The sequence below is a fragment of the Streptomyces sp. NBC_00490 genome, from assembly GCF_036013645.1.
GTDB lineage: Bacteria > Actinomycetota > Actinomycetes > Streptomycetales > Streptomycetaceae > Streptomyces > Streptomyces canus_F.
Genome location: NZ_CP107869.1, coordinates 10,190,523 through 10,246,799 on the forward strand (window position 1 = coordinate 10,190,523; position 56,277 = coordinate 10,246,799).

Here is a 56,277-nt window from a genome sequence, read left to right on the forward strand (position 1 = left end):
AGTGGTTTGCCGCTCTGCAAGGCGCCGTCGCCCTCAGCATCGATGGCGTGAGGCAGGAGCGTCGTACCGCCGCACACCACGGCGGCAACCGTCTCCGCACCAGCCTGGCCAGCACATTTCAGCCGCCCGTGCCGTCGGTAGTCGTGCCGGGGAGTGCTGCGGCCGGGATGTCGGCGGAGCCGATCGCTGCTGCGGCACGGCGCCGGCGCGCCAGGGACTCCTCGGCGGCCTGGCGCGGGTGGCGGCGGCGCCAGTACGGGTTGTCGTGGGACAGCCTGCTGGTGACTCGGCCGTACATGCCGAAGGTCAGGATCACCAGGCCCATGATGAAGCTGAACATGACGTTGGTCAGGCCGAAGTCGAGGAAGTTCGCGTCCTTGTCCAGGACGAAGATGTGCCAGAAACCGCTGAGCAGGAAGAGGGTCCCGACCGTCATGTTGAGCGTTGACGCGAAGTTGCCGCCGATGACGCCGCCTGCGATCAGCGCGAGGCCGACGATGACGGAGATGAGGCTGAGGACGCCATTGGTCGTCATGCCGGCGATGGTGTCGCCGTCGGTGCCGAACGGGCTGAGTTGGTCGGCGAAGCCGAGGATGCCGAAGACCAGCAGGACCGTGCCGCAGAACGCGGCGCCGTAGCGGTAGACGGTGGCGAGCTTGTGATCGACCGGCAGTTCGTCGCGAAGTTGCATGGCAGGTGATCCTCTCCCTGGGGGGTATGTCCTCCTTTCTTTGGATTTGGTGTCAACGGTTGCACCTGCCGCGAGGTTCGTGAACCGAGCGGCTCGCGTTCAGGCCCCTGATGGTGGAGAGGGGGATCGTGACCCCAGTTCATCAGGGCGTGGCGCCACGAGTGCGAAGGACGCCAAGGATGCGGCGACCCGAGGCGTGGCCAGTGGAGTCGCCGCCGCCCTGGTGCTGACCCGCCTGTCGGGACTCGGGTCACTTCCCCCGTTTTTTGAGAGCGGACGGCTTGTGGACGGCGGATCGTCCGGACTTGTCGCTGCGCACCTTGTACTGCGGCTCGTCGGGCGAGGCGTCCACCGTCCGTCCGGCGGCCTTGGTGCGACCGGTGATCTTCTTCTCGACCTTGCCGGTCGCTTCGTTCCCGTGACTGCGCCAGGTGACCTGGTCGCCTTTGCGCAGGCTCTTGCCCTGGCTGTCGTCCTTGGTCATGTCGTCAGCCTCCTGACCTCCGAGTGCCCCTGGGACCGGGCGTCGTACCGCGCCCGGCTCCGGCACGCTTTACACAGACGCCACCATTGGGGCGGCGGCCCCGCTGTCACTCCTCAGCCGGGGAAGCGGCCGGTGGAGCGGAGTTGCCAGCGTCGTTCCGCGTACGCGAGATCGTCGCGCCACAGTCGCCCGGCGGCGGCTCTCATCAGGGGGCGCAGCAGCGGTGTCATCCGGCGGGCCATGGCGAATCCGGGGCGATCGGACGCCGCCACCACGGCTTCCACCACCGCTGTCCTGGGCCTGCCGTGCTCGTCGGGGCCGAGTGGGGTGGCGTGTGTCTCGACCACTGATCCCGCGCCTTCGCCCTGGGTGATCCGCATGAGGACCGTGCGTGGTTCGGGAGCGGTGAACACGGCGCGTACCGGTACGACGAGTCGCCCGGCGACCTTGAAGGACACGTCGACGGTGAAACCGTCCTCGTCCGCCGGACCGGTTTTGTCCGAGGCGCCGGGCTCGCGCTTCGGGGGATCCGCGTGCCCCTGCTTCCTGGGTGTTGAGGACACGACGGTCAGGTCGACGAAGGAGTACGGGTGGAACCAGGCGCCGTGCCAGGGGTCGAGACGGTTGGCCACGACGTCCTCGGGTTCGCAGGTACCGAAGCCGACGTACACCGCCGACACCGCTCCCGCCAGTGCGGGCCGCGCGGGCACCACGGGTGCGTCCAGGGGCGGCTCGCCACCGACGTCGTCCAGGCGCACCCACACCAGGAGCCCGTCGTCGTGCACCGGCAGGGGCTCCCAGCCCGCGAACGCGGTGCCCCGCAGGCCGAGCCCGTGCCAGTGGCAGACAAGGGTGCCGCAGCGCACCGGGCTGTCGCGCAGCGGTGCGCCCAGGTGAGGGCAGATGCCCGGTCCGGCGACCAGCTGTCCCGTGGCGTCGCGCCAGATGACGACCTCCTGTCCCGCGATCGTCCGGGCCAGCGGGCGGTCGTCGTGTACGTCGCCGGTGGCCCCTGCGACGTACCAGTTGCCGGACGGCTGCGCCTGGGCGCGCTTCAGGGCGTCGGCGATGACGGCGGGGCGCGCTTCGCGCCAGGTCGGGCGCTGGCGCTCCCAGGCGACGGCGTTCCGGCGCAGCGACAAGGGATACCGCGCGCGCCGGACGGGGCGGACAGGCCCGTCGGGCTCGGCGGGGCCGACTGAATGGACAGGGCGGATGGGGCGTGCGGGCCGATCCGGCAGCTGATCCTGCTGACCTGGCTGATCCGGCTGATCCGTGCGGTCCTCGAACTGGCCGTCGACGGGGTCGGGGTTCACACGGCCTCCTTGTGCAGCGGTTTGTCGACGGAGTCGGACGGGCTGGGAGCCAGGGCAGGTGATGGTGGCGTTGCGGGCGGCTGGGTCCGGCGCGGGCCGCGCGCCGCGATCCTCGCCGCCGCCAGCCGCAGTGCCCCGTCGGCGGCGACCGCGGCGCGCCGCCGCCGGGACACCACGGACCGGCGGTGAAGGACCGCGTACCCGTCGTCGGCGACGGCGTCCAGAATGGCGCCGTACAGGACGAACGCCGTGCGGATGCAGGGGCGCGCGATGGGGTCGAGCATCGCAAGGCCGGGTGCGGCTTCGCGGTAGACGCCGCGGGTGAGGTTCTCGAAGGACCTGAATGCCTCGGTGATGCGCGGGTCGCGCTTACCGGTGGCGCGGCTCCAGGCCAGCAGGTCGCGGTGGACGTCGTGGGCGTGCAGGAGGTCGGCGGGGACGTAGATGCGGCCGCGGTCGAGGTCTTCGCCCACGTCGCGCAGGAAGTTGGTCAGCTGGAAGGCGACGCCCAGGGCGGCGGCGTAGGGGGCGGCTTCGTCGCGGGGGACCACGGTGCCCAGGACGGGGAGCATCTGGAGGCCGATGACCGCGGCGGAACCGTGCATGTACGCCCGCAGGTCCGCGTAGGTCTGGTAGTCGGTGACTTCCAGGTCGCTGCGCATGGCGGCCATGAAGTCGCTGAAGTGACGGTGGTCGATGTCGTAGCGCCGGGCGGTGTCGGCGAGGGCCACCACCACGGGTTCGAGGCCGGTGCCCTCCCGCAGTCCCTTTTCCAGTTGTCGCTGCAGGCGGGCCAGTTCGGTGGCGCGGGCGTGGGGCGGAACGTCGGCGTCCAGGGAGTCGACGATGTCGTCGGCCCAGCGGGCGAAGCCGTACAGGGCGTGCACGGCGGGGCGGCGTTCGAGGGGCAGCAGCCGGGTGGCGAGGAAGTAGGTCCGGCCGTGGCGGGCGTTGAGCCGACGGCAGTGGGTGTAGGCCTCGCGCAGCGATGGGTCGGTGATGCCCGCCGCGTCGAGTTCACGGGCGGTCATGCGGCGGTTCCCTTCGAGGTGTTGGACGGGGAGAGTGTCTTCGGGGTGATCGAGGTGGTGGGGGCGGACCGTCGGCGCTTGAGCGGGGTGGCCTGGTGGCGTCCGGTGATCCGGGCCGCGGCGAGCTTGCCGGACACCAGCACGGTGGGGACCCCGACGCCTGGGGTGGTGCCGCAGCCGGCGAGGACGGCGTTCTCGGTACCGCGCACGAGGTTGCGAGGCCGGAACGGGCCGGTCTGGGGGAAGGTGTGGGCCGCTGAGAAGGGGGTGCCCGCCGCATGGCCTTGCTGGTGCCAGTCGGCGGGGGTGACGAGGGTTTCCTCCTGTACGGCGTCTGCGATGCCCTCGAAGCCGCGCCGCTCCAGTTCTCGCAGGAGGCTGTCGCGGTAGCGCGGCGCGAGCTCGGCCCAGGCGGTGGCGTCGGGGCCGATGGCGGTGTTCGGGCAGGGGGCGAGGATGTAGTGCAGATGGCGGCCGGGCGGGGCCAGGGAGGGGTCGGTGGCGGTGGGGCGGGTGATGAGCAGGGACGGGTCGCTCATCAGCTGCCCGGTGCGGGTCAGTTCGTCGAACGTGCGCCGCCACTGGGCCCCGAAGGACAGGGTGTGGTGGGCGAGGGCGGGCCAGGTCCGGTCGGTGCCGGCGTGCAGGACGACGGCCGACGGCGCGAACCTGAGTGACAGGGGGCGGCGGGGTGTGTGTCCCAGGAGGCGGTAGGCGACCGGCAGGTCGGGGGTGAGGACGACGGCGTCGCAGGCGATGCGTTCGTGGTCGGTGATGACGGCGGTGACGCGGTCACCGCTTCGTTCCAGCCGGGTCACCTGCCGTCCGAAGCGCAGGTCGGCGCCCGCGTCGGCGGCGGCGTCCGCCATGGCCTGGGGCAGCGCGTGCATGCCGCCGCGGGGGAAGTACACGCCTGCGACGGTGTCCATGTAGGCGATCACGGCGTATGCGGCGAGGGCTCGCTCCGGTGGGACGCCGGCGTACAGCGCCTGGAACGAGAACACCCGGCGTACGCGCTCGTCGCGCAGGTGACGGCCGATCCGTGCGTCGAGTCGGCCGAACCCGCCGAGCGCGGCCAGTCGTGCCAGATCGGGCGTCAGCAGGGCGAACGGCGAGTCGAAGTTGGCATCGATGAAGTGCCGCATCTGGGCCTGGTACAGATCCTCGAGCCACCGGCGCAGCCGTCGGTAGCCGGCGGCCTCCTGGGGGCCGGCGAACCGCTCCAGCTCGGACTCCATCGCCTGCGCGTCGGTGTGTACGTCGAGGCTGGTGCCGTCGGCGAACTGCGCGCGGTAGGCCGGGTGCAGGGGGATGAGGTCCACCCGGGCGCGCAGGCTGTCGCCGACTGCGGCGAAGGCCTCGTCCGCCAGGTCGGGCATGGTCAGGACCGTGGGGCCGGTGTCGATGCGGTATCCGTGGTGGTCGAGGCGTCCGGCCCGGCCGCCGGGCAGCGGATCGCGTTCCACGAGCGTCACTCGGCGGCCCGCGCCCAGCAGGTGCAGGGTGGCGGACAGACCGGAGAGCCCGGCGCCGACCACCACGACGTGATCGGTGGGCCCCGGAACGGTTCTGGTCATCGAGCGGCCTCCTCGGGGGCTCGTCGGGTGGCGCCTTCGACGGCTGCGGTCAGCAGCAGGGAGACGGGCAGTCCGTCCTCGGCGTTCGGGTGGCCCGGTGGTGGCGGGGGAGAGGCACAGGAGCCTGCCGTGGCGAGGAGCAGGTCGCGCAGCGGCAGGTGTCCCTCCGGTTCCAGCTGGGCGGACTCCAGATGGCGCATCGCATGGCCCGCCAGACGGTCGATCTTCGCCTCGACGATGTCGCGCGCTCCCGTGGCGACGAGTACGTCGAGGACCTCGGTGAGCCGGCCCTCGGGCAGGTCGGCGCGGCCGAGGGAGCGGCGCAGTACGGCAAGGCCCCGGCGGTCGCCGGCCGCCTCGGCCCGTGCCTGCGCCACGGCCACCAGGTACGTCGGCTTGCCCGCCCGGATGTCGCCGCCGACGGGTTTGCCGGTGTGCCGGGGGTCGCCGAAGACGTCGCTGAGGTCGTCGCGGAGCTGGAAGGCGATCCCGACGCAGCGGCCCGCCGAGCACAGGGCCTGGGTGCGCGCGGCATCCGCTCCGGCCAGGGCGGCGCCCAGCGCGAGGGGACGTTCCACCGAATACAGGGCGCTCTTGAGGCAGGCGGCGCGGATGGCCCGCGTCAGGGACCGCGATGACAGGGCCTGCCCCTGGAGGTCGAGATACTGGCCGGCCACCATCTCGGTGCGCATGAGGCTCCACAGATCGCGTACGGCGCGGGCTCGCGGCCGGGGCGCCTCGACGTCCGCGACCAGGTCGTCCGCCCAGGCCAGGGCCAGGTCCCCGGCGAGGATCGCCGCGGCCTCGCCCAGGCGTGAGGCCGCGGCCCCGGGCACCGTGTCGGCGTACTGAGCGGTGACGTCCGCGTGCAGCGAGAGCCGCCCGCGGCGCAGTCGGGAGCCGTCCATCACGTCGTCGTGGACCAGGGCGCAGCTCTGGATGAGTTCCAGTGCGGCACCGACGTGCAGGGCCGCGTCGGCCTCGGCGGCTGCGCCCCCGCAGGCGCGCATCGCCCACCACGTGAACTGGGACCGGATGCGCTTGCCCCCGCCCAGGGTGAAGCGCGCCAGGCGCTCGGCGAGATCACGGCCGAAGTCCGGGTCCATGGCGGTGGCCCGCTCCGTTCGCACCGCCAGCACGGACTGCAGTACGCGGCCCACCGCGGCGGGCACATCCGCGTCGACGACGCGCGGGTCCCTGCCGTCCGGGGCCAGGCGGGCCGGGGCGGGACAGGGGCCTGACGGCCTCCCGGCCACAGGGTGATCCTTCGCCTCGCTGGGGCGCATCCCGGTTCCTCTCATGTCGCTCGCGCATCTGCCTGACCGAAGGCCTTCCTCACGAGCGGCCCGCCCGGATGCGCCTCGCGGCCGAAAGCCGTGATCTGTCACGGAAGTCGAACCCGAACCGGGACGGCACGCGACCCGAAGGCAGGGCGGTGCCGCGGCGGGCCGGGCCCGGACGGGCCCCGCGTCACCCGTCCCGCAGCTCAGCGCCCGGCCCGTCCAGGGCCTGCTTTCACGACCTGGTGCCCGCCGTCCGGAGGTTTCCCGGGCCTGCCTGCATCCGCGTCCGCCGTTTGGGCGGAAGGATGGCGACGGGCTGCTGCCCGGCTCGTCGGCCGCGGGAGCCCGGCGACGCGCGCGGGGAGGGACGAGGGGACATGTTGAAGGCTGAGGTGGCCATCGTGGGTGCGGGAGCCGCGGGACTGTCTCTCGCGCACCGCCTCGCACGACCGGCCCCCGGCTCCCGGCGCGTGAACGTCGTGGTGCTGGACGCCCCGCCGGGTCCGCTTCGGCCGCCGGAGCGGACCTGGTGTTTCTGGGAGGACGGACCCGGACCCTACGATGCCGCGGTCACCGCGACCTGGCGGCGTCTGCGCGTGCACTCTCCCGCGGGTCGTGCGCTGGAGGACGACATCGCCCCGCTGTCCTACAAGATGATCCGCTCCGCCGATTTCGAGCGCCTCGTCGAGCGTGAGGTGGCCGGCCACCGGGACATCTCCTGGCTGGAAGCGGCCGTGGAAACGGTGGACGCCCGCGTCGAGGGAGCCGAGATCCATGCCCGGGACGACCGGGGGCGCCCGCTCGTGGTGCGTGCGCGCTGGGTCTTCGACTCCCGGCCGCTGGGGAGTGTCCCGGCGGCCCGGACCACCCTGTTGCAGCACTTCCACGGCTGGTTCGTGCGTACCGAGCGGCCCGTGTTCGACCCCGGCACGGTGGAGTTCATGGACTTCCGGGTCCCGCAGCCGGCCCGTGGCCTCGCCTTCGGATACGTGTTGCCCACCAGCCCGCGCGAGGCACTGGTGGAGTACACCGGGTTCTCCCGCGCTGTGCTGTCGCGCCAGGCCTACGAGGCCGAACTGCGCAGCTACACCGAGGACGTCCTGCGCCTGGGGCCCTTCGAGGTCGTGTCCACCGAGACCGGCGTCATCCCCATGACCGACGCGCGCTTCGCCCGCCGCTCGGCGCCCTCCATCTTCCGTATCGGGGCCGCCGGAGGCGCCACCCGGCCGGCGACCGGCTACACCTTCTCCGCCGTCCAGCGCCAGGCGCGGGCGATCGCCGAGGCCCTGTACGCGGGCCGCCGTCCGGAGCCACCGCCCGCCCACTCGGCGCGCTCACTCGCCATGGACGCCGTCCTGCTCAGGGCCCTGGACAGCGGGCGGGTCGACGGAGCGGCGTTCTTCTCACGATTGTTCGCGCACGTGCCGGCGGAGCGGCTGCTGCGGTTCCTCGACGGCCGGACCCGGTGGGGCGAGGACCTCGCCCTGGGCAGCCGTACACCGGTGCTGCCGATGCTCCGCTCGGCAGCGGAACTGTTCTGGCTTCCCCGCAGGCCTTTTCCCTGACCGTGACGACGGCACGAAGGAGTTCTGTGCACCCCGATCGAGGAGATGACATGCGCGTGCTGCGCGACGAGGACCTGGCCGCAGCGTTCGACCACGCATCTCGCAGCTACGACATGCTGGTGGCCGCGAACCCCGGCTACCACGCCCATCTGCGCCGCTCCGTGCGCCGCCTTGGGCTGCCGCGCCATGGCGGCGGGCTGCGGGTGCTGGACCTGGGGTGCGGTACCGGCGCCTCGACGGCGGCGCTCACCGAGGTACTGCCCGACGCGGAGATCATCGCGGTGGACGCCTCCGCGGGCATGCTGGAACGCGCGTCCGCCAAACGCTGGCCGGCGGGCGTGAGATTCGTGCAGTCCCCCGCGGAACGGCTGGCACAGGCGGGCGTGCGGGGACCGTTCGACGCGGTCTTCGCCGCCTACCTCTTTCGCAACGTCGCCGATGCCGACGCGGTGCTGACCTCGGTGTATGACGTCCTTGCCGCCGACGGCCGGCTGGCGGTCCACGAGTACACCCTCAGCGGCCGGGCTGTTGACCGCGCGGTGTGGACCGGTGTGTGCCGGGGTCTGGTCCTGCCCGTGGCGACCGTGCTCGGCGACGGTGACCTCTACCGCCATCTGTGGCGCAGCGTCGTGGACTTCGACACGGCGCCGGACTTCGCCGCGCGGGTGCGCGCGGCCCGCTTCGCCGACGTGCGGGTGCTGCCCCTGCCGGGATGGCAGACCGGCATCACGCACACCGTCCTGGCGCGCCGTCCGGCCGTCGACACCGAGGCCGTCCGTTGACTTCCTCCCCCGCCTAAAGGTGGGGGATTCCAGCGGTCGCCCGCTGGGGTTCCTGTTTCACCGACGACTGCCCCGTCCGGGAGGACTCCCGTTGAGGTCTTACACCGTCTCCACAGGCAGATGCCGCCAGCCCGGCGGCCAGGATGTTGCGTGCCGCGTTCACGTCGCGGTCATGCACGACGCCGCAGGCGCACGTCCATTCGCGGACGTTCAGCGGCAGTTTCCCGCGGACTGTCCCGCAGTTCCAGCACAGCTTGCTGCTGGGAAAGAAGCGATCGATCACCACGAGCTCGCGCCCGTACCAGGCGCACTTGTACTCCAGCATGGAGCGCAGGTCCGTCCAGGCCGCATCACTGATGGCGCGTGCGAGCGCGCCGTTCTTCAGCAGGTTGCGCACGCTCAGGTCTTCGATCACGACCGTTTGATTCTCACGGACGAGTCGAGCCGACAGCTTGTGCAGAACGTCACGGCGCCGGTCGGCAATCCGCACATGCACACGGGCCACCTTACGGCGGGCCTTCTCCCGGTTCGCCGAACCCTTCGCCTTGCGCGACAACTCCCGCTGCGCCTTCGCCAGGCGGGCACGGTCACGCCGTTCGTGCCTGGGGTTGGTGATCTTCTCGCCGGTGGACAGGGTCACCAGGGAGGTGATCCCGGCGTCCAGGCCCACCGCGTTCGTGGTGGCGGGGGCCGGGGCGATGGTGTCCTGGCACAGCAGGGACACGAACCAGCGGCCCGCCGCGTCACGGGACACCGTCAGCGTCGTGGGCTCGGCACCTTCCGGCAGCGGACGCGACCAGCGGATGTCCAGAGGATCGGCCATCTTGGCCAAGGTCAGCTGTCCGGCGCGCCAGGTGAAGGCGCTACGCGTGTACTCGGCCGACGCGCGGGACTTCTTGCGGGACTTGTAGCGCGGGTACTTCGCACGCTGGGCGAAGAAGTTCCCGAACGCCGTCTGCAGATGGCGCAGCGCCTGCTGCAACGGAACCGAGGACACCTCGGCCAGAAAAGCGAGTTCCTCGGTCTTCTTCCACTGCGTCAGCGCGGCGGAGGACTGCACGTAGGAGATGCGGCGCTGCTCGCCGTACCAGGCCCGGGTCCGTTCCTCCAGCGCCTTGTTGTAGACGAGGCGGACACAGCCGAACGTGCGCGACAACTCAGCCGCCTGCACGCCGGTGGGGTAGAAGCGGTACTTGAACGCCCGCTTGACCTGCCCCGCCATACCTCACAGCGTATCAATTTCCGTGTGGGCAAAGGGAGTCGGCCGGCAGACGGCGCACGCCGGTCCGCCTGGGCGGCGAACCGGCTTCCCCTGCCCTGCTCCGCAGAAGCTTCGATTCCTCCCCGCCCCAAAGGTCGGGGTATCCACGAAGGACAGACCCGATGAACGCGCAGCGACGCCGGCTGGCGATCCGGCGCGGCCGGGACCGGCGTGCCCGCGTCGTGCTGCCCGCGCCCGGCACGGACCGTGTCAGCAGCGACCGCACGGTGTCGACGGCGGTCGTGGGCGGCGGCATCGCAGGGCTGTCAGCCGCAACGGCCCTGGCCGAACGGGGCGTTCGGGTCACCCTCTACGAACGCGAGCGCACCCTGGGCGGCCGGCTCGCGGGCTGGCCGACGGTGCTGGCGGACGGCAGTCGCGTGACCATGAGCCGCGGGTTCCACGCCTTCTTCCGTCAGTACTACAACCTGCGCGGCCTGCTGCGTCGCACCGATCCCGGGCTGGAGCGCCTGCGCGGACTGCCCGACTACCCGCTGCGGCACGCCGACGGGATGCAGGACAGCTTCCGGCACGTCCCGCGCACCCCGCCCTGGAGCGCCCTCGGTTTCGTCGCCCTGAGCCCCGCCTTCGGCCTGCGTGACCTGGTTCGGATGAACCCCAGGGCGGCCCTGCCTCTGCTGGATGTGCGCGTCCCCGGCGTCTACAGCCGCCTGGACGACGTGAGCGCCCAGGACTTCCTGGAGTCGATCCGCTTCCCGCCGGCCGCACACCATCTGGCGTTCGAGGTGTTCTCCCGCAGCTTCTTCGCCGATCCACGCGAACTGTCGGCGGCGGAGATGGTGCTGATGTTCCACATCTATTTCCTCGGCTCGTCCGAAGGCCTCCTGTTCGACGTGCCCAGCGAACCCTTCCCCAGCGCCTTGTGGGACCCCCTGGCCGGATATCTCGCCGGGCACGGTGTCGATCTGCGCACCGCCACCGGCGTGGATTCGGTGCAGTCCTACCCGGACGGCGGCTTCGTCGTCGCCGCGGGACCGGACGAACGCCACCACGACACGGTGGTCCTGGCCCTGGACGCGGCAGGACTGCGCGCGCTTGTGGAACGCTCCCCGTCGCTGGCCGACGCGGCGTGGCGCGAGCGGATGGCCGGGCTGCGCACCGCGCCGCCCTTCTTGGTGTCCCGGCTGTGGCTGGACCGCCCGGTGGCCGCGGACCGGCCCGGCTTCCTCGGCACCAGCGGCTACGGCACCCTCGACAACGTCAGCGTCCTGGACCGCTGGGAGGGCGAGGCGGCGCACTGGGCCTCGCGCACCGGGGGCTCCGTGGTGGAACTGCACGCCTACGCTCTGCCCGACGGCGCCGCCCGGGACGTGGAACAAAAGCATCTGGTGGAGCAGCTGCACCGGGTGTATCCGGAGACCCGCAGGGCCACGGTGGTCGACGTACGGCACGAGTGGCGGGCCGACTGTCCGCTGTTCCCGGTCGGTGGCTACGACGACCGGCCGACCGTACGCACCAGTGATCCCGGCCTGGTCGTCGCCGGTGATCTGGTCCGCACAAAACTGCCGGTGGCACTCATGGAACGCGCGGCCACCAGCGGTTTCCTGGCGGCGAACGCACTACTGGAACGGTGGGGGGTAAGGGGCCAGACCCTGTGGACGGTCCCGGACGGCGGCCGCAGCGCGCTGCTGCGACGCCTTGCCCGGCTTGCCTGACCTCGTGCGAGGGGTGGCGTGTCACCGCCTTGAAGAGCGGCGTCGGCAGCCTGTGCTTCACGCGCCCTGGGATCTGCTGCTCTCCAGTGCGTCGAGCATGACCAGGGCCTCGTGCAGGCTGTGCGGGCGCAGCTGCCCGGGTCGCGGTGCGCGGCCCCAGCCGGGGCCGGTGAGCACGACTTTGCTGCGGGTGCGGGCGCCGCGGACGCCCCAGTGGGTGGAGGCGATGTGCTGGGCCAGCTCGATGGCTGTCGTCGCCGCGGACTGGGACCACAGGACGACCGCACTGGGTCCGACGCGTTGCACCGTGGCCAGCAGTGCCTGCGCCGGGACCGCGCCGCCCAGCATGAGGGTGGCGACGCCCCGCTCGGCGAGCGCGGCGTTCAGCGCCTCCAGCGGCAGCGTGTGCTGCTCTCCGGGCACGCACGCGAGGATCACGGGAGCCGAGGACGTGGACGTCCTGGTGGTCGCGGCACTCACGTAGACGTGCCGGATCGTCGCTGAGATGTGCCACGACAGGAGGTGCTCGACCTCGACATGGCGTTCGCCGGACGACTGCCATTTACGTCCGACGGCCTGCAGGGCCGGAGCCAAAATCTCCTCCCACGCCACGACCAGCCCGTGGGTGCGCACGGACGTCATGAGCTGCTGCTGTACCGCTGCAGCGTCCAGCCGCACGGCGGCGCGCGCGAGACCCCTGCACTCCTGGCGCACGGTTCCGAGCGGCAGGCCGCTGCCTGAGCGTGAGGCGTACGGGGAGCCGGACTCGTCGTCCGCCGCACGGGGGAGTGCGGCGGACGACTGGCGTGCGGGGTGCCCGGGGATGAGGTTCTTGGCGGCCCGAGCGGCTTCCTCCGGCGGAATGCCGACGGCGGTCAGCCGGCACATCTCGAGGACCATGGCGACGTCGTCGGGTGTCCACCTGCGGTGGCGTCCCTCGGGCCGGGCTGCCGGGCCGAGACCGTACCTGCGGTCCCAGGAGCGCAGCGTCGTGGGCGACACGCCCAGACGTCTGGCGAGTGAACCGGTCGTCACCCCGGCCCCAGCGGGAGTCCCTGCCTCCGGTTTGCTCACGTCCATGAGGAAGTTCCGACGCCCGGGGCGGAGCGGGCGTGCGTGCGCATCGCCGGCGGCATGGGTGGTCGTTTGGTGCTGTTCACAGTGAGCGGCCGTTTCCCGTCGGCCGGGTGAGCCCTGCGAACCCGGTCCGGGTCCTACGGTGGCCCCGGAGCACGGAGACTTTTCGCCACTTGGCACGCTGAATTCCGATCACGATGGCCTCCTGTTCGGTCCTGCACTCGCTTTTCCCCGGCATGATCTGTTCCTCCTTCGGATGCTTGACGGATGCACCAACGGCCTGTGACCTGCATCCGACCGGTGACCCGCCGCCGAAGCAGACGAGAAAGCGATCGTCGTCGTTGCAGGAGGTGCGGGATGGACATGTGCGGCGCACGGATCCTGGTCCCCGGTGCCACCGGACGGCTCGGCGCTGCTCTCGTCACCCGCCTGCACGCGCTCGGAGCACGCCCCGCCCTCGCAGGTCGCAGCCCCGAGACGCTCGCCCGCGTCTCGGCGCTCTGTGGAGGCGCCCCCGCCCGGACGTTCGACGCGTGGGACCTCGACCGCTGCGCGCTGACCGTGCACTGGGCGGAGACCGAGCTGGGCGGCCTGGACGGCGTCGTCGTATGCCTGGGTGTCGCCGCGTTCGGCCCGGCCCCCGAGATCAGCGACGCGGTAGCCGAACACCTCACCGCGGTCAACGCACTGGCCCCGATGGCATTCCTGCGCGCCGCCGCGCCCCGGATCGGCGAGGGAGGCGTCCTGGCCGCTGTCACCGGGATCGTCGCCGAGGCGGCTCCGGCCGGGATGGCGGACTACGCCGCAGCCAAAGCGGCGCTGGCCACCTGGCTCACGGCGGTGCGGCGGGAACAGCGGCGCACAGGTGTGAGCGTGCTGGAGATCAACCTCCCGCACCTGGACACGGGTTTCGCCCAGCGAGCCGTGCACGGCCAGGCGCCGCACCTGCCGCAGGGACTGCCCGTCGAGGACGCCGTGGACGCCGTCGTGGCGGCCCTGTCCGACGGCGCCCGCCTGGTGCGCCCGGGGACCGTCGCCCCGGTCGAAGTGGTCCGGTAGGACCAACCGGCTGCTGCTGGTACTCCGGCGACGTGCTGTTGCCCGCGCTGTCCGATGTCGGTGTACGCCGTCTGCGGCGCGCCGCACGGCCGTGGTCGGCGCCGCCCTGCTGGTGCGTGTGCCCGACCCGCACGTGTCAAATTCGATGCAAAGACGATGCGAGTTGTTCATCTTGCATCGAATGCGCACCGTAGAGGAACAGTCGTCGCTCTCGGCGACCACGAGGCCCGGCGGAGGAGGAGCCATGACGACCGCACAGCGAACCAGCGCGGACATCGACGACAGCGCGTTGGCCGACGCATTCCTCAGCGGGGACGAGGCCTGCCTCGCGACCATGTACGAACGGTGGGGTTGCCTCGTGTACAACCTCGCCCGGCGTTCGCTGGGGGACGCCAGGGAAGCCGAGGACGTCACCCAGCTGGTCTTCCTCGCCGCGTGGCGAGGGCGGGCGGGGTACAGCCCGGACCGCGGGACCCTGCCCGGGTGGCTCACGGGCATCACCAGGCGCAAGGTCGCCGACGCGCTGGCGGCCCGCACCCGCCGCACCGAACTCGTCGCCGCCGCGGGCGCCCAGCTGTTGCTGAAGGCCACCGACCGGGCCGTGCGGCCGGAGACCGCCGTCGACCGCGTCCTGCTCGCTGACGAGATGTCGCAGCTTCCGGCACCGCAACGCCAGGTGCTCAACCTGGCCTTCTACGACGACCTCACCCAGACCCAGATCGCCGAACTCACCGGCTGGCCGCTGGGCACGGTCAAGAGCCACACCCGCCGCGGCCTGCGCCGCCTCGCCTGCCGTCTCCGCGAAGAGCACCTCATCACATGCGCCGCATGACACCGATGCACAATCGATGCGCATGACTCAGTGATCACTTTCGTCCATGACCCCCCGCAGCCGGTCCCCGGTCGCCAATTGGGCGCCCACCTCGAACCGCGGGCGTTTCGGCGCACGGACGGCAACAGTCCGGGCGGATGTCTTCGCCGTGACGGCCCCGCTGACCGTCAGGCTCGTGACGGCCCGGCTCCCGGCAGCCAGCGCGTACCAGTTGCCTCAGGGGGAGTGCCACACCGTGCCGGCCACGATGTGCTGGCCGAAGCGGCTGCACAGCGCGGTCGACCGTACCCGCGACACAGGACGGGCCTTCGCCCCGTCCGCGGCCACCCGTAGCGTCACCCTCACGTAACCGGGGCCACGCCAGGACGACTCACGCATGCACGTCCACACGGCCCGGCTGCCGCCCTCGGGAAGATCCTGTTCGGCGAAGTCCCATGCGTTGACCGAGCGGGTGTCCGTGTCACGCAGGTCGGAGAGGGCGCACGCTTGATGGGACCAGGCCACCAGGGCGGCCGGCCCCGTGGCCTCCCTCGGCTGGCGAGGCGGCGGCGTTCCGTGGCCCGGCAGCGGCGTGAAGGGCAGATGCACGGGGGACAGGTCACCCAGTCCGGCGAGCAGAAAGGCGTGGCGCTCGGCGATCCGCGCCGAAGAACGCAGTTGCGTACCGGGCGGCTGTCGCAGCCGGCCCGGCTTTTGGGGGTGAGCGGGACCGGCTCGGTCACGCCGCCCTCGGTCGTGTCCAGCGCCGTTGCGAGGACATCGGGAGTGTGGGCCACGACAGCGACGGTTTCGGGGAGTACAAGGCGGAGCACGTGTCTTTCACGGCGTGCAGATGCCAGGTCACGACCGGACCGATCCTGATCATGTTCAGGCGCGTTCTGGGAGGCCCCTACGAGCGTCGGCACGGTGTCAGTGGGAGCGGGGTGTGCTGATCAGTATGGTGGGCATGCGAGTCGAGGTGAGGAGAGGAAGCGGTGAGAGCGACGCGCACTTTGGCGGCACTCGATGAGATCGGCGCTGGCGACCACGTCTGCCAGTTGCTCAATCCTTCGGACGATGTCATGGACCGCAGCCGGGCCTTCATCGCTGACGGGGCGCTCTTCGGCGACAAGGTGGTGATCGTCGGCCGGGTTCCGCAGGCGCCCGGTGACCTCGCCTCGCGAGTGCTCGACCCGGCCCGGCTGCGGGATTCCCTCCTTGCCGCGGTGCGGCGCGAGGCCGCCAGCGCCGAACGTGAGGGCTACCGCTCACTGCGCGTGTTCCACCATGTGACATCCGACGGCTCCGCACAGGAGGCGGAACAGCTGCTGCGCAGCGAGCTGGATCTGGAGGAGTTCGCCGCTGGCAGCGGCGCTGTGGTGGTCTGCGCCTACAGCGGTGCCGACTGGGCCGCTTCGACACTGGACAAGGTCAGATGCGTGCACCCCCACCACCTGGGGAGCCGTCCGGCGTCGCCCGCGTTCCAGGTGTACCGGACCGCGAAGGACGGCTGGACGCTGAACGGGGTCGTCGACGCCGATGGCGCCACGGCCTTCGGCGCCATCCTGCGCACGCTGCTGCAGCAGACGGTTACGGTGCGTTTGCTCTGCCACGCCCTGGACTTCTTCGATGCCGCCGGGATGAGCGCCCTTTCTGATGCGGCCAGATGTCTCCCGGACCGTAAGGTGGTGCTGGAGGGGACGAATGAGACCGTACGTCTGGCCTGGGAGCTCTCCGGCTTCGCGGACCCTTCGATTCCGGTGGTGATGGCGCCGTGACCTCCTCTGATTCCCGTGTTCCGTCCACACCGTCGGGTAGCGGATACCGGCACGAGCTGTACCCCTACCGCGGAGCGCAGGAGTTCCTCGAGGGCACCGTGGGCTTCATCCGAGAAGCGCTCGACGGTGGCGAGGCTGTGGTCGTGGCCGTGCCGGAGGAGAAAGTGACGCTGTTGCGTGACGAGATCCCCGATGACTGCACGGTGCGTTATGTCGACACCACCAAGGTGGCGCACTATCCGGGCCGACTCATCGGGGCCTGGAAGGAATGGATCGAAGAGCACGCCGCGCAGGGGCGTCCCGTGCGCGGGATCGGCGAGTCGCCCTGGGAGCAGGCCCGCAGCCGGGCCGAACTGGAAGAGCTGCGCTATCACGAGTGGCTGCTCAACAAGGCGTTCGCAGACGGCCCGGCTTGGTGGCTGCTGTGTCCGTATGACACCGGTGGCCAGAGGGCGGCGCTCCAGCAGATGTCCCGCTGCCACCCGCACGTGCGCGCTGGGGGACGCAGCGAGCCGAGCCCCGACTATGACCCCCAGGCGCCGTTCGACTTCGCCCCGCTGAGCCACCCCTGTGACCCTTACGACGAGTTCGTCTACTCCAGTGGGGATCTGCCCGCGCTGAGGGAGAAGATCGCTACCTGCGCCGAACTGCTCGGACTGGAAAGCAGACGGCTGCGTGAGCTGCACATGGCCGCCACCGAAGTGGCCGCCAACAGCATCCGGCACGGCGGAGGCATCGGCGTGCTGCGCACCTGGAGTGAGGACCACCGTCTGGTGTGCGAGTTCCGCGATCTCGGCTACATCGCAGATCCCCTCGCGGGGCGTTTGCGGCCCACCCCCACCCAGATCGGCGGGCGTGGCCTGTGGCTTGCGCATCAGCTGTGCGACCTGGTCGAGATCCGCTCCACCCCGGATGAGGGAACCGTGATCCGCCTGCACATCGAGCTGCCCAGCTGACCGCAGCATCGGCAGAGGCCGCGTTCGACGGCGGGCCCTCGGCCGTCGCGCATCCGGGGCAGGTCATCACGGGTTGCTGGAAGCCGAAGCTGATCACCCAGCCGCTGCCTTCGGCAGCCTTGCACGCCGTCCGGGAGACCTCATCCGCGGAAAGGTCGTCACCTACGCTGGACTATTCCGCATGGCGCGCGGTGCGGGGGCGGCTGACGGGATGTCGGGATGGCGGACCGGCGATGGTTCATCAGCCATGCGGGGCGGACCGGGCGTGGGCGAAGGGGGTCGGCTGGCAGCTCTTGGACGCCGGGTATGAGATCGAGCTGGACTACTGGGACACCGGGGTGCGGGCGACAACTTCGTGCTGAAGATGAACGCCGCCCTGGAACGCGGCCAGTTGCTGGCGCTGTTCTCCCCGGCGTATTTCGAGCCGGAGCGGTTCACCACCCCGGAGTGGACCGCGATGATCGCTATGAAGGAGAAGATCACCCCGGTCCGGATCGCCCAGACCACCGTGCCGGCGATCCTGAGCGCCCTTCTGGCTCCGGACGTGTTCGGGCTGGACGACCACGCCGCGCGTGAGGCGTTGTTGCGGGCAGTGGAGGGTCCGTCCCGACCTACCCGGGCGCCGTCGCGGCCGCCGGGGATGCTGGCCTGGGCGAGCGGCAGCGTGCCGCGTCTGCCGGGGCGTGACCGCCCGGCGGCCGGCCTCCTTCTGGATCAACTCCAGCTGGTGAGCGGCGCCGTCGACCAGCACCACCCAGCATCGCTGGTGCTGCGGGTCACGGGCTTGTGCCTCGTCGACCGGGCGGACTGGCGATCCGACGGCTTGGGCAGCTTCGGCGGCCCTGGTCCGATGTCCTCAGCGCGGCATGAGCTTGGAAAACGTGGGTTTTCTCGGGCCGATTGCCGCCTTGGACTGCGGCGCTGTATGTCCTTGCCTTCATGGAACCGGGTGCCCGACCCGCAAACGGATGGCCAGGCACCGCCCGTCCCGTTGCGCGTGCGCGGTTCGTGTCGATGGCGGCGCGCCGGGTACTCGGGGCTCGCCGTCGACCAGGAAAGGGGGCAGCGATGGCGCGGCAGGCGGACGACGACGCTCTGGAACAGCGCGCAGGCATTGCCGGGCTGCGTCTTGCCACGGGCAGTCCCGAACTCATCCCGCAGAACGACGTGGCAGCCGACGATCTTCCCGTGGACCGCAGTCAGGCAATCCTGCAGGCAGCCAAGCAGGTCGGCTCGATCCTCAAGCGCAAGGGCCACGCGTTCGCCCTCGCCGGCAGCGTCGCCGCATACGCGCACGGAAGCACCCAGAACCTCCAGCACGACGTCGACTTCTGCTTCCGGCCCGAGGACGCGGACGCCGTCGCCGCAACCCTGCGCGAGGCCGGACTACCGGTCTACACGCCGCCCGAGGACTGGCTGCTGAAGTCCAGCTGCCTGGGACAGCAGGTCGACCTGATCTTCGAGCTGGCGCACCAGCCGGTCACCACCGACATACTGCAGCGGGCACGGGAGTTGTCGGTCGACTCGGTGTTCATGCCGGTGCTGTCACCGACCGACCTGGTGCACAGCCTGATGGCTGCCTTCTCCGAGCACCACTGCGATTTCGGGGCGGTCCTCCCGATCGCTCGTACGTTGCGGGAGAAGGTCGACTGGGATGCGGTACGCCGCTCCTGCGGCGACGACCCGATGCCCGACGCGTTCCTCTACTTCCTGGAGCGGCTGCAGGTCATCGAGCCGAGGCCGAAGGAGGAACGGCCATGAGTGAGCCCGGGACAGGGCGGCCCCACGGGGTGGGCCATGGCACTGCCACGGAGAACGTCGAGTACCGCATCGCCCACCTGCGCGACCGGCTTGCCGCGGGAGAACTCGGTGAACTGGGCGTACGGGCCGAGGTGCGGGCCGGAGCGGTCGTAGTGACGGGCACGGTGCCCTCGAGCGAGTGCCGCGAGACGCTGCTGCGGACCGTCCGCGAGGAGCTGACCGGAATATCCGTCCACATGGACGTCGTGGTGGCGGAGACCAGCTCCCCCGACCATGCGGAGGACCTGCCTTGACTTCCTCCCCCGCCTAAAGGCTGGGGATTCCAGCGGTCGCCCGCTGGGGTTCCTGCTTCACCGACGACCGCCCCGTCCGGGAGGACTCCCGTTGAGGTCTTACACCGTCTCCACAGGCAGACGCCGCCAGCCCGGCGGCCAGGATGTTGCGCGCCGCGTTCACGTCGCGGTCATGCACCGCACCACAGACACACGTCCATTCGCGGACGTTCAGCGGCATCTTCGCCGCGACCGTCCCGCAGGCCCCGCACAGCTTGCTGCTGGGAAAGAAGCGGTCGATCACGACCAGCTCGCGCCCGTACCAGGCGCACTTGTACTCCAGCATGGAACGCAGGTCCGTCCAGGCCGCATCACTGATGGCGCGTGCGAGCGTGCCGTTCTTCAGCAGGTTGCGCACACTCAGGTCCTCGATCACGACCGTTTGATTCTCGCGGACGAGTCGAGCCGACAGCTTGTGCAGGACGTCACGGCGCCGGTCGGCGATCCGCGCATGCACCCGGGCGACCTTACGGCGGGCCTTCTCCCGGTTCGCCGAGCCCTTCGCCTTGCGCGACAACTCCCGCTGCGCCTTCGCCAGGCGGGCACGATCCCGCTGCTCATGCCTCGGGTTGGCGACCTTTTCCCCGGTGGACAGGGTCACCAGGGAGGTGATCCCGGCGTCCAGGCCCACCGCATTCGTGGTGGCCGGGGCCGGGGCGATGCGGTCCTCGCACAGCAGGGACACGAACCAGCGGCCCGCCGCGTCACGGGACACCGTCACCGTGCTCGGCTCCGTCCCCTCGGGCAGCGGACGCGACCAACGGATGTCCAAAGGGCCGACCATCTTCGCCAAGGTCAGCTGTCCGTCGCGCCAGGTGAAGGCACTACGCGTGTACTCGGCCGACGCGCGGGACTTCTTACGGGACTTGTAGCGCGGGTACTTCGCACGCTTGGCGAAGAAATTCCCGAACGCCGTCTGCAAATGGCGCAGCGCCTGCTGCAACGGAACCGAGGACACCTCCGCCAGAAAAGCGAGTTCCTCGGTCTTCTTCCACTGCGTCAACGCGGCCGAGGACTGCACATAGGAGATGCGGCGCTGCTCGCCGTACCAGGCCCGCGTGCGCTCCTCCAGCGCCTTGTTATAGACGAGGCGGACACAACCGAACGTACGCGACAACTCAGCCGCCTGCACGCCGGTGGGGTAAAAGCGGTACTTGAACGCCCGCTTGACCTGCTCCGCCATACCTCACAGCGTATCAATTCCCGTGTGGGCAAAGGGAGTCGGCCGGCAGACGGCGCACGCCGGTCCACCTGGGCGGCGAACCGGCTTCCCCTGCCCTGCTCCGCAGGAGCTTCGATTCCTCCCCGGCCTGAAGGCCGGGGTATCCACGAAGGACAGACCCGATGATCCGTGTCGCCGCGGTGGGAGACATTCATATGGGGCCCGACAGCCAGGGTTTGTTGCGCCCCGCCTTCGACACCCTGCGCGACTGCGCCGACCTGCTGCTCCTGGCGGGCGATCTGACACGTCACGGCACGCCGGAGGAGGCCCGGGTGGTGGCGCAGGAAGTACGGGGGCTTGCGGTGCCGGTTGTGGCGGTGCTCGGCAACCACGATCATCACGACGAGCAGCCCGAGAGGGTCACCGCCATCCTCCAGGAGGCGGGCGTGACGGTGCTGGAGGGCGAGGGCGCGGTCGTCGAATGCGACGGCACGCGCGTCGGCATCGCCGGTACCAAGGGCTTCGGCGGCGGGTTCGTCGGACGCAGTGCTGGTGAGTTCGGCGAGCCGCTGATGAAGGAGTTCGTGCGCTACACCCGGCGCAGCGCGGACGCACTGCACACCGCACTGGAGGAACTGGCGGACAAGGGATGCGAGCTGCGGGTCGCCCTCACCCACTTCTCTCCTGTCGCCGACACCCTCGCCGGTGAGCCGCTGGAGATCTACCCGTTCCTGGGCAGCTATCTGTTGGCCGAGGCGATCGACACGGCTGGTGCCGACCTTGCGGTCCACGGCCATGCTCACGCCGGTACCGAGCACGGGGTGACGGCCGGTGGCGTACGCGTGCGCAATGTGGCCCAGCCGGTTATCCGGCGGGCCTTCAACGTGTATCAGCTGCACGCCGACTGAGCCGGCGTTGCCGTCTGGGGCCTCACCCCGACCTCACAGCGGGGCCGCCCGGAGGTCCTGCCACGCCTGTTCCCGCACCTCCGGACGCAGGAGTACGTCCACTGCCGTGCAGGCCAGCGCCTGCGCCGCTGCCAGCATCGCCTCCCGGCCGCGGTCGGACGCCGCCGCGGCTGCGAACTCGGGGGTGTGGTCGGAACCGTCCGGATCCATGATCGCCACGAAGGGGTGGATGGCGGGGACGCGTCCGCTGACGTTGCCGATGTCCGAGGAGCCCAGGTACACGCCCGGTTCGGGGGACGTGATGCTGTGGCCCGTACGGATGAGGTGACGGGCGAACCGTTCGGACAGCACCGTGCTGTCGCGGAAGTGCTCGTAGCGCGATGTGGCGCGTTCGACGGTGACCGTGGTGCCCGTCGCCCGGGCGACGCCCTGTGCGCAGGTGAGCAGCTCCATCGCCAGGCCGTCCAGGGCGGCGGTCGTCGCGGCGCGCAGCCCGAACAGGCCTTCTGCGTAGTCGGGGATGATGTTGGTCGCCCGGCCGCCGTGGGTGACGATGCCCTGCACGTGGGAGCCCGCGGGCAGCCGCCGCCCGACCACGGCGAGGGTGTTGAACAGCTGGATCAGGGCCGCCAGCGCGTCGATGCCCTCGGTGGGGTCGCCGGTGGGGTGCGCGGCGCGGCCGTGGAAGGCCACCCGGTACTGGGCCTGCGCGGTCAGCGGCGCCCAACGCCAGCTGTACACACCGGGATGAAACATCAGCGCGGCGTCGACGCCGTCGAACAGCCCGGCGTCGACCTCGGTGACCTTTCCGCCACCGCCCTCCTCGGCGGGCGTGCCCACGGCCCATATGCTTCCGGCGTCCGCGGGCAGGACGGCCCGAGCCGCCAGCGCGGCACCGAGACCGGCGGCAGCGATCAGGTTGTGGCCGCAGGCGTGCCCGAGGCCGGGCAGGGCGTCGTACTCCAGCAGGAGGGCCACGGTGGGCCTGGGCCGCGCGCCCCAGCGTGCGACGAATGCGGTGGGCAGCCCGGCGACGCCCCGTTCCACGGTGAACCCCTCCCAGGAGAGTTCGCCGCTCAGCAGAGCCGCCGCCCGGTGCTCCTCGAAGGCGTACTCGGGCTCGTCGTGCAGGGTCAGTGCGACGTCCCACAGCCGCTCCGCCCTGGCGGTCACTTCCCTGCGAACTCGGGCGAACACCTCGTCCAGAGCGTCGGTCACGTCGGCCTCCCAGGGGCGTCGTACGCCGGTGTCCCTGTGCGAGTTCCTTCGCGCCCCCGGCCCACACCCGGACCGGACGAAGCGCCTGCCCCACCGTCCGGACCGGGTGCCTGCCCACGTCCGTGCGTACGGGCTTCGGCCATGCCAAGGACGGGCTCCAGGGGACACTCGGGGGCCGTGGCGAGTCCGCCCCGCAGCCGCCGCTTCTCGCTGGAGGCGGAGAGCCTGGAACACTGAGGGCACGTCATCGACGAGCTGGGGACCGATCTACGAAACCCGAAACGTGCGGCGGCCGATAGTTTCGCACGCGTCCCCGTCGAGCCCCGCGCCTTGGCTACGGGCCGGATGTTTTCGCGTCGCATCCTGATCGATTCCCTTGTAGCCCAGTCGCAATCAGCTGGCCAGGTGCGTTGCTAAGACCCCGGCCCGTGAACACGGCCGGGGGTCTTCCGCTGTGCGGAGCCGCCGGCGGTGGTGGCGGTCGGCTCAGTCGGCGGCGAGCAAGTGGGCGGGGGCGATCCGGGACAGCCCCCGGATCGGCACGGTCAGAGCCGCCACCACCAGGGCGGTCGCCGCGAGCGTGGCCAGCAGCGCGGCGCCGGCGACTGTGAACAGGTGCCCGTGCAGCACGCCCCGGCCGATGGCAAGTACCCCGGCCAATCCGGCCACTGCACCGGACAGGCCGCCCAGCAGAGCCAGTCCGATTCCTTCGTAGAGGGTCAGCTTCGCCAGCTCGCGGTTGGTCCAGCCGGTCGCCCGCAGCACCGCGAGATCGGCGGCGCGTTCGCGCTGCGAGATGACCAGGACGTCGATGGCGCCGGCGGCGCCCAGCAGCAAGGACAGGGCGACGCTGAGGTAGTCGGCCTCGCGCGCCTGCGCCACCACGGCGCTGCCGAGCAGTGACCCGGCCACCTCGCCCCGGAAGGCCAGCGTCAGGGCGAGCAGCACCGTGAAGGCGGCCACTCCCAGCGCCAGTCCTGCCGCACCCAGCAGCGTGCGGCCCCGCACCCGCAGCAGGTTGAGCACGGCCAGTCCGGCCACCGAACGCACCGGGCGCGCGCGGCGGGCGGCCGTCACCGGGGGCCGGACGGCATCCATCGGTTCCAGCCGGGTGGCGAGCCAGGCGGGGATCAGTCCCGCCGTCGTGGCCAGGAGGAGCGCTACCGGGAGCACGAGGAGTGACTTGGCGCCGGCTTCGGGCTGGCCCAGCACCCGGCCCAGCACGTACGCGAGCACCGTGCCCGCGGCTCCGGCGGCGAGGCCGATCGCCGCCAGTTCGCCGAGGATCAGGCGGAGCACTTCGCCACGGCTCCAGCCGAGGCAGCGCAGCGTGCCGATCTCGGCGCGACGTGAGCGCACCGAGGCCAGCGCGGCCTGGCCGAGGAAGAGCGCGCACACGACGAGGACCAGTACGAAGAGCACCGCGCTCTTGGTGTCCACCGCCCTGAGAATGCGCAGTGCCACGCCCTTGGCGACCCAGCGCTCCGTCACCTGTGCCGAGGCACTCAGCGTCACCGTCTGCGGCGCGGGTGAGCTGCCGACGGTGACGTCGACCTGGAGCCGGGGGTAGGCGGCCCGGATCGCCCCGGCCACGGCGTTCACCCGCGCCCGGGAGGCGGTGTCGACGCCGGTCACTCCGGCCACCCGGATCCTGATCGCGCTGACCGGCGCCTTGTCCTGAAGGCTCGGGACCCGGCGGCTGTTGGTGAGCGCGGTGATGGACTGCATCGTGGTCAGCATGGTGGGCGGCGGGCTGAGGTAGCCGCCCAGGTTGCGGTCGGGCTGCAGTGGCTTGTCGTGGAGTTTCGCTCGGGTCGCACTGTCCGCGCCGGTGACCTGTGGCGTCTGGTAGGTCTCCAACGGGGCGTCGGACAGGGGTGAGAAGCCGGGCAGTTTGCCGGTGTCGTAGCGCCCGACCAGGTGGACGAAGGGATTGGGCAGGCGTCCGGAGTCCACGCCGTCGCAGGTGCCCAGTCCGATGCAGTTCGTGGCGGCGTGGCTGGTCACTTTCCGGTACTGGGTGCCCTGGTGGTTCTCCTCGGGGACGTTGGGGAACGGCTGCTGGTTCGAGTTGGTGACCCACAGGCTGCGCTTCTGCGGCGGCTGCGGCTGTGCGGCGAGGTCGCCGTCGGAGGTCCGGCGGTAGGTGACTGGGCCGACCGTCCAGTAGCTGCCGGTGTCGAACGAGTCCTCGGTCAGTGCCTTCCGGTAGCCCTTGTTCAGGTCGACTCGGGTCCTGCCCACTGTTGTGCCGTGCAGGCTTCGGACGAAGCTGTTGGCTGTCGGGTTGCCCAGTTTCGAGGGCAGCTCGGCCGGGTCGCCGACGTCGAGCCGCTCGACGGTGGCGTCGAGTGTGCCGGTGGTCAGCGGGTTGTCGCTGAGCAGCGCCGGGATGTAGGAGTCGCGCTGTCCGTGGACGCTCTTGGCGGACGACACCGTCCACGGCTTGTCCTGCTCGGTGAGCATCCGGCCCGAGGCGATGGTGTCGCCCAGGCCCACCAGCCGGTCCTCGGCCACCGGGTCGATGGCGGACAGCAGCACGGGGTAACTGACCGGAACGTCGATGGTGGCCTTGTCCTGGCCGGACTGGCAGTTCATCCGCGAACTCAGGTCCGGGTCGAACGGCGACCTGTCCCTGAGGTCCTCGGCGATGATGTTCGGCTTCAACGGCAGTTCCATGTTGAACTCGGTCTGCTCTGTCTTGTTCCAGTTGAAGTAGAAGCAGACGTCGTACTTCCCCTTGATCCGATACCGCTGGGTGCGCTTGTCGACCTCGCCCGTTTCCAGGGTGTCGGACTCGAAGAGGCCGTCCGACTCCGACGCCGACGTCAGGGGGGAGCGGGTGAGGTAGACGTACTCGTCGGAGGTGCGGTAAGTGCCCAGTCCGGAGGTGAGCGTCGGGCTGATGCGCAGGATCTGCCGGGACGCCTTGCCGTCCAGGAAGCGGGACACGTCCACGGTGACGGTGCTCGCCACCATGAGGTAGCCGATGTTGGCGACCGGCGCGGCCACGTCGACCCCGGCCATGCCGTCGATGCGCCGGTACTGGTCCATGGTGATGCCGCCGAACGTGCCGGACAGGAAGTTCGGCGTGACCAGACCGCTCTGCCGCTCCACGTCCGTCTGCGAGTCGGGCGGGCGTACCAGGACGTCGTACGCGGACCGTGCGTTCTTCCGTACCGTGCCCACGGTGGTCGCCTGGCTGGTGCTCACCGTCGCGGTCAGCAGGGTGAAACTGGTCGCCGCCACCAGGATTCCGGCGGCCAGGGCCAGCGCGCGCCCGCGCCGCCGCCGGAGCTGATCGAGGATCATCGCTATCACGGGCGCAGGCCCCCCAGCCGGTCCAGCACGTCGCCGGACGGTGTGACCCGCAGGTCCGAGGTGATCCTGCCGTCCTGCAGACGCACCACCCGGTCGCCGTTGGCGGCGACTTCCGCGTCGTGGGAAGCGATCAGCATCGTCATCCCGTAGCGCTCACGCAGTGACATCAGCAGGTCGATGATCTCCCGACCGATGACGCTGTCCAGGTTGCCCGTGGGCTCGTCGGCCAATAACAGTCCCGGACGGTTGATCAACGCGCGTGCGACGGCGACGCGTTGCTGCTGGCCGCCCGACAACTGCGAGGGCAGAGCGTCGGCCCGCTGGGCCAGGCCGACAGCTTCGAGCAGCTCCATGCCGCGCGCACGCCGGTCGAAGTCCACTCTGCGCGGCAGGACGGGAGCGAGCACGTTGTCCAGCACGGTCAGCGCGGGCAGCAGGTGGAAGCGCTGGAAGACGAAGCCGATGCGCCGCCGGTGACGGTCCAGGTCCCGGGGCACGAGCTGTGTGCCGTCGATCTCGACGTGCCCCTCGTCGGGCTGGTCCATGCCGCCCGTCACATGCAGGACGGTGGATTTGCCGGCGCCGGACGGCCCGGTCAGCATCACCACCTCGCCGGCCGCGACCTCCAGGTCGACCTCGTCCAGAGCGGTCAGCCCGGGATACCGGCGGCTCACCCCGCGCAACGCCACGCTCACAGCCATTGATGCAGCCTCGCCCTCGTACATCGCGCCACATACATTGCGGCAATTCAGCGGTATGTTGTCACAATGTAGAAGGGACGTATATGCCGCTCCACCACGCCGTGCTCGCGCTGCTGACCCGGCGACCGAATCACGGATACGAACTCAAAGCCCGGTTCGAGGAGGCCGTCGGCCCGCAATGGGGCGGCCTGAACATCGGTCACCTCTACCAGATCCTCGAACGGCTGGTCCGTGACGGCTATGTCTCGCGCTCGCAGGTCACGCAGACCGACCGGCCCGACAAGAACCTCTACACGCTCACCGAGGCAGGCGAGGCCGAGCTGCGCTCATGGGCGACCACCGCCTGGGTGCGCGTCGGCGGCTTCCGCGACGAGCTGTTCCTGAAGCTCCTCGGCGCCGTCGCGCTGGGCCCGCAGGCCCTGACCACGCTGATCGATGCACAGCGGCAGACATACCTGTCGGAGCTCGCGGGCTTGGCACAGCAGCGCCGCGCCCACGCCGACGAGCCGCTGGTCGCCGTCCTGATCGATGCCGCCATTGCGCACACCAAGGCCGACCTCGGACTGCTGGACAGCGCCGCACAGCATCTGGGCCCGCTCGCCACGGCGCAGAGCGCGCAGGCGCCGGAGCGCTCACACGCACAGGCGCAGGGCGACACCGAGGAGGCCGACGGTCGCGGGAGGATAAGAGGAGACCGTACAGAGTCCGCTTAGGGGCAACGCTGTGACTCTGTTGGTTAGCGCCAGGCCGTCGCCTTCGACACTCTGACCCCGGCGCCGACGTGTGCGAACGTCTCGTTCTTTCACGGGTGGGCCCGTGAGCTCTTTCCAACCTGCCTTTGAGGTAGGGCGGTTGAGCTGGCAATGGCGTGAAGCCCCTGCTGGATGGGTTTTCGGCCAAGTGAGCCGTCTCCACCAGAGGCGTCGTCATGTGCTTGTTTACCCGTCGGGGGGGCACAAGGCTCGGTGAGCCGGCCTGCGAAGTGAGTGTCACGCAGGCCGGCTCGGGTTGGCTCGGCGGGTCTCAGATTCCGGGAGGGGTGATCACTGGCATTTGCGGCCGGTGTTGATGCACTGGACCATCTGGTTCATCAGGTTCTCGTCGAAGACGTTGATGAAGTCGCCGTGGTCGGTGATCGGCTTGTGCATCTGCTCCGGGAAGCCGTCCACTGCGTAGAAGGGGCTGGACTTTCCGTTGTCGTTGAGGCTCGGTGCCCTTACGGCGTAGACCAGGCGCTGGACCAGCTGCGGGATGGCCTTGAAGCCGTTCGGGCAGGCACCGGTCTTCGGGTCGGCGAAGGCGACGTGCGAGCGGTGGTTGGCACTGTCGATACTTCGGCCGTCCCAGCAGCTCTGGAACTTCGACGTGCGGACCAGTTTGCTGCCCTGGGGACAGATCGGGTACTTGTCCGTCAGCTGTCGGTTCTCGAAGCCGGTGCAGCTCCATGCCGCGTTGGCGTTGGCGGTGCCGTTGGTGAATGCCTTGGCGTCACCGGTGATGATCCGCAGGAACTTGGGCATCGCCACGACCTTGCCGCGCGGGTTGCCGACGAAGTTCAAGGTGACTTTGGACGCGGTCAAGATCCGGCCGCTGTTGCCCTCGGCGCCGCCGCCGAGCTGCTTGGCGTCGAATTCCTGGGTGCCGTCCTGCAGCCGGAGCACGGGCCAGTAGTACGTGGATTTGTCGCGCTGATTGCGGCAGCTGGTCGCGGCGGCGGCGAACTCCTCGTTGGAGGTGAACGCGTCGTTGTCCTGGTTGCCGACGTAGTCGTGCGTGTGGTGGGCACCGTTGCCGACACCGGGCGCGACGATGATGTTGTCGGAGTTGTACACCTTGTTCGCGTTGACGCCGCACCGGGTCGTGAACACACCCTGCGAAGCACCGCGCCGCCCAGGGGGGTTCTGCACATTGGGCCGGACCTTGGTGATGTCCACGAAGTCCGCCGCCACCGGGCCGTTTGCGCCCTGGCCGCCGTTGCCGTTCTGGCCGGCGCCGTTGCCTTGTTCCTGGCCTTGGCCCTGTTCCTGGCCGCCGGCCGAGCGCAGCGAGCAGGGAGCCAGGGATTCAAGACCCTGGGGCCTGGGAGCGGACCTGCCAATGGCGATCTGGATCCGGTCGATGGTCGCGACCCGCTTGTCCTTCAGCGGCCCCATGATCGCGTTGCCGGCGAAGTTGCTGTCCTGCCGGATGGCTCTGGCCGAAGTCTGCAGTCGCTGGTAGGCCTCGGCCACCTGTTTGTCCAGGAGCGCGAGTTCCCTGTCGACCTGTGCTCTGGCCTGGTCGGGGACCGAGGTCAGCTTCGCCCCGACATCCGGGCAGCTGATCGTGACGGTACCGGCCGCGAGGACCTGGTTCGCCCGGTCCTGGGAAGCGCGCTTCGTGGTGCTGCTGTTTGCGCTCTCGTGGGCGGAGGCGTACACATTCACCGCTATCAGCCCTCCCGCTCCCAGAGCGAGACCTGCCGCGGCGGCGATGGCCCGATGTGTTGTCTTGGACCGCTTGCGGGTGTTGCGTCGCATGGGACTCCTCTGGCGTTCTCGAGTCAGGTAGTGCTTGGTGATCTCTCGGTCGATCGCGACTCGGTGACCAGAGTTACGGATGTGATCGGCGGGAAAGCGGGTCTCTGACCTCATGTCATGCCTCCGTAAGAACTCGGTGGACTGATCGAACGGGGAGACATACGAGAGAATTGCGCGGCACCGGAATCACTGATTCCTCATGCAGTCGTGAGGGGTGGGCGGTGCCAGTTCGTACCATCGGCCGTCGCGTTGGAGGACACAGAGGACGTTGACGCGGCGGCGGGCAAGGGCGAGGACGGCCTGGGTGTGGCGCCTGCCCTCGGCGCGTTTGCGGTCGTAGAACCGGCGCGATTCGTCGCAGCGCCGGATGTTGAACGCCGAGGTGTGTAGGACGCGTTGCAGGCGGCGTTTGTATAGCTGCGGGCGCCGCAGGTTGCCTGATCTTCCCTGAGCCCCGGGGCGCCAGGGCGCCGGGGCGACACCGCCGAAGCCGGCAAGATGGTCGGCAGTGCCGCAAACCTTGTCGCCGCCCGTGGCGGCGAGGAACTCGGCGCCGGGAATGATGCCAAGACCGGGCATGCTGGTGATCACGTCGAAGGTGTGGCGGTCGCGAAACGGGGCCTCGATGGCCTTGTCGAGCTCGGCGACGTGCTCGTTGAGCGCCGGCACCTCCTTCGCCAGCGTGCGCACCAGCACAGCGGCCAGCTTCTCGCCGGGGGCCTGTCCGTGAACAACTGTCAGAGTTGATCAGACGAACTGCTGGATGCCGCTGCGGATGTGCTGCCGGGGTTCAGCTGACCGGCAGGGCTCGTGCACCGGGTGGTCTGCTCCGCATCCGAGTCTGCTGGACTACCGGCCGCGTTCTGCGGGGCATCGACGGCCGGCCGGTCTGCATCCGCGTGCGCGAGTGCAGCGGTCAGGCGCTGAGGGCCTCTTCGACGGTCGGATGGCAAGGGATCAAGGTCTCGACGCCGACCAGCGCCAGAACACGCAGGACGGACTCCTGGGCGCCGGCGATGCGCAGCCATCCGTGCGGTCCGTCCACCTGCTGGTAGACGGCGACGAAGACGTTGATGCCGCTGGAGTCCATGAAGGTCACACCGCTGAGATCCGCCACGATCCGCAGCGGCGCAACCGTGCCGTCCTCGTTCAACAGGGCTCTGGTGAGGGTGTCTTTGACGGTGTGGTCGATCTCGCCCTGCACGGTGACGACACGGACGCCGTCGACCGCTTTGCGCTCGACGGAGAGCCGGTCTGGCCGGTCTGTCTTCTGGTTGCCGGTCACCGTCTCCTCGACTGCGCTCAGGCCTGCCCGGGAAAGGGCGTGCACGGACGATCCTGCCCCACTGCCTGGATCCCACGCACGCAGGTGACCATGACGAACCGAACCGAACGCATGCCTCTGCCATGGATGACGGGATAGGGGGTAGGAGCACGCTCGTGAACAGGGAATGAGGGCGACGCCAGTGGCATCCCATGACGACGGTGACGGCTGTCCGGTGCTGGATGAGTACCTGATCCGCGCCGGCTGCGCCTTTGGTGGGGAGGACGGCTGCATCGCCGAGGCCCGCCAGCATGCCCTCGCCTTCCTTGACCAGGCCGAAGCCGATTATCCCCTGTCGGTACCCGCCCGCACGAGAGATGCGACCCAGCTCGTGGTCAGTGAGCTGGTCACCAACGCCTGCAAGTACGTCCCCGGCCCGGTCCTGATGGAACTGCGCATCAGCACCCATGTTGTGGACGTCGTCGTGTGGGACAGCGACCCCACCATGCCCGCGCCCAGGGCCGCTGATCCCGACAGGATCGGCCAGCACGGCCTGGAAATCGTCAAGGCTGTCACCGAGGACCTGTTCATCGAGCAGGAGCCGGTCGGCAAGCGCATCACGGCCCGCCTCGCCCTGCCAGGCACCCCCAGCAGGGCCACCGCCGCCCGCAGCCCGAGGTAACGGCTGGCTGGGAAGCCGCCCATAGCGCAGGCGGGCGCGCACCGCCCGTGACGGCAGGCGGGCGAACCGGAACAACGCACCAAGGAGACGAACGCGTTGACTTCCTCCCCCGCCTAAAGGCGGGGGATTCCAGCGGTCGCCCGCTGGGGTTCCTGCTTCACCGACGACCGCCCCGTCCGGGAGGACTCCCGTTGAGGTCTTACACCATCTCCACAGGCAGACGCCGCCAGCCCGGCGGCCAAAATGTTGCGTGCCGCATTCACGTCGCGGTCATGCACCGCACCGCAGACGCACGTCCACACGCGGACGTTCAGCGGCAGTTTCCCGCGGACTGTCCCGCAGTTCCCGCACAGCTTGCTGCTGGGAAAGAAGCGGTCGATCACGACCAGCTCGCGCCCGTACCAGGCGCACTTGTACTCCAGCATGGAGCGCAGGTCTGTCCACGCCGCATCGCTGATGGCGCGTGCGAGCGTGCCGTTCTTCAGCAGGTTGCGGACGCTCAGGTCTTCGATCACGACCGTTTGGTTCTCGCGGACGAGTCGAGCCGACAGCTTATGCAGAACGTCACGGCGCCGGTCGGCAATCCGCGCATGCACACGGGCCACCTTACGGCGGGCCTTCTCCCGGTTCGCCGAACCCTTCGCCTTGCGCGACAACTCCCGCTGCGCCTTCGCCAGGCGGGCCCGGTCACGCCGTTCGTGCCGGGGGTTGGCGACCTTCTCGCCGGTGGAGAGTGTCACCAGGGAGGTGATCCCGGCGTCCAGGCCCACCGCGTTCGTGGTGGCCGGGGCCGGGGCGATGGTGTCCTGGCACAGCAGGGACACGAACCAGCGACCAGCCGCGTCTCGGGACACCGTCACCGTGCTCGGCTGCGCACCCTCGGGCAGCGGACGCGACCAACGGATGTCCAGAGGGCCGGCCATCTTGGCCAACGTCAGCTGTCCGTCGCGCCAGGTGAAGGCACTGCGGGTGTACTCGGCCGACGCGCGGGACTTCTTGCGGGACTTGTAGCGCGGGTACTTCGCACGCTGGGCGAAGAAGTTCCCGAACGCCGTCTGCAGATGGCGCAGCGCCTGCTGCAGCGGGACCGAGGACACCTCCGCCAGAAAAGCGAGTTCCTCGGTCTTCTTCCACTGCGTCAGCGCGGCGGAGGACTGCACGTAGGAGATGCGGCGCTGCTCGCCGTGCCAGGCCCGGGTGCGTTCCTCCAAGGCCTTGTTGTAGACGAGGCGGACACAGCCGAACGTGCGCGACAACTCAGCCGCTTGGACGCCGGTGGGGTAAAAGCGGTACTTGAACGCCCGCTTGACCTGCTCCGCCATACCTTACAGCGTATCAATTTCCGTGTGGGCAAAGGGAGTCGGCCGGTGGACGGCGCACGCCGGTCCGCCTGGGCGGCGAACCGGCTTCCCCTGCCCTGCTCCGCAGGAGCTTCGTTTCCTCCCCGGCCTGAAGGCCGGGGTATCCACGAAGGACAGATGAGTGCTCCCTCTGGCGGTGGCCCGCTGGCCTGGTGGCGGATTCGAGCTCGGACATTACCGAGCGCTCGGGTCGCGGCCTTCTGGTGGGTGCCCGATGACAAGCGTTGAGCAAGTCGCCACGGTGGCGACGTTCGGTTCGGTTTGGGTGGTGCTCGCGGTTGGTCACAACCTCGCGGACCACGTGATCGGGCAGACCGACCACCAGGCCGAGGGCAAGGCGGCGCCGTCGGCCGTGCACACCAGGATCCCGTCCGGTCGGACGCCGGCCTCGCTGGCCGACGCGGTTTTTGGCCCCTTTCCGGCCTAGGGATTCGAGGGCAGCCAAGCAGGGGGAGGGCGACCCTCACAGCGTAGGAGCCGACCACGAACTGGCCCGGCTTGGCATTGGCGCCGCAGGGGCTTCCGGTCAGGGGCTCAGCCGACGGCGGGCATATGGGGCCGGGCGGTGGTGTCCTGGACGAGGACTAGGGCGGTCACGAGCGCGGCCAGGAGGGCCAGGGCGACGAGAGAGGGGACGAAGGTGACGGCGGGTCCTGCGATGAGGCAGACGGCTCCGCCGGTGAGGAGGAGTGGGGAGCGGTGGTTCGTGGTGCGGAAGAGCAGGGCTGCCGAGGCGAGGAGGAACACACCGGCGCCGCCGGGCAGGGCCCAGGCAACGACACCGTGGAGGGGTTCGGTTAGGTCGTAGTGGCCGGTGTCGGCGATCTGCGTGAGGGCCTTCTTCATGCCGAGGGCGGTGATGACGATTCCGGCAACGAGTGGAAGGTGGAGGAAGGTGTACGCGTCACGGGCCAGCCGGGTGCGGTCGTCGCCGGTCAGGGTGGTCAGCCGATGCTCGACCGTCTCGGCGAGTTGACGGAAGTACAGGCGCCACAGTCCTGCGGAAACGAGCAGCCCCAGGGCGGCACCGGCCACGACGGGGGTGCTCAGCGCGAAGCCGGAGACGCCGACGCCGATGGCGACGATCGACTCGCCGAGGGCGATGATGACGATCAGGCCGTGGCGTTCGGCGAAATGGCCGGGGGAGGCGACCCGCCAGCCCGATTTTCCGGTGAGGAAGATGCCCAGGTAGTCGATGACCACGGCGGCGAGCCAGATCAGGATCTGGGTGGTGCCGGTGAATGCCGCACCGATGAGGAGCAGGACGAATGGCGGGGCCACTGAGAGCAGGGCGGTGCGGCGCAGGACGCGGTGCAGTGCCTGATCGATGGGGTCGGACAGCCAGTACGTGACCAGGTGAAGGACGCGGACGGCGCCGTAGCACAGGACGAAGACCAGGGGGGCGGGCAGTCCGCCGGGCGCATCGTCGTAGATCTCTGGCACGGTCAGCGACACGATCAGGACGACGGCCATGACGGACACCAGCACGGTGAACATCGCGCCGGAGTCGGCCCGTACGACGTTCCCCAGCCAGGCGAAACAGCACCAGCACCACCACAGCAGCGCCAGCGCGACCATCCCGCCGAGCAGCCGCAACCACCTCGGGTCGGCGGCCATCAGTGCTGTGACCTGAGTGATCGCATACACGAACACCAAGTCGAAGAAGAGCTCGGCCGGTGTCACTCGGTGGCCGCCCTCGGTCGCGACCAGCCGCGACCTCTCGCCATTTGCTACCACAACTTCCCCCTCCGGGGCGCCCCACCGCCCATCGGCGGAACGATAACCCACTGGCTGTGGCCAAAGATTGATGTTGCTGGGTATGGGAGTTCGCTTCCCGCGGACACAACGGAAGAGGGAAGTGATCCTCCGTTTTCGGGCGGCCGAGCCCGCCCGAGAAGACCTTGGAGACACGTGGGTGCGGAGCAACCTGCTCATCCGGCTGGCGGCTGTGGGTCGGGTGGGGGAGGCGCGTGTGCTGGGGGAGGAGACGTTGGAGCGTCGGCTGGGGGTCTCAGGGTGATCCTCACCCTGAGACCCCCAGCCGCTTTCCGAACGTGATCGTTTAGTTCGGGTGGGTGGGCATGAACTCTCCTTGGTGGCGGGAGAGATGGGCGTGGTTCGTCCGCTCGTCTGGCTCGTGGAGGTTGCTGGTGGCGTCGGTGCTCGGTCTGCTGGAGGCCAGGGAGAAGCGGGTCCGGGAAGAGATTGCGGGGCTACCCGTGAACCCCATCGCGCTGTTCTAGTACTCCAGTGCGGCTTGGTGATCGGGTGTTTGGATGCCTCGGCGGGTCGATGTTGTTGCCCGAGGGTTGAGGTCGATCTGACGGCTGACCATCTGCTGTCAGCGAATCCGCCTGGCTAGGCGGTGATCCCGGTGCTTGTGTGTCGGTATGGAGATCTTGGTTCTGGGCGGAACGGCATGGGTGGCTCGGGAGTTGTCGCGGCAGGCGATCGAACGCGGCCATCGGGTGACCTGCCTCGCGCGTGGCGAGAGCGGAGAAGTCGCGGACGGAGCGACACTGGTCGCCGCCGACCGGCGCGACCCGTCGGCGTATGAGCTCTTGCTTGACCGCGTATGGGACGCGGTCGTCGAGGTGTCATGGCAGCCGGGTTTCGTTCGTGGAGCGCTCGACGTGCTGGGCGGCAAGGCCGGGCACTGGGTGTATGTCTCGTCCGGCAATGCCTACGCCTCCCACGCCACGCTGGGGGTGGACGAGTCCGCGGCCCTGCTCGCCCCGACCGACCGGAGCGAGGTCGACCGCGAGTTGTACGGCGAGGCGAAGGTTGCCTGCGAGCAGGCGTCGACAGCAGCTGTGGGCGACCGCCTCCTCATCGCACGGGCCGGGCTCATCGGCGGGCCGGGCGATCACAGCGGGCGCTCCGGCTACTGGGTCGCCCGCGCCGCACGCGATCCGCGAGGGCCGATGCTGGTCCCCGACACACCAGCCATGCCCACCCAGGTGGTCGACGTGCGGGACCTCACCTCCTGGCTGCTCGACTCCGCGGAGACGGGAACTACCGGCACGTACAACGCTGTCGGCCCGGTCGTTCCGTTCGAAGAGTGGATCGAGTTGTCCCGCGCCGTCGGCGGGCACACAGGTCCGGTGGTCACCGCCGAATCGGCGTGGCTGCTCGACAACGGCGTGGCCCAGTACATGGGGTCCGAATCATTGGCGATGTGGCTGGTTGAGCCGGGCTGGGAAGGGTGGTCGGCCCGGGACGGGTCCTCGGCGCGCGCCGCAGGGCTGCGTCACCGGCCTCTGGCGGAGATGCTGGCCGACACGCTGCGCTGGGAACGCGAGCAGGGGCTGGACCGGGAAAGGCGCGCAGGCCTCAGCGCGCAGCGCGAGCGCGAGTTGCTTGACGTCCTCGGCTGACTGCGCTGGTCCGGTCGCGCACACCCGAGCGCCTGTACAGGCGCCTTCCGTTGTGACTTCCGGATCTGGTGGTGGGCCCGGCCGGGAACCGGTACCGCCACCGCGTGATCATCGGGGGGTGTGTGGACTTCTGAAGATCGTGCGGTGGCCACAGGCCATAGCGTGGGCCCTGCCCGCTGGCGGCAGATGTTCGACCAGGTTATGGCCCGAATCGCGGGCCGGTTCGGGCGAGTTGAGCCCCGGGCCGCGGCCCGCTCCTACCTGCTCGGGCTGCTGTCGAACGTCGAACGGAAGAACTGCTGGCAGCTGGCCGACCAGGCGGGTCACACCCGGCCCGGGCCGATGCAGCGTTTGCTGCGCCACGCCCGCTGGGACGCACGCGCCTACGTCGCCGACCACCTCGGCGGCGAGGACGGTGTCTTGATCGTGGACGAGACTGGCTTCCTCAAGAAGGGCCAGTCCTCGGCAGGGGTGCAGAGGCAGTACACCGGCACCGCGGGACGCATCGAGAACGCCCAGGTGGGCGTTGACTCGATATAGCAGCGGTCTCGGGCAGAGCCGACTGGAATGTCCGCGTTACGCGCCAGCTCGAAGGTGCCAAGAGCTGATCCAGCTGCGGCTTGTCAGGCAGTTGAGGGTGTGGGGCGGAAGGTGCGGCGGTATGCCTGGGGTGTGACCCCGATGGCGGCATGAAGATGCTGGCGCAGGGATACACCGGTGCCGAATCCAGCGCGGGCGGCGACCAGGTCGACGGGCCAGTCAGTGGTCTCCAGCAAGTGCCGGGCCAGGTCGACGCGCTGGCGGATGAGCCACTGGCCGGGGCTGCTGCCGACCTCGTCGCGGAAGCGGCGGGTGAAAGTACGCACGCTGATGTTGGCGTGGGCGGCCATGTCAGCCAAGGTGACGGGTTCAGAGAGGCGTTCCATGACCCACGCCTGTGTGGGGGCGGTGCCGGGGGCAGTGGGGTCGGGGACGGGCCGCCGGATGTACTGGGCCTGGCCGCCGTCGCGCCAGGGCGGTACGACGCAGGAGCGGGCGACCTCGTTGGCGATGTCGCTGCCGTGGTCGCGGCGGACGATGTGCAGGCACAGGTCGATGCCGGCGGCTACCCCGGCCGAGGTGAGGATTTCGCCGTCGTCGATGAAGAGGACGTCGGGGTCGATGCGCACGGTGGTGAACATACGTTGCAGGCGGTCGGCTTCGCGCCAGTGTGTGGTGGCGGGGCGGCCGTCGAGCAGTCCCGCGGCGGCCAGCACATAGGTGCCGGTGCAGATCGCCACGATCCGGGTTCCTGGGCGGATGGCAGCCAGAGCCTCGCGCAGGGCGTCGGGCAGGCGGCCCTCCTCGCGAATGGGGCCCAGCGCGTGGGAGGGCGAAATGACGACGGTGTCGACGGTGGCCAGCAGGGAGGCGTCGTGAGAGACGGTGAGCTGGTAGTCCGCCTCGGCGCGGACGGGCCGGCCGTCCATGCTGCACGTGCTCACGGAATAGAGCCGGTTGCCCATGCCGTCGCGGGCGGCGCCGAAGATCCGCGCGGGGATACCGAGCTCGAAGGGGACCACGCCATCCAGGGCCAGAACGCCAACGCGGTGCATGACCCGATCCTTTCATTCCTTGACCATCGGGCCACTACTGGGGGGCTGTCCGCCCAGACAGTCTTGGGAGGTGCCCAAGAGAAACGGCACAAAATACAAGAAATCTCCTGCTGAAAAGAGCACGCATCATGGACCAGGCCACGACCCCCGCGACCATGCGCGCGATCTCCCAGGACGCCGCCGGAGCTCCGGACGTCCTCAAGGTCGTCCAGACGCAGCGTCCGGTCCCGGGCCGGGGCGAGATCCTGGTCCGGGTGCACGCGGCGGGCGTGAACCCAGCCGACTGGAAGACCCGCGAGCGGGGCGTGTTCGCCAATGGTGCCAGGCCGCCGTTCACGCTCGGCTTCGACGTCGCCGGTGGGGTCGAGGCGGTCGGTGACGGGGTGACTCTCTTCCAGGCGGGCGACGAGGTGTTCGGGATGCCGCGCTTCCCGCACCCGGCGGGTGCCTATGCCGAGTATGTCGCCGCCCCGGCCCGGCACTTCGCCCCGCGCCCCAAGGGCCTGGACCACATCCAGGCCGGTGCCCTGCCGCTGGCCTCGCTGACCGCCTGGCAGGCCCTGGTGGACACCGCGAACGTTCAGCCCGGCCAGCGCGTCCTGATCCACGCGGCCGCCGGAGGCGTCGGCCACCTGGCCGTGCAGATTGCCAAGGCCCGCGGCGCGTACGTCATCGGCACGGCCAGCGCCGCCAAGCACGAGCTTCTGCGCTCGCTGGGCGCCGACGAGCTGATCGACTACCGTACCCAGGACTTCAGCGGGACCCTCCGTGACGTGGATGTCGTCCTGGACGCCCTCGGCGGCCTCAACTGGGCCCGGTCTCTGCAAACGCTGCGGCCGGGCGGCACGCTGATCTCGATTCTGCCGCTGGACGATACCTTCCCCGCCAAGGATGCCGAAGCGGCCGGAGTGCGGGCGGTGTTCATGCTCGTCGAGCCCGACCATGCGGGATTGCGCGAGATCACTTCCCTGGTCGAGGACGGCCGCCTGCGCGTGATCGCCGACGAGGTCTTCCCCCTCGAAGAAGCCGCCCGGGCCCATGCGCTGGGTGAGACCGGCCGCACCACCGGCAAGATCGTCCTCTCCATCACCCCCTGATCCACCCCGCTGCTTCTGCCCTGCGCCAGCCATGCCGCAGGCTCCCCGGCCTCTGTCAGGCAGGACCCATCCGCACAACGCACCACGCACCACACAGAACGGAACCATCATGAGCACCATCACCACCCCGGCCAGCACCCGTTCCGTTGTCGACGCGTTCTTCGCCCGCTTCGGCGAAGCCGACATGCCCGCCCTGCTGGACCTGTTCGCCGACGGCGTCGCCTTCCACGTCGGCGGCACCCCCAACGTCTCCTGGGCCGGCAACCGCACGAGCAAGGACGACATCGCCGCGTTTCGGTCAGCGGGCGGTATCGTAGCGGCGGGTCGGCGCCATGGCGGAACTCCGAGAAGGAGAGAGGGGGGTGGTGGTGTTCTCCGCCGTTGTTGACGTCGACGAGCAGGCGACCGGGCCTTTCGTCCTGATCGCCGATGTGGCCGTGCGGGACACCGGCGCCGGGGCCCCACCGGGCGCGGCATCTCAGCGGCTCCATGAACACCACCCGAGCCCCGGCTCCCCCTCGCCTCTACTGTGTGGGCGGACTTGGCCCGTACTCCGCTCGGGACTGACGCTGGCATGATCGGAACGGTCTTCCGGAGCAGCGACGTGCCCAAGGAGCACCGGTTCGAGTACTGGGGCGAGTTGATGCACCGGGCCATCGCGCCCAGCCATATGAGCAGCTCGTTCGCCGATGACTTCTGGGCGCAACAGCGGCTGCTGGAGCTGGGGCCGGTGCTGGTGTGGCCGACGGCGTACCTGCCGACGGGGTTTCGGCGTACCGAGAAGCTGGTGCGGCAGTCGGATCCGGAGATGTACCACCTGTCGCTGGTGCTCGGCGGCGGGCTGGGGTTCGAGCATGTGGGGCGGGCCGAGGCGTACGGGCCGAGGGATTTGTGGGTGAGCGACACGTCGCGGCCCTACGAAGTGCACGTGCCGGCCGGCCTGGGCCGTCAGGTGCTCACCGGGGTGGGCGTGGACTTCCCCAAGGCGCTGTTGCCGCTGGTGCCCTCCCGTGTCCAACAGCTGCTGGGGCGGCGGCTGTCGGGGCGGGAGGGAGTGGGCGCCCTGCTGACGGGATTCCTGACCGGCCTGGAGCAGCAGGCCGACGTCCTTACGCCGTCCGACGCGCCCCGCCTCGGCACTGCCCTGGTCGACCTGTTGTCCGCCTGGTTCGCGCAGATGCTGGAGGCGGAGGACGCGCTGCCGCCGGAGACCCGCCAGCGGGCGCTGACGACACGCATCCGGGCCTTCATCCGCCAGAACCTGCACGCCCCCGAGCTGACACCGGCCGTGATAGCGGACGCGCACCACATCTCACTGAGCTACCTGCACCGGATCTTCAAAGAGGACACCCCCGGTGAGACGGTCGCGGCCTGGATCCGCGACCAGCGCCTCGAAGGCGCCCGCCGCGACCTTACCGACCCCAACCTCGACTCCACGCCCGTCCACACCATCGCCACCCGCTGGGGCCTGGTCCGCGCCCCCGACTTCACGCGAGCGTTCCGCAGCACATACGGGCTGTCGCCCACGGAGTACCGCGCCCGGGAACTGGCAAGGGCCGCGCAGGGTCCGCAGTAGACGCAGCGGCAACTCACCTGTGCACGCAGGGACAACGACAGCCCAAGAACCCGCCACTCATACTGGCTGCGCCATCTCACTTAATGCAAGGCAAGAGGAATTGAGAATGAGAAAGCGCTCCACACTGACCTTTGCCGGCTGTCTGGCGATGGGTATCCTGGCGGCCACCGGAACAGCGCACGCGAACGGCGTTGCGCAATGCTTCACTACAGGTGCCGCCGGCAGCATGGGCTACGACTACCAAGGCGGTGTTACCGCCCCCATCGATGTGGAGCTTGGTGTCTCCGACACGAGCGCGGACAGTCATCATGTGGCCGTCCGGCTCATAACCAGAGACACTAACGGGGACCGCCACAACTGGTCCTGGCATCACTGGTACTCCGGAAAAGACACCGGTAACACCTGGAATACAACGGCGCAAGACACCGATAAGGGCATACGAGACCTGGGAGTTCAGGCCGCCGTTTTCGAAGGAGACCACCTCCTGAATTCGTGCACTGAGTGGGACTGATGTCGGCGTAGCATAGGGGAGTCACGATCTGGTGCCCCTCCGCGGGGCGCGGCGTTCGCAGTGCGGGCTGACCGAGTCGGCGACGGTGGCGATGCCGCACCGGCATCTGATCAGGACCCTTGCTGCGACAAGTCCCCGGCCGCACGTCTCGCGTGCAGGGACGATCGTTCGGCTGAAGCCTGGCATTGCCTTTCGCCGCGTAGGCGACCGCCCTTCACTCCCACACAGCGCAGACGTGGCCCCGAAGTGACCCCTTCGGGGCCGCGGTGCGTGCCACCGTACTGAGCTACACGATGCACGTCCCACACGCATGGTCGCCTTGCCCGGCCTCACCTGAGATGTAGTGCCTGGAACCGTCCCCGGGAAGACCGGGTCAGTGCGGCAGACCGGGCCCTACGCTGGACTATTCAGCACGGCTCGGGGCGCGGGGGCGTAATGGGTGCGGGTACGGGGGCGTCTGACGGAATGTCGGATCGGCGATGGTTCATCAGTCACGCCGGTGCGGGCCGGGCGTGGGCGGAGTGGGTGGGCTGGCAGCTCCTGGACGCCGGGCATGAGATCGAGCTGGATTACTGGGACTGGGGTGCGGGCGACAATTTCGTGCTGAAGATGAATGCGGCCCTGGAGCGGTGCCGGTTGTTGGCGTTGTTCTCCCCGGCGTATTTCGAGCCGGAGCGGTTCACCACCCCGGAGTGGCCGCCATGATCGCTCGGCGGGAGAAGATCACGCCGGTCCGTATCGTGCGGACCACCGTGCCAGCCATCCTGAGCTTCCTCCTGGCTCCGGAGGTGTTCGGGCTGGATGACCACGCCGCTCGTGGGGCGTTGTTGCGGGCGGTCGAGGGTCCGTCCCGGCCCGTGACGGCGCCGTCGCGGCCGCCGGGGATGCTGGCGCGGGTGGGTGGCGGTAGTGGTCCGCGGCTGCCGGGGAGTGGAATGTGCCGGACCGCAACGCGGCCTTCACCGGCCGCGACGGCCTGCTGGTGAAGATCCGCGAAGCGCTCGCGTCCGGTCAGCGGGTGGCGGTCCAGGCCCTCGACGGCCGGGGCGGGGTCGGCAAGACCCGGCTGGCGATCGAGTACACACACCGGTTCGCGGGCGGGCACGAACTGGTGTGGTGGGTGGCATCGGAAGACCCCGCCCTCATTCCCGACCAATTCGCCGCCCTCGCCCTCCACACCGGTGCCGCGCCTGCGGGGACCCCTTCCGCCGACGCGGTCTCCGCGCTGCTCGCCGAACTGCGGACACGCTCGCGCTGGCTGCTGGTGTTCGACAACGCCGAAGACCACGACCGCCGGGCCCCGTTCCTGCCCGGCGGCCCCGGGCATGTGCTGATCACCTCCCGCAACCCGCTCTGGAACAGCTACGCCGTCAAGCTCGACGTCGACACCCTCTCCCGCACCGAATCGCTGGCGTTGCTGCGTGCCCGGGGCGCGCTACTGGCCGACGCGGACGCCGACGACATCGCCGCCACCCTGGACGATCTTCCACTGGCGCTCGCGCAGGCGACCGCCCTGCTGACGGTCCACGGCTTGTCGGCCGCGGACCTGAGAGCAGAGCTGGCCCGCAGCACGGCCGAAGTGCTGGATGCGGACCCGCCGGACGGCTACCCCGTCTACGGGCTCCCACCGGATTCGGGTGTTTGACCCGGCGTCGGAATGACTGTCCGCCTACAAGAACGGCACCGGCTGACACGGGCTTCGAAGCATTCCTGGTGGCCACCGTCGCAACGGCGGCCACCAGGTAGGTCAGCCTGCCTCAGACCGGAACTCCCCATCGTTGCCGTTCCGCGTCGGCAAGACGTGCCGAGCGGATCCGGGGGGGGGCGAAGGCGGCCACGGCGACCGCGCCGACCACCCAGGTGCCGGCGATGAAGTGGAAGACGCTCTGGTAGCCGTGGCCGTTGGAGAGCGCCGCGACGATCAGCGGACCGGCCGCGTTCGACAGCCGGCCGAGGCCGTAGGAGGCGCTCGTTCCCAGAGAGCGGCTGCGTGTGTCGAAGAGCTCGGGGGAGTAGGCGTAGGCGAGGGCCGTGTAGCCGCGCTCGAAGAGGTTCACCAGGAAGCCGAAGACGATGATGAAGACAGGGCCGAAGGTGAGCCCGTAGAACAGGCCGCACAGCGCGATGACCGTGCCGAAGGCGACCAGGCACCATTTGCGTTCGAACCGGTCGGTGACGAGGGACGCCAGATAGCAGCCGAGCGGTGCCCCGGCGCCGACGTTCCCGTACGCCACCTGCCGCTGGCCGACGCGGTCGACGCCATACGGACGGGCTCAGTGGCCGCTTTGCTCGTTGCGGGCGGTGTAGCGCTACCGGCTCTGTCTGAGCTCGACGACCGTTTCGCTCTGCGGTTTCTGCCGTTGGCCGGCCTGCTGTTCCGGCCCGGCGGCCAGGGCGGTCGGGCCGGCCCGGGCCTGGAAGAGGTGTCCCTGCCGCAGGGCGCGTACCGGGCGGCGTCGCCACCATCGGCGTGTCCAACCTGCTGGTGTGCCGCTCCGACCTCCCCCGCAGCATGGCCGAAGCGCTCACCCGCCTGCTGGTCCTGCACGCGACCGCACTCGTTCCCCCCAACGCCGTCGGCGCCCAGTTCCTCGACGTCGGGCGTCTCATCGGCACGGGGGACATCGTCCTGCACCCTGGGGCGGTCGCGTCGTACCGCTCACTGCACGGTTGAGCCCTCACAGGGCGTCTATACCGGTCACGCCCCAACTACGACTCTTGCCTGCCCTGACAACTGCCGGGCTCAACGGCGGACGCCGGCCACGAGACAGCACTCGGCACGACAGCAACTACCCTGGCCCCGGCGGCATAGCCCGTGTCCAAGATTCTGGAGCGAGGCCCCCGAGAGCCATCACCGGTCCAGTACAGACACGCCGCCAGCAGCCGCAGATACATGTCACAGCGGGGCAACAGACTCGCCGGAGCAGGCTGAAATGAATATATGGGGGCACTCGGCCTTCTGCGACATCGATGGATGCCGCTCCAAGAGGAAAGAGAAACTCGTGTACATAGGCCTGGGTACCGTCGTCATTATCATCGTCATCATCGCTGTCGTCATGATTCTGCGCCGTCGCTGACCATCCCTCGTGAGGCCGGGCGATCAGCCACGACCACGGCCCGCCCCGGATTCCCTTGCCAGGCTCCTCACGGACGTACGGCTTTTGACCGCGTCGTAGAGGCCGCGTTGGACGGGCTTTCGCGTCGAAGGCGGCCGCCTCCGACGGGCTTTCGCGTCGAAGGCGGCCGCCTCCTCGCGCCGGCACTCGACCGTTCATGGATGCCATGATCTGCAGTGCGCTGCCGGCGGTGTCCTCCTGGAGAGGGTGTGCCCACGCGGCCTTGTCGCCGACGTCCAGCACGCGGGCCCGGCGGGGGTCCTGGGTAGTGACGCCGACGGGCAGGCGTCCGTATGGCAGTGAGCCTGGACGCAGCCGACGGCGAACGTGACGGCGTGGGCCGCGGAAGCGTAGTCGGCGCCCTGGATCAGGCGTTTGCCGAGGTCCGTCTCAGTGACGATCTCGCCGCTGGCACCGATCCCGCTCCGGTCCCACAGGCCCGCGCCGACCAAGGCGTTGTGCACGGTCATCAAACCTTCCGTGATCGGTATGCCGACGTGGCCGGCGAACTCGAGCGGTGTGGTGCCCGTGCCGTCCTCCGCGCCGTCGGCGAAGCTGCAGTCGGGTGCGGGCCCTCCTCGATCATCGCCGTGCACACGGCGAGGTGCTGGCGCCGTGAACCGGGGGACAGCTTGAAACCGGCCGCCACGGCGCCGGACAGCTCCCGCATGCGTGCGATGAAACGGACCAGTTCACGAGGCGTGGAAAACGCCCGGTGGCAGGGCGGTGAGACCACCGTCCGTCCCTCGGGGACGTCTCGCACCCGGGCGATCTCCACGTTCACCGTGGCCCCGGCAGCACACCCCCGATACCGGGCTTGGCGCGCCCTGCGACAACTTCTCAGACGCTCGCCTGACGCTCTCGCCCGGCGCCTTTTCGGTCGAACTACCCGGCATCGAAGTCCCCGTCCCTGGTCCGGCAGCCGACGCAGCCGGTACCGATCTCCCGGACCAGGTCACCACCCGGACGCAGGTGGTACTCCGCCAATCCGCCCTCGCCGGTGTCGGGCGCGAAACCGCCTGCCGCTGATCCGTACATGTGGCGGGTGCTCGGCCACCGGGCGGGGCCCCATTGAGGGGACCAGGTACTCGTAACCTGCCTGGTAGACGTCACGCTCGGTCACGAACGGCTCCTCCGCGGCGGTGCCCTTGGCCGGCTCGTAGACGATGCTGCGGATATCCCGGTCGAAGGGCCGTCCGTCGAAGTTCCCCTCGGTGGAGTACTGCCGCATCACGCCGATGAACCCGGAGGCACCGCTGCCATCCACCACCAGGACGGCGTCCACGACCACCGCGACGATCCAGTTCTCAGCACGGTCCGCGAGTGGCCCGCCGGGCGCGTTTCATGCGGACCAGGGCCGGGCCGGAAAACACCCGCATGTTATACGGCAAGGTGGGTAACGCTGATTTTCTGAAGGTGAGTAAAAAGTGAATCGACGCGACTGTGTTGATTCTTGTACTTCTTGTCGCCTGATATTTACTCATACTCGAAATCAGAAATTGTGTGGGACGGGAAACGGTGGGCACTCGCCCTGTCGAGGGCCGCCCACCGAAATTTCGGACGGGAGGCTTCCTCGGTATTCACGTGCTACAAGGGGAGGTTTGTATGACGGACAACATGTGGGGTTACCCGGCCGAGTCGGGCCACCAGACGGGGACGGACCTGACCGGATTCAAGGTCGAGGCGAGTGACGGCTCGATCGGCAAGGTCGACAAGCACTCGGAGGACGTCGGGGCCGCGTACATCGTCGTCGACACCGGAGTGTGGATCTTCGGCAAGACGGTTCTTCTCCCTGCCGGTGTCATCTCGTCCATCGACGTCGCGGGGCAGACGGTCCATGTAGGCCGGACCAAGGACGAGATCAAGAACTCCCCCGAGTTCGACAAGGACAAGCACGTCGGCGACCCCGGCTACCACGAGCAGGTCGGCGGATATTACGGAGACCACCGAGCCTGACCGTCACTCCGTGGCACACAGGGGCGGGCACCGGCGTTCTGTCGGCGTCCGCCCTTCGCTGTGCCCGGTCTTCCCCCGGCACTGGATCTGCTTGATCCGGAGGAAGCGAGAAGACCGCCGACGGCGATGAAGGACTACTCGGACGAGTTCAAGGCCGATGCCGTGGCCCTGTACGAGTCCATACCCGGGGCGACCTACAAGAGCATCACCGCTGACCTGGGCATCAACCGGGCGACCTTGCGTAGGTGGTGCTGCGGGACCGCGAACGCCGTGGCGTCAGTGCCGCGGCTGCGAAGCCGGCCGCCCGGCCTCGGGAGGCGACACCGTCCGGTGATCCGGTTGAGGGTGAGAACCGCGTCATCAGCCGCAAACGGCGGTGATCAGTCCTTGGATGGTGATCTTCCTGGGCTGGGCGGCTCGTACACTGCTGACGGAAAGGTCAGTAGCAGGTACGTTTACACCCAGTCGACCGAGGGATCCTCGTACGGCATCGAGTGGAACACGCATCAGAGCGGGATGAGCCGTCCAGGTCCGACCACTCACATCCCCGGTCTCTACCTCGCCGGGGCGAGCTGCCGGCCCGGACCCGCGACCGAGGGCGTGCTGCTGTCCGGCATCGCGACGGCGGGCCAGATCCTGGGCCGCGACCTGCTCTCGGAGTTCCGGGCGGGCAGACCGCTGGTGCCCGCGGGTGCGATCCCCGCAGTTCCTGCGGGGTGGGCCCCACTCGAGGCGTCGAAGCCGCGCCCGCCGCGTGAGACCGAGGTCGTCGGCACTGCCGACTGACTGACGCCTCGTCACGTTGAGCTCGCGTCGTGTCGCTGACCGGCGCCGACCTGCACCGAATGAGCGCCTTCATGGCAGCCGACCTCAGCCTCACGGTCGCTCATCACACAGACAACCCAGCACCGCCACCACGAAAAGGATCACCTCATGAAGCAACTCGTGGCGCACGGTCTGCAATGCGGTGAACTCCGTCTGGCCGCGGAAGACCGCAGCCCGTGCTGTTGCTCGGCTGATGCCGCCGCGGCGCGGGTGTTCCGGCTATGACATGTCCGGAGCACCCGCGACACCCGCGCCGCTGCTACCTGATGAGATGGACCGGTTTGTCGAGTTGTGTCAGCTTCTACGGATTGGAAGTCGCGTAGATCCGGGTGATGCGTCCGCTCTCGATCACGAGGCTGACCGCGGCCCCTCCACTGTCGGATTCGATCCGGATCGCGGGGGCGCCGTTGAGCCATACCACCCTGGTCTCGAAGGCAGCCCGATCGGTGCCGGCGAGCATCGTCGCTACGAGTTCGGCGCCGTGGATGGGGGCCAGAGCGGCGGCCGTGATCCCGCCGCCGTCAGCGATGAGAACCACGTCCGGTGCCATGATTTCCAGGAGGTCCTGGATGCGCCCGGTGCGCAGCGCGGCGACGAAACGGTCCACCACAATCTTGTGCTCCGACCGGCTCACCTTCACGCGTGGCTGTCGAACCGCGACGTGGTCCCGGGCCCGCCGGGCGACCTGCCGAACCGCGGCGGGGGTCTTGCCCACGGCCTCGGCGACCTCGTCGTACGGCATGTCGAAGACCTCGCGGAGCACGAACACCGCGCGTTCCACCGGTCTGAGCGATTCCAGGACGGTCAGCATTGCGATAGAGACGCTTTCCGCGAGTTCGACGTCGTCGGCCACATCGGGGTGGGTCAACAGAGGTTCGGGCAGCCATTGGCCCACGTAGTCCTCGCGGCGGCGTGAGAGTGTGCGTATGCGGTTGAGTGCCTGGCGGGTGACGGCCCGGACGAGGTACGCCCGCGGGTCGTGGACCTGTGACCGGTCGACGCCGGCCCACCGCAGCCAGGTCTCCTGCAGCACGTCCTCCGCGTCGGCTGCGGAGCCGAGCATCTCGTAGGCGACGGTGAACAGCAGGCTGCGGTGGGCGACGAACGGATCCTCCGTCATGCCGTGGACTCTACGTGGGACGTCGCCGGGCGCTTGGCCAGCGGGATCTCGCAGGCGTCGGAGAAGCCCTGCGAGGTGACCCCGTTCGCCACATTCGCCCGGGTCGCCAGGTTGACGTAGGAAACGAACGCGGTGAGCTCCACCATCGCCTCTGTCCCGAGCTGCTCCAGAAGGGCGGCATACTGCTCGTCGCTGACAGTCGGCGGCGTGTTCGTCATCGCCTCGGCGTACCCCATGACATCGCGCTCCAGCGGCGTGAACACGACCGCCTCCCGCCAGCGCGGCACCTGACTTGCCTTGGTCAGATCCACGTTCTCGTTCTGCGCCTGGAAATAGCCGACATCCAGACACCAACTGCAGCCGACCTGCGACGCCACGGCCATGTGCGCGAACGACTTCAAGCCCGGGTCGACCGCGTCCCATGCCCCCACCTTGGCACCGAACTCCAGGTTGTCCTGCGTCACCCGGGGGCTGTGCCACAGCACCTCGACGTTCTCGGGCACGACGCCCAGCTGCTTGATCATGTTCTCCTTGAGCTCGGCGGGGAGCTCGGCCTTCGGGAGGCGCAGTGCCATGCTGTCTCTCCTTGTGTGCGTCCTTGTGGGGCTGTTCGGCATGAAGACACCGCCCGGCCAACGCATGTGACACCTACCGCCGACCCGGCATGCCCCTGCGGCCCGTCCACGCCGTGCGCGTCCTTCTCACTCGGGCGAAGAGCCCCATGCGTTGCTGCTCTTTCTCGTGAATCTCCACGGGCCCGAAGATCGTCAACTGCTGCCCTCGAGGACATCGTCCGCCAGCACGGCATGCCCTACTCCGGCAGAGGCTGACCGCCGGGCCGCCTCCGTCGAGGACGGCGCGCGGCAGCGGTGCGTGTGCGTGGGGGTGGGAGCCGTCCAGGCCGCGCGGCAGGATGGCGAGGGAGGCCGGGCCCGCTTCGACGGCTGCCCGGTGGGCGGTGGAGTCGATGGCGTAGGCGAGTGTGGCGGTGACCGTGTGACCGGCCTCGGCGAGGGCGGTGGCGAAGTCGTGCGCGCGGGTGGCGGCCTGCTCGGTGAAAGCCCCGGCTGTCGGTCACGGCGACGGCCGTGCCGGTCAGTTCCGGCAGTCGCTCGCGGCCGTGGACCCGCAGGCCCAGTGGGCAGTTAGGCCCCAGGTCGGTGAGGGCGGTGGGCCACTCCTTGTCGGAAGGGATGACGAACGAGCAGGTCAGCTCTGCTTGGGCGGGTTCCTCGCGCGGCCGGTAGGAGGAAAGGAGCCTGCTGGCGTCGTTGCGGACACGCCGCTCTCACACCTCCACTGGGGTGTACTGGCCGAGATCGGCGGCGAGTTGGCCAGGGGCGAAGTGGGCGGCGAGCGCGGCGCGGCGGCTCGTTCGGGCCGGGCACGGAGGGCGGGCCTTTCGGGCAGGGCGCGGCACCGGCAGGCGAACCGGTGCCGCGCCGGGGCGGGCGAAGAGGGACGTGGCCAGGGCCGACGAGAAGGGGTGAGTGCCGTCGACGGTCGGGGTGCAGGGGCCGTGCTAGGGCCGGTTGGCGGCCTGCTTCTGCTCCCACCAGGCAGGCGGGCGGGAGGTGGCGGCGGGCTGGGGTGCCGGGGGAGCGGTGTACGGGCGGGCGGCGATCGGGCTGGCCGTTGTTCCACTCTGCGGGGGCCCACCGGTCATGCCTGCCTGAGTTTTCTGTGGCCCCCGCGATGGCGATCGTGGGGCGCCGACCAGCCCTGCCCGCGACTTCGCGGAACTCCGAGTAGTCGCGAACGGGCCAGGAGCGGGGTGAGGTCTGACCCGTTCGTCGGGCCGGATGAGTCGGGCGGTCTCCGCCTCCCCTCGCCTCGATGGGTTGGTTCCGCGTCGAGATGGAAGGAGGCACGCGGGCGCGTCAAGGTCAAACGAATTCGGTTCGTATGCGAACAAGGAAGCCGCCTGTCAGACTCATGGATAACGACGTACGTGGAGGCAGCATCTGATGAGTGACCCTGAGGGCGTGCCCCTGGCCGACTACATCCGCGTCCTGCGCGATCAGTTGGAGACGGCACAGCAGGAAGGGACGGGCCGCGGTGTCACGTTCGGCGTCGGGTCTGTGGAGCTGGAGTTCGAGGTCACGATGACGCGGGAGGCAGGCGGGCGCGGCGGGTTGAAGCTGTGGGTGGTTGAGGCAGGCGCCGACGGCAAGCGCAGCGGCGGCCGGACACAGCGTGTGCGGATGACCCTTACGCCCACCGACGAGGCCGGCCGGCCGCTGTCGGTCACTGATCGGCTGCCCGAGCTCCCGCGCTGAGGCCTGTGGTGGGGGACTCGCTTGCCGGGCGGTGCGCCGAGGTCCTGGTCGAGCAGGACGGCGGCACCGGGTACGGCTCGGGGCTGCGGCTGTCGACGTCCTTGGTGGTGACGGCCGGGCATGTGGTCGAGGGCGGTGGTTCGGTCAGGGTGCGGCTGTCCGGTGGCGGTCCCGAGGAGATTGTCGTCACCGGACGGACGGTGTGGCGAGGTGCCCGGCTGGACGTCGCGCTTGTCGAACTCGCTCGGGACGTCCGCCTCGACGAGGTCGCTCCGATGGCTATCGGAGTTGTACCGGACGGGGCTGACGGACGGCTTGGGTTCACCGCGATCGGCTTTCCGCGCCATCGGAGCTGGACGGACACGGGCACGGCGACCTGGCGCGACAGCGACCAGATCGACGGGGTGATCCCGCTCGGGTCGAGTGTGAAGCGGGGCCGCCTGCTGCTGCATCGGGCGGATGGCCGCCGCCTGGAAGCGCGCGACTGGAGCGGTTTCTCGGGCGCGGGCGTCATCTGTGAGGGGTCGGCTGTCGGCGTCGTCGTGGAGTCGGCCCACTCGGGCGGGCTGGAGGCCGTGCGGCTGGCTGCTGTGATCGGCGCGTACGAGCCGCGCGCGGAAGGCGAGCGGGAGCCGGAGCCGAGTGCCACCGCGGCACGTGAGCTGCTGGCCTCGCACGGCGTCGTTCCGCAACCCCTGCGCGGGCAGGAGCGGCGCCGCCCGGCCTACGAGGCGATGTTGCGCCAGTACGCAGCCCGGTGCGCCGAACTGACCGGCCGCGACCGGGAGCTCGCTGGCCTCCTCGCGTTCGCGACCGGGCCGGACCCCTATCTGCTGCTCGTCGCGGGCCCCTGGGCCGGAAAGACCTCGCTGGTGACCCGTTTCGCGACAGGGTCCCACCCCGGGCTGGACGTGGTGTCGTTCGTCATCTCCCGGCGCGATGGGCAGATGCGCGTCCAGCAGTTCCATCGGGCCATGTGTGACCAACTCGCCGCCCTGCTGGGCGAGTTCCCGCCCGCCGAACCGGACGCTACCGTCTTTCTCAGCCTCTGGGAGCGCGCGATGCGGATTCCCGGACGTTCCCTGCTGCTGCTCGTCGACGGCCTGGACGAGAACGACTACCGCGAGCTGGCCGAGCCCAGTATCGCCGCGCAGCTCCCGACCGCTCTCGGTCCGGCGGCACACGTCCTGGTGACGAGCCGCCATTTCGACGTGCCGCTCGACGTGGACGGCAGCCACCCGCTGCGCACCTGCCGCCGCCAGGTGCTGACACCGTTCCCCGCGGCGACGAGCCTGCTCCTGCGCGCCCGCCAAGAGCTGGATCAGGTACTCGCCGAACCCGTCCCGCGTACCGTCCTGACCACGATGGCGGTTGCCGGCGGCGCGCTGAGCAGCAGGGACATTGCCTCGATCGTCAACGACTCCGCGCTGGCGATCCGCCGGACCCTGGAACGGGGGCTTTCCCGGGTCGTGGAGCCGCGCCCCGGTACGCCGACCCGGTACACCCTCGCCCATGACACCCTGGCCGTCGCCGTCCAGGAGGACCTGGAACCCGAGGAGTTCACCCGCACCCGCACCGCTATCGACGGCTGGGCCCTCGGCTATGCCGCGGCCGGCTGGCCCGACGACACTCCGGACTACCTGACCGAGGCGTACCCGACGCTCCTGCTCACCGAAGGCGCAGGCCGGACGCTGGCAGCCCTGGCCTCCTCCGCGCGCCGCGCCCTGCTGCGGCGCCGGACCGACGGCGACCTGGCCGCGCTGTCCGAACTGTCGAACGCGGCAAGGCTCCTTGAGGCAGCCCCCGACTGTGACCTCACCCTGCTGACGCGAGTGTCGCTGCTCCGCAAGCGCATCGAGGACGACAACGTCACCATGCCCTCCACGTATCCGCTGTTGCTGGTACGCCTTGGCCGAGCCGAGGAGGGCATCCAGGTCGCCCGCGCCCTGCAGAACAACTACGTGCAGGCCGACGCGCTGCTGGCGGTCGGCGAGCACCTGCTGGACAGCCAGCGGACCGCGGCGCGGAACCTCATCCACGAAGCCGTGGCCGTACCAGGCAGGTTGCCCCTGGAGCAGATGGCACATACGGTGCGCGCAGCCCTCGCGCTCGCGCGGCACGGAGAACCAGGTGCAGCCGACATTGCTCGCCGAGCCGTCACCGAGAGCGGCGACGAGCGAGGCTGGTCCCTCACCACCGTCGCCGACGCACTGGCCGAGCTCGATGCCGCGCTGGCACGGACCCTCATCGAGGAGGCCATCGAAGGCGCCGATACGGAGGACCGCCCCGACTTCTGCGGCCTCCTCGCGCCGGCGTTCGCTGTTCTCGGCGATCTTGACCGCCTCCTCCAGCACCTCGCCGACCTGGACCTGGACGGCAGGAAACGAGCCCTCCTCACCGCCTGCAGCGAGCACGTCGCCAAGGGAGGGCGCCGAAATGTTCCCGAGCCACTTCTCACGGCCCTTAACGATGAGTTCGCCGATTCCGAGCTCGTGGAATCGGCCGCCTACCAGGACGGGGACCGGGCCCGCCATCTGCTCGCCCTGCCCGCCTCGGACTCTCCCGATCTCGATCTCGTGGAGCTCGCCTACACCGCCCTCGCCGCCCACGGTCTCGATCCGCGACAGCCCGGGGCCACGGACGAGCTGCTCGCCGACGCTGCGGAGTCTGCCCGGGCCAACGACCACCTCTCATTGGCGCTCTCCCTGGCGCAGGACATCGCCAACCCTGGCATCCGTGCGGACCACCTCACGGAGATTGCCCTGGCGCTGCTCGACTCCGACACACCCCAGGACGCCGCTCCCGTCGTGCGCGAGGCGGAGGCGGCCCTCGATGAGACCAGGAACACGCCGCCTCCCACCGTCCTTGCGGCCTTCGCCCGGGCCGCCGGCACCGCCGGACGAACGGACCTGGCCACATCGGCCCTGGCACTGGCCTTGCAAACGGTGCTGCAGGCAGGCGAGGACACCCGTGCCACGTGGGAGGCGCGGGCTGTGGCAAGCGCAGCCACGTGGCTAGGCCACCTCGACCACGCCCTGAAGATCGCGGCCAGGTTCGAGGCAGACCAGATCGACCGCATCGACATCCTCCTGGACGCCGCGAGAGCCCTCGAAGCCCACGGCGACCACCGCTCAGCCGATCTCGACCTGCTCATCGCCCAGGTGACCGAAGGCATCGAGAAGTCGACGGACCCGAGCGTGTCCGGCTGGCGCACCCGCGTCACTCACGAGCTCATCGACCTCCACCTGCGAGCCGAGCACGCCGACGCGGCCCTCAATCTGGCACGCCGGCTTGACGAGACAGATCTCTACGGCCGCGCACTCGAGTTCCGCGCGCACCTACTGTCGGACGACATCCCCTCGGCGATCTCCCTGATCCGCGAAACGGCCCTGACCATGCCAGCGAGTTCCCCGCAGGACATCGCCCGCCGGCAGGAACAGGCAGCAGCGATGATCGTCGAGATGTGCGACGCCGGCCACCAGCCCCTGTGCCGCGACGTCACGGCTCAACTCGCCGCAACCGCAGACCCAGACGTGACGCTGGACAGCGGCCTGTGGGCCCGCCCCTGGCTCACCGCAGCCTGCCAGGCCACCGGCCTCACCGAGGACTTCACCCGCCTTCTGGACACGCTGCGGCACACCGTCCTGGTCACGGGCACCCACTATGCGACGAACACCGTGCCGCTGGAAGCAGTCGTCCGCCTGCGCCTGTGGGATCGCTACCACGCCGAAGCCCTTCGGCTGACCGGGGTTCTGGCCGAGGGCGTCCTCACCGAGCTGGTCAAAGCGATGCTCGACGCAGGCTTCCTGACCGAGGCCATCCCCCTTATCGACGACCTCCAGGACGACCACGCCGACTGCCTGGCCCTTGCCGCGGCCGTTGCCTCCCCGCCGCCCGTCGACCTGGTCAAGCGCTCCCTGGCCCACGGCTTCGCCGAGGACGTCATTGCCCCACTGGCCGCCCTGGAACCGGCGTGCCTGCAAGAGATCGCAGCCCAGCTCGGGGTGATCCAGCCGCCCGCCGAACAGGTGACGCTTCGAGCCCCCAGGAACAGCTGATTGGGCGGCAGACCTCTTCGCCGCGAAGCACAGCCGACGCCTTGAGCCCCTGCACGTTCAATTCAACGACACAGCTAGCAGGATCTTCGCATCGCTCTTTTGACCTGGGCTGACCGGCCCGACGACCAGCGGCGGCGCGCATCAAGCAAACTGAGCCCTGCTACCGGCTCGAGCTGGCTGATCCGGCGCCGGCGCGAAGCCGTCCCCGGAGCCGCCGGCGTTCCGGTAGACGAACGTCTCAGAACGCGCCGTGGGTCTCCTTGGGATGCCCGCATCTCACCAACTGGTCTCCGCCCACACCGCCGTGGTCGGGGAACTCGGTCCGGCAGGGATCGTCGCCACCCGAGCCCCTGTAGCGTCGACACCGGCACCAGTGCGGAGTCGGCGGAGGCGGCAGCTCTCCGAAACAGCTGAAGTCGAGCGAGTTCCGCTCCGCGGAGCTCAGCTCCAACCCCGACTCGCGGATCAGCGCCGCGGCCTTGTCCTGCGCTTCGATGAGCAGCGCAGCGGCCTCCGCCAGCATCCGCGACTGCGCGTCGGTCCTGTCGTTCCGCTTCGACTCGGACATGTGCGTCCTCCTGATGGGTCAGATCTGGGCGTGCTCGGTTTCCGTGTGCTCGCAGGTCCTGGTGGGCGACCCTGTGCCGAAGTCCGGGCCGGTGAAGTCGGTCCAGGTGTTGAGGCAGGGTGCTTCGCCGCCCGAGCCGCCGTAGTCGCCGCAACCGCAGACGTGCGGGGTCGGCGGGGGGTCCAGTTCGGCTAGGCAAGGGCGGCCGAACCAGTCGCGTTCCTCGGCGGACAGGTCCGCGCCCGAAGCGCGTACAAGTTCCGCGGCCTTGCGGCGGGCTTCCATGAGCAGGGCCCCCACCTCGGCCAGGGTCCGGTTCTGGGCTTCTGATCTGCCGTTCCAGTTCACGGCTGCCGTCCTACCAAGGATCACGGACCAATCCCTCACGGCGCGCCCGCGCGGCGCCTGCGGCCCATCCGTAAGGAGCCAAGAGAACCAACAGCAAGCGGGCCGTGCCCTACTGGCGGACGAACCTGATAATGCGGCAGCTCGCGCGACGCCCGTCCGAGCGCACGACCTCGTGCTGAGACAACAGGCGTGAGGGGGCGGTGGGCAGGCTGCGCAGTGGTGGCTTCGGTCGCTGCGCAACGGCTGGCCGGTTGCGCAGCCTTTCGGTCGCGGTGATTGCGCAGGCCGCTGGCCTGCATGGTCTGGCCTGTGGGCGGGGTGGTCAGTCACCCCGCCGGTGTGTCCAGCTGACCTGCTCCGCGGGGTGGTGACGGGCCGCCAGATAGGCGCGGAGGGCCCGTCGCGGAGGATGTCGGTGAGGGAGGCGACCAGGATGGGTATGGCATGCCGACTGCCAGACCCGTCGCAAGCACTCGACCATCCCGTCGGAGCGTGCGCCGGCCGACCCTTACACCCGGCTACGGCACGGCTGAAGTCCGACGCTGCAATTCCCATCTGGCTGAAGGCCGAGGTTGCCGCGTCGAGCAAGTCCTGGTGGGAAAGGTGCTGTTGCACGAGCACGAGTGATCAAGAGCGGTGCGCTGTCGGCGCCGTCTCCTACCCTGCGGTTACGTTCAGCAGTTCAGATGGGGAGGGGACGACGATGGGCGGCAACGCGTGGAGTCACACGGGCCCGTATCAGCCAGACCTGGCGGTCGCATTCCGGCAGGCTCAGGAAGAGACCCTGGCACGGGACAACCACGGCTTCGTGGGTCGATCCATCGAAGAACTGTGGCGCGATGCGGAGTGGCAGGAGTACATCTTCACTGGCGGCACGTGCACGGTGCTGGACTTCCCCCTCATGATCGACGCCACGGATACCGACGATGGTCCGTTCATGCGTCCGCTGACTGACGATGAAGTACGCGCGTGGGCTCCCCACGGCCGACCCACATACGAGGAGTGGGACGACGCCCTCGATTCCGAGCGGCTGGCCTTCCCGGGCCGCGCTCAAGGAAACTGCACGGTGCTCTACCGTGACGGCCGACCCGAGCAGATCGGCTACTGGGGCGTCACGGCCGACTAAGGAACGGGGCCCTCTGCACGGTGCGGTCCCTGGATACGTTTCCGAAGGCCTTCCTGCTCCGTTTCCTGGAGCGGGTGCAGGAGCGGGATCTGGCCCGTACCCGGCGGTGGATCGTTGAGGACGAGCGCCGTGAGGCTGAACGCCGGCGC

The 56,277-nt window shown here is 69.6% G+C and carries 49 protein-coding genes and 7 pseudogenes (1 of these 56 cut by a window edge); 29 read left to right on the forward strand and 27 right to left on the reverse strand.

Annotated elements, in window-relative coordinates; all coding sequences use genetic code 11:
- Positions 1–118: 118 nt before the first annotated feature.
- From OG381_RS46620 to OG381_RS46650, 7 genes and pseudogenes are all read right to left on the reverse strand, one after another.
- On the reverse strand, positions 119–691 hold the full coding sequence (locus OG381_RS46620; RefSeq protein WP_327722053.1) for a DUF4383 domain-containing protein: 573 nt from the start codon (positions 689–691) through the stop codon (positions 119–121).
- Positions 692–813: 122 nt separating this feature from the next.
- Positions 814–938: pseudogene (locus OG381_RS49805) on the reverse strand (DUF3140 domain-containing protein); the annotation flags it as partial.
- A 3-nt stretch (positions 939–941) separates the two neighbouring features.
- A complete protein-coding gene (locus OG381_RS46630; protein ID WP_327722054.1) occupies positions 942–1,175 on the reverse strand; it encodes a DUF2945 domain-containing protein in 234 nt (77 codons plus the stop codon).
- A 113-nt stretch (positions 1,176–1,288) separates the two neighbouring features.
- Complete coding sequence (locus OG381_RS46635; RefSeq protein ID WP_443062073.1) at positions 1,289–2,392, reverse strand: DUF5914 domain-containing protein; 1,104 nt, start codon at positions 2,390–2,392, stop codon at positions 1,289–1,291.
- Positions 2,393–2,487: 95 nt separating this feature from the next.
- Positions 2,488–3,522 (reverse strand): phytoene/squalene synthase family protein, encoded by a 1,035-nt coding sequence (locus tag OG381_RS46640; protein WP_327722055.1) that lies wholly within the window; start codon positions 3,520–3,522, stop codon positions 2,488–2,490.
- Positions 3,519–5,099: a phytoene desaturase family protein gene (gene crtI / locus OG381_RS46645; protein ID WP_327722056.1), complete on the reverse strand. Its 1,581-nt coding sequence runs from the start codon at positions 5,097–5,099 to the stop codon at positions 3,519–3,521. Before crtI ends, OG381_RS46640 begins: the two co-directional genes overlap by 4 nt.
- Positions 5,096–6,385 carry a polyprenyl synthetase family protein gene (locus tag OG381_RS46650; RefSeq protein WP_327722057.1) on the reverse strand — a complete coding sequence of 430 codons (1,290 nt, stop codon included), beginning with the start codon at positions 6,383–6,385 and terminating at the stop codon, positions 5,096–5,098. The genes crtI and OG381_RS46650 overlap by 4 nt, the downstream gene beginning before the upstream one ends.
- A 374-nt stretch (positions 6,386–6,759) precedes the next feature.
- On the opposite strand from OG381_RS46650, the gene OG381_RS46655 reads away from it, so the two are divergent.
- Positions 6,760–7,947, forward strand: coding sequence for a lycopene cyclase family protein (locus OG381_RS46655; RefSeq protein ID WP_327722058.1), 1,188 nt, complete (start codon positions 6,760–6,762; stop codon positions 7,945–7,947).
- A gap of 50 nt (positions 7,948–7,997) precedes the next feature.
- Entirely contained in the window at positions 7,998–8,729 is a 732-nt protein-coding gene (locus tag OG381_RS46660; RefSeq protein ID WP_327722059.1) for a class I SAM-dependent methyltransferase, read from the forward strand.
- A gap of 13 nt (positions 8,730–8,742) precedes the next feature.
- Here OG381_RS46660 and OG381_RS46665 read toward each other — a convergent pair whose 3' ends face one another.
- Positions 8,743–9,951: an RNA-guided endonuclease InsQ/TnpB family protein gene (locus OG381_RS46665; protein WP_327722060.1), complete on the reverse strand. Its 1,209-nt coding sequence runs from the start codon at positions 9,949–9,951 to the stop codon at positions 8,743–8,745.
- 161 nt (positions 9,952–10,112) lie between these two features.
- On the opposite strand from OG381_RS46665, the gene OG381_RS46670 reads away from it, so the two are divergent.
- Positions 10,113–11,666 (forward strand): NAD(P)/FAD-dependent oxidoreductase, encoded by a 1,554-nt coding sequence (locus OG381_RS46670; protein ID WP_327722061.1) that lies wholly within the window; start codon positions 10,113–10,115, stop codon positions 11,664–11,666.
- Between the two features lie 57 nt (positions 11,667–11,723).
- Here OG381_RS46670 and OG381_RS46675 read toward each other — a convergent pair whose 3' ends face one another.
- Positions 11,724–12,746, reverse strand: coding sequence for a MerR family transcriptional regulator (locus OG381_RS46675; protein WP_327722062.1), 1,023 nt, complete (start codon positions 12,744–12,746; stop codon positions 11,724–11,726).
- 360 nt (positions 12,747–13,106) lie between these two features.
- Between OG381_RS46675 and OG381_RS46680 the strand changes: the two genes are divergently transcribed.
- Together OG381_RS46680 and OG381_RS46685 are read left to right on the forward strand one after the other, a co-directional pair.
- On the forward strand, positions 13,107–13,802 hold the full coding sequence (locus OG381_RS46680) for an SDR family NAD(P)-dependent oxidoreductase (protein ID WP_327722063.1): 696 nt from the start codon (positions 13,107–13,109) through the stop codon (positions 13,800–13,802).
- Positions 13,803–14,046: 244 nt separating this feature from the next.
- Positions 14,047–14,634 (forward strand): sigma-70 family RNA polymerase sigma factor, encoded by a 588-nt coding sequence (locus OG381_RS46685; protein WP_327722064.1) that lies wholly within the window; start codon positions 14,047–14,049, stop codon positions 14,632–14,634.
- Between the two features lie 216 nt (positions 14,635–14,850).
- Here the strand turns inward: OG381_RS46685 and OG381_RS46690 are convergent, their stop codons facing one another.
- A complete protein-coding gene (locus OG381_RS46690; RefSeq protein WP_327722065.1) occupies positions 14,851–15,222 on the reverse strand; it encodes a hypothetical protein in 372 nt (123 codons plus the stop codon).
- A gap of 386 nt (positions 15,223–15,608) precedes the next feature.
- Between OG381_RS46690 and OG381_RS46695 the strand changes: the two genes are divergently transcribed.
- From OG381_RS46695 to OG381_RS46710, 4 genes are all read left to right on the forward strand, one after another.
- Positions 15,609–16,391, forward strand: a complete 783-nt coding sequence (locus tag OG381_RS46695; RefSeq protein WP_327722066.1) for an MEDS domain-containing protein — start codon at positions 15,609–15,611, stop codon at positions 16,389–16,391.
- A complete protein-coding gene (locus OG381_RS46700; RefSeq protein WP_327722067.1) occupies positions 16,388–17,347 on the forward strand; it encodes a sensor histidine kinase in 960 nt (319 codons plus the stop codon). The genes OG381_RS46695 and OG381_RS46700 overlap by 4 nt, the downstream gene beginning before the upstream one ends.
- 1,068 nt (positions 17,348–18,415) lie before the next feature.
- Positions 18,416–19,108: a hypothetical protein gene (locus tag OG381_RS46705; RefSeq protein WP_327722068.1), complete on the forward strand. Its 693-nt coding sequence runs from the start codon at positions 18,416–18,418 to the stop codon at positions 19,106–19,108.
- A complete protein-coding gene (locus OG381_RS46710; protein WP_327722069.1) occupies positions 19,105–19,401 on the forward strand; it encodes a BON domain-containing protein in 297 nt (98 codons plus the stop codon). Before OG381_RS46705 ends, OG381_RS46710 begins: the two co-directional genes overlap by 4 nt.
- Before the next feature lie 13 nt (positions 19,402–19,414).
- Here the strand turns inward: OG381_RS46710 and OG381_RS46715 are convergent, their stop codons facing one another.
- Positions 19,415–20,623: an RNA-guided endonuclease InsQ/TnpB family protein gene (locus OG381_RS46715; RefSeq protein WP_327722070.1), complete on the reverse strand. Its 1,209-nt coding sequence runs from the start codon at positions 20,621–20,623 to the stop codon at positions 19,415–19,417.
- 161 nt (positions 20,624–20,784) lie between these two features.
- Here OG381_RS46715 and OG381_RS46720 point away from each other — a divergent pair, with 161 nt between their 5' ends.
- Entirely contained in the window at positions 20,785–21,510 is a 726-nt protein-coding gene (locus OG381_RS46720) for a metallophosphoesterase family protein (protein WP_327722071.1), read from the forward strand.
- A 33-nt stretch (positions 21,511–21,543) separates the two neighbouring features.
- Here the strand turns inward: OG381_RS46720 and OG381_RS46725 are convergent, their stop codons facing one another.
- From OG381_RS46725 to OG381_RS46735, 3 genes are all read right to left on the reverse strand, one after another.
- Positions 21,544–22,728 carry an amidohydrolase gene (locus tag OG381_RS46725; RefSeq protein ID WP_327722072.1) on the reverse strand — a complete coding sequence of 395 codons (1,185 nt, stop codon included), beginning with the start codon at positions 22,726–22,728 and terminating at the stop codon, positions 21,544–21,546.
- 486 nt (positions 22,729–23,214) lie between these two features.
- A complete protein-coding gene (locus tag OG381_RS46730) occupies positions 23,215–26,040 on the reverse strand; it encodes an FtsX-like permease family protein (RefSeq protein WP_327722073.1) in 2,826 nt (941 codons plus the stop codon).
- 5 nt (positions 26,041–26,045) lie between these two features.
- On the reverse strand, positions 26,046–26,750 hold the full coding sequence (locus OG381_RS46735; RefSeq protein WP_327722074.1) for an ABC transporter ATP-binding protein: 705 nt from the start codon (positions 26,748–26,750) through the stop codon (positions 26,046–26,048).
- An 83-nt stretch (positions 26,751–26,833) separates the two neighbouring features.
- On the opposite strand from OG381_RS46735, the gene OG381_RS46740 reads away from it, so the two are divergent.
- Positions 26,834–27,463, forward strand: coding sequence for a PadR family transcriptional regulator (locus OG381_RS46740; protein WP_327722075.1), 630 nt, complete (start codon positions 26,834–26,836; stop codon positions 27,461–27,463).
- Between the two features lie 330 nt (positions 27,464–27,793).
- Here the strand turns inward: OG381_RS46740 and OG381_RS46745 are convergent, their stop codons facing one another.
- From OG381_RS46745 to OG381_RS46755, 3 genes and pseudogenes are all read right to left on the reverse strand, one after another.
- Entirely contained in the window at positions 27,794–29,269 is a 1,476-nt protein-coding gene (locus OG381_RS46745) for a DUF1996 domain-containing protein (RefSeq protein WP_327722076.1), read from the reverse strand.
- 186 nt (positions 29,270–29,455) lie between these two features.
- Positions 29,456–29,998: pseudogene (locus tag OG381_RS46750) on the reverse strand (transposase); the annotation flags it as partial.
- A gap of 187 nt (positions 29,999–30,185) precedes the next feature.
- Positions 30,186–30,554 carry an STAS domain-containing protein gene (locus OG381_RS46755; RefSeq protein WP_327722745.1) on the reverse strand — a complete coding sequence of 123 codons (369 nt, stop codon included), beginning with the start codon at positions 30,552–30,554 and terminating at the stop codon, positions 30,186–30,188.
- Between the two features lie 181 nt (positions 30,555–30,735).
- Between OG381_RS46755 and OG381_RS46760 the strand changes: the two genes are divergently transcribed.
- Positions 30,736–31,215: an ATP-binding protein gene (locus tag OG381_RS46760; RefSeq protein WP_327722078.1), complete on the forward strand. Its 480-nt coding sequence runs from the start codon at positions 30,736–30,738 to the stop codon at positions 31,213–31,215.
- A 113-nt stretch (positions 31,216–31,328) separates the two neighbouring features.
- Here OG381_RS46760 and OG381_RS46765 read toward each other — a convergent pair whose 3' ends face one another.
- Positions 31,329–32,537, reverse strand: coding sequence for an RNA-guided endonuclease InsQ/TnpB family protein (locus tag OG381_RS46765; RefSeq protein ID WP_327722079.1), 1,209 nt, complete (start codon positions 32,535–32,537; stop codon positions 31,329–31,331).
- 253 nt (positions 32,538–32,790) lie between these two features.
- Between OG381_RS46765 and OG381_RS46770 the strand changes: the two genes are divergently transcribed.
- Positions 32,791–33,003, forward strand: a complete 213-nt coding sequence (locus tag OG381_RS46770; RefSeq protein ID WP_327722080.1) for a hypothetical protein — start codon at positions 32,791–32,793, stop codon at positions 33,001–33,003.
- 107 nt (positions 33,004–33,110) lie between these two features.
- On the opposite strand, the gene OG381_RS46775 is transcribed toward OG381_RS46770, so the two are convergent.
- Positions 33,111–34,259, reverse strand: a complete 1,149-nt coding sequence (locus tag OG381_RS46775; protein ID WP_327722081.1) for a low temperature requirement protein A — start codon at positions 34,257–34,259, stop codon at positions 33,111–33,113.
- Between the two features lie 707 nt (positions 34,260–34,966).
- On the opposite strand from OG381_RS46775, the gene OG381_RS46780 reads away from it, so the two are divergent.
- Both OG381_RS46780 and OG381_RS46785 read left to right on the forward strand, forming a co-directional pair.
- Entirely contained in the window at positions 34,967–35,953 is a 987-nt protein-coding gene (locus OG381_RS46780) for an NAD-dependent epimerase/dehydratase family protein (RefSeq protein ID WP_327722082.1), read from the forward strand.
- A 201-nt stretch (positions 35,954–36,154) separates the two neighbouring features.
- Positions 36,155–36,481: pseudogene (locus OG381_RS46785) on the forward strand (transposase); the annotation flags it as partial.
- 95 nt (positions 36,482–36,576) lie between these two features.
- Here the strand turns inward: OG381_RS46785 and OG381_RS46790 are convergent.
- Positions 36,577–37,548 (reverse strand): GlxA family transcriptional regulator, encoded by a 972-nt coding sequence (locus OG381_RS46790; RefSeq protein ID WP_327722083.1) that lies wholly within the window; start codon positions 37,546–37,548, stop codon positions 36,577–36,579.
- Between the two features lie 128 nt (positions 37,549–37,676).
- On the opposite strand from OG381_RS46790, the gene OG381_RS46795 reads away from it, so the two are divergent.
- The 6 genes from OG381_RS46795 (at position 37,677) to OG381_RS46820 (ending at position 42,377) form a co-directional block, all read left to right on the forward strand.
- Entirely contained in the window at positions 37,677–38,645 is a 969-nt protein-coding gene (locus OG381_RS46795; RefSeq protein ID WP_327722084.1) for an NADP-dependent oxidoreductase, read from the forward strand.
- Between the two features lie 109 nt (positions 38,646–38,754).
- Positions 38,755–39,033 carry a nuclear transport factor 2 family protein gene (locus OG381_RS46800; protein WP_327722085.1) on the forward strand — a complete coding sequence of 93 codons (279 nt, stop codon included), beginning with the start codon at positions 38,755–38,757 and terminating at the stop codon, positions 39,031–39,033.
- A gap of 186 nt (positions 39,034–39,219) precedes the next feature.
- Positions 39,220–40,221, forward strand: a complete 1,002-nt coding sequence (locus OG381_RS46805; protein WP_327722086.1) for a helix-turn-helix domain-containing protein — start codon at positions 39,220–39,222, stop codon at positions 40,219–40,221.
- A 106-nt stretch (positions 40,222–40,327) separates the two neighbouring features.
- A complete protein-coding gene (locus tag OG381_RS46810) occupies positions 40,328–40,732 on the forward strand; it encodes a hypothetical protein (protein ID WP_327722087.1) in 405 nt (134 codons plus the stop codon).
- Between the two features lie 465 nt (positions 40,733–41,197).
- A complete protein-coding gene (locus OG381_RS46815) occupies positions 41,198–41,437 on the forward strand; it encodes a toll/interleukin-1 receptor domain-containing protein (RefSeq protein WP_327722088.1) in 240 nt (79 codons plus the stop codon).
- A gap of 232 nt (positions 41,438–41,669) precedes the next feature.
- A complete protein-coding gene (locus tag OG381_RS46820; RefSeq protein ID WP_327722089.1) occupies positions 41,670–42,377 on the forward strand; it encodes a hypothetical protein in 708 nt (235 codons plus the stop codon).
- 112 nt (positions 42,378–42,489) lie between these two features.
- Here the strand turns inward: OG381_RS46820 and OG381_RS46825 are convergent.
- Positions 42,490–42,942, reverse strand: a pseudogene (locus OG381_RS46825) (MFS transporter); the annotation flags it as partial.
- Positions 42,943–43,202: 260 nt separating this feature from the next.
- Here OG381_RS46825 and OG381_RS46830 point away from each other — a divergent pair.
- On the forward strand, positions 43,203–43,406 hold the full coding sequence (locus tag OG381_RS46830) for a hypothetical protein (protein WP_327722090.1): 204 nt from the start codon (positions 43,203–43,205) through the stop codon (positions 43,404–43,406).
- Positions 43,407–43,986: 580 nt separating this feature from the next.
- On the opposite strand, the pseudogene OG381_RS46835 reads toward OG381_RS46830, so the two are convergent.
- A pseudogene (locus tag OG381_RS46835) lies at positions 43,987–45,079 on the reverse strand (glutamate synthase-related protein); the annotation flags it as partial.
- Positions 45,080–45,453: 374 nt separating this feature from the next.
- Here OG381_RS46835 and OG381_RS46840 point away from each other — a divergent pair.
- From OG381_RS46840 to OG381_RS46850, 3 genes and pseudogenes are all read left to right on the forward strand, one after another.
- Positions 45,454–45,804, forward strand: coding sequence for a PRC-barrel domain containing protein (locus OG381_RS46840; RefSeq protein ID WP_327722091.1), 351 nt, complete (start codon positions 45,454–45,456; stop codon positions 45,802–45,804).
- 126 nt (positions 45,805–45,930) lie between these two features.
- Positions 45,931–46,053 (forward strand): annotated as a pseudogene (locus OG381_RS46845) (transposase); the annotation flags it as partial.
- A gap of 267 nt (positions 46,054–46,320) precedes the next feature.
- Positions 46,321–46,590 (forward strand): hypothetical protein, encoded by a 270-nt coding sequence (locus OG381_RS46850; protein ID WP_327722778.1) that lies wholly within the window; start codon positions 46,321–46,323, stop codon positions 46,588–46,590.
- A gap of 340 nt (positions 46,591–46,930) precedes the next feature.
- On the opposite strand, the gene sigJ is transcribed toward OG381_RS46850, so the two are convergent.
- From sigJ to OG381_RS49810, 3 genes and pseudogenes are all read right to left on the reverse strand, one after another.
- On the reverse strand, positions 46,931–47,749 hold the full coding sequence (sigJ, locus tag OG381_RS46855; RefSeq protein ID WP_327722092.1) for an RNA polymerase sigma factor SigJ: 819 nt from the start codon (positions 47,747–47,749) through the stop codon (positions 46,931–46,933).
- Positions 47,746–48,324: a carboxymuconolactone decarboxylase family protein gene (locus OG381_RS46860; RefSeq protein WP_327722093.1), complete on the reverse strand. Its 579-nt coding sequence runs from the start codon at positions 48,322–48,324 to the stop codon at positions 47,746–47,748. The genes sigJ and OG381_RS46860 overlap by 4 nt, the downstream gene beginning before the upstream one ends.
- 73 nt (positions 48,325–48,397) lie before the next feature.
- Positions 48,398–48,793, reverse strand: a pseudogene (locus OG381_RS49810) (DNA-processing protein DprA); the annotation flags it as partial.
- Positions 48,794–49,716: 923 nt separating this feature from the next.
- Between OG381_RS49810 and OG381_RS46865 the strand changes: the two are divergent.
- Both OG381_RS46865 and OG381_RS46870 read left to right on the forward strand, forming a co-directional pair.
- The gene (locus tag OG381_RS46865) at positions 49,717–50,028 is read left to right on the forward strand and encodes a trypco2 family protein (RefSeq protein ID WP_327722094.1); all 312 of its coding nucleotides are present in this window, start codon (positions 49,717–49,719) and stop codon (positions 50,026–50,028) included.
- Positions 50,029–50,036: 8 nt separating this feature from the next.
- Entirely contained in the window at positions 50,037–54,086 is a 4,050-nt protein-coding gene (locus OG381_RS46870) for a trypsin-like peptidase domain-containing protein (protein ID WP_327722095.1), read from the forward strand.
- A gap of 238 nt (positions 54,087–54,324) precedes the next feature.
- Here OG381_RS46870 and OG381_RS46875 read toward each other — a convergent pair whose 3' ends face one another.
- Complete coding sequence (locus tag OG381_RS46875; RefSeq protein ID WP_327722096.1) at positions 54,325–54,654, reverse strand: DUF6422 family protein; 330 nt, start codon at positions 54,652–54,654, stop codon at positions 54,325–54,327.
- 18 nt (positions 54,655–54,672) lie between these two features.
- Complete coding sequence (locus OG381_RS46880; protein WP_327722097.1) at positions 54,673–55,026, reverse strand: DUF6422 family protein; 354 nt, start codon at positions 55,024–55,026, stop codon at positions 54,673–54,675.
- Between the two features lie 679 nt (positions 55,027–55,705).
- Between OG381_RS46880 and OG381_RS46885 the strand changes: the two genes are divergently transcribed.
- Positions 55,706–56,128: a hypothetical protein gene (locus OG381_RS46885; RefSeq protein WP_327722098.1), complete on the forward strand. Its 423-nt coding sequence runs from the start codon at positions 55,706–55,708 to the stop codon at positions 56,126–56,128.
- Between the two features lie 20 nt (positions 56,129–56,148).
- Positions 56,149–56,277: the beginning of a hypothetical protein gene (locus OG381_RS46890; protein WP_327722099.1), read on the forward strand. It continues 141 nt past the right edge of the window; only the first 129 of its 270 coding nucleotides appear in the window; the start codon lies at positions 56,149–56,151; its stop codon lies off the right edge, out of view.

Excerpts from the sequence above, each read along its gene's own strand:
- OG381_RS46620 (WP_327722053.1), bottom strand. The coding sequence starts at position 691 with ATGCAACTTCGCGACGAACTGCCGGTCGATCACAAGCTCGCCACCGTC.
- OG381_RS46630 (WP_327722054.1), bottom strand. The coding sequence starts at position 1,175 with ATGACCAAGGACGACAGCCAGGGCAAGAGCCTGCGCAAAGGCGACCAG.
- OG381_RS46640 (WP_327722055.1), bottom strand. The coding sequence starts at position 3,522 with ATGACCGCCCGTGAACTCGACGCGGCGGGCATCACCGACCCATCGCTG.
- crtI (WP_327722056.1), bottom strand. The coding sequence starts at position 5,099 with ATGACCAGAACCGTTCCGGGGCCCACCGATCACGTCGTGGTGGTCGGC.
- OG381_RS46650 (WP_327722057.1), bottom strand. The coding sequence starts at position 6,385 with ATGCGCCCCAGCGAGGCGAAGGATCACCCTGTGGCCGGGAGGCCGTCA.
- OG381_RS46655 (WP_327722058.1), top strand. The coding sequence starts at position 6,760 with ATGTTGAAGGCTGAGGTGGCCATCGTGGGTGCGGGAGCCGCGGGACTG.
- OG381_RS46660 (WP_327722059.1), top strand. The coding sequence starts at position 7,998 with ATGCGCGTGCTGCGCGACGAGGACCTGGCCGCAGCGTTCGACCACGCA.
- OG381_RS46665 (WP_327722060.1), bottom strand. The coding sequence starts at position 9,951 with ATGGCGGGGCAGGTCAAGCGGGCGTTCAAGTACCGCTTCTACCCCACC.
- OG381_RS46670 (WP_327722061.1), top strand. The coding sequence starts at position 10,113 with ATGAACGCGCAGCGACGCCGGCTGGCGATCCGGCGCGGCCGGGACCGG.
- OG381_RS46675 (WP_327722062.1), bottom strand. The coding sequence starts at position 12,746 with ATGGACGTGAGCAAACCGGAGGCAGGGACTCCCGCTGGGGCCGGGGTG.
- OG381_RS46680 (WP_327722063.1), top strand. The coding sequence starts at position 13,107 with ATGTGCGGCGCACGGATCCTGGTCCCCGGTGCCACCGGACGGCTCGGC.
- OG381_RS46685 (WP_327722064.1), top strand. The coding sequence starts at position 14,047 with ATGACGACCGCACAGCGAACCAGCGCGGACATCGACGACAGCGCGTTG.
- OG381_RS46705 (WP_327722068.1), top strand. The coding sequence starts at position 18,416 with ATGGCGCGGCAGGCGGACGACGACGCTCTGGAACAGCGCGCAGGCATT.
- OG381_RS46710 (WP_327722069.1), top strand. The coding sequence starts at position 19,105 with ATGAGTGAGCCCGGGACAGGGCGGCCCCACGGGGTGGGCCATGGCACT.
- OG381_RS46715 (WP_327722070.1), bottom strand. The coding sequence starts at position 20,623 with ATGGCGGAGCAGGTCAAGCGGGCGTTCAAGTACCGCTTTTACCCCACC.
- OG381_RS46720 (WP_327722071.1), top strand. The coding sequence starts at position 20,785 with ATGATCCGTGTCGCCGCGGTGGGAGACATTCATATGGGGCCCGACAGC.
- OG381_RS46730 (WP_327722073.1), bottom strand. The coding sequence starts at position 26,040 with ATGATCCTCGATCAGCTCCGGCGGCGGCGCGGGCGCGCGCTGGCCCTG.
- OG381_RS46735 (WP_327722074.1), bottom strand. The coding sequence starts at position 26,750 with ATGGCTGTGAGCGTGGCGTTGCGCGGGGTGAGCCGCCGGTATCCCGGG.
- OG381_RS46740 (WP_327722075.1), top strand. The coding sequence starts at position 26,834 with ATGCCGCTCCACCACGCCGTGCTCGCGCTGCTGACCCGGCGACCGAAT.
- OG381_RS46745 (WP_327722076.1), bottom strand. The coding sequence starts at position 29,269 with ATGCGACGCAACACCCGCAAGCGGTCCAAGACAACACATCGGGCCATC.
- OG381_RS46765 (WP_327722079.1), bottom strand. The coding sequence starts at position 32,537 with ATGGCGGAGCAGGTCAAGCGGGCGTTCAAGTACCGCTTTTACCCCACC.
- OG381_RS46770 (WP_327722080.1), top strand. The coding sequence starts at position 32,791 with ATGACAAGCGTTGAGCAAGTCGCCACGGTGGCGACGTTCGGTTCGGTT.
- OG381_RS46780 (WP_327722082.1), top strand. The coding sequence starts at position 34,967 with ATGGAGATCTTGGTTCTGGGCGGAACGGCATGGGTGGCTCGGGAGTTG.
- OG381_RS46790 (WP_327722083.1), bottom strand. The coding sequence starts at position 37,548 with ATGCACCGCGTTGGCGTTCTGGCCCTGGATGGCGTGGTCCCCTTCGAG.
- OG381_RS46795 (WP_327722084.1), top strand. The coding sequence starts at position 37,677 with ATGGACCAGGCCACGACCCCCGCGACCATGCGCGCGATCTCCCAGGAC.
- OG381_RS46800 (WP_327722085.1), top strand. The coding sequence starts at position 38,755 with ATGAGCACCATCACCACCCCGGCCAGCACCCGTTCCGTTGTCGACGCG.
- OG381_RS46805 (WP_327722086.1), top strand. The coding sequence starts at position 39,220 with ATGATCGGAACGGTCTTCCGGAGCAGCGACGTGCCCAAGGAGCACCGG.
- OG381_RS46810 (WP_327722087.1), top strand. The coding sequence starts at position 40,328 with ATGAGAAAGCGCTCCACACTGACCTTTGCCGGCTGTCTGGCGATGGGT.
- OG381_RS46815 (WP_327722088.1), top strand. The coding sequence starts at position 41,198 with ATGTCGGATCGGCGATGGTTCATCAGTCACGCCGGTGCGGGCCGGGCG.
- OG381_RS46840 (WP_327722091.1), top strand. The coding sequence starts at position 45,454 with ATGACGGACAACATGTGGGGTTACCCGGCCGAGTCGGGCCACCAGACG.
- OG381_RS46850 (WP_327722778.1), top strand. The coding sequence starts at position 46,321 with ATGAGCCGTCCAGGTCCGACCACTCACATCCCCGGTCTCTACCTCGCC.
- sigJ (WP_327722092.1), bottom strand. The coding sequence starts at position 47,749 with ATGACGGAGGATCCGTTCGTCGCCCACCGCAGCCTGCTGTTCACCGTC.
- OG381_RS46860 (WP_327722093.1), bottom strand. The coding sequence starts at position 48,324 with ATGGCACTGCGCCTCCCGAAGGCCGAGCTCCCCGCCGAGCTCAAGGAG.
- OG381_RS46865 (WP_327722094.1), top strand. The coding sequence starts at position 49,717 with ATGAGTGACCCTGAGGGCGTGCCCCTGGCCGACTACATCCGCGTCCTG.
- OG381_RS46875 (WP_327722096.1), bottom strand. The coding sequence starts at position 54,654 with ATGTCCGAGTCGAAGCGGAACGACAGGACCGACGCGCAGTCGCGGATG.
- OG381_RS46885 (WP_327722098.1), top strand. The coding sequence starts at position 55,706 with ATGGGCGGCAACGCGTGGAGTCACACGGGCCCGTATCAGCCAGACCTG.